A 57,671-nucleotide genomic window follows, 5' to 3' on the forward strand; every position below is an offset into this window, starting at 1 on the left:
GCCACCGGGGGAGCGGTAGGCGCTGATGGTCCCGGTGTCGGGGCGGAAGCCGTTGGCGGGGTCCTCGGTGGTGATGCGGCACTGCAGCGCCGCGCCGCGCACGTAGACGCCCTCCTGGGAGATGCCCAGGTCGGACAGGGTCTCGCCGGAGGCGATCCGCAGCTGGGACTGCACCAGGTCCACGTCGGTGATCTCCTCGGTCACCGTGTGCTCGACCTGGATGCGCGGGTTCATCTCGATGAAGACGTGGCTGCCGTCCGCGCCGACCAGGAACTCGACCGTGCCCGCGTTGCGGTAGCCGATCCGGCGGGCGAAGCGCACCGCGTCCGCGCAGATGCGGTCGCGCAGGTCCGGGTCGAGGTTGGGCGCGGGGGCCAGTTCGATGACCTTCTGGTGGCGCCGCTGGAGGGAGCAGTCGCGCTCGTAGAGGTGCACGACGCCGCCCTCGCCGTCGGCGAGGATCTGCACCTCGATGTGGCGGGGGTCGACCACGGCGCGCTCAAGGAACACGGTGGCGTCGCCGAACGCGGCGGAGGCCTCGCGCATGGCCGCCTCCACCGCCTCGCGCAGCCGTCCGGGCTCCTGGACGCGGCGCATGCCCCGCCCGCCCCCTCCGGCCACGGCCTTGACGAAGAGCGGGAAGCCGATCCGCTCCGCGGCGGCCACCAGGGCCTCCACGTCGTCGGAGGGCTCGCTGGACTCCAGGACGGGCACGCCCGCCTCCCGGGCGGCGGCCACGGCGCTGGCCTTGTTGCCGGTCAGTTCCAGCACGTCGGCGGGCGGGCCCACGAAGGTGATCCCGGCGCGCTCGCACGCGCGGGCCAGCTCGGGGTTCTCCGACAGGAAGCCGTAGCCGGGGTAGACGGCGTCGGCCCCGGCCCGGCGGGCGGCGCCCACGATCTCGTCCACGGACAGGTAGGCGCGCACCGGGTGGCCGGGTTCGCCGATCTGGTAGGCCTCGTCGGCCTTGAGCCGGTGCAGGGAGCCGCGGTCCTCGTGGGGGAAGACGGCGACGGTGCGGGCGCCCAACTCGTAACCGGCGCGCAGCGCGCGGATGGCGATCTCGCCCCGGTTGGCCACGAGCACTTTGCGGAACATGGCGCACTCCTCCTGGTCGGTCAGGCGTGGTGCCGGGGCGCAAGAACCGGCACCGTCGCCGGGGGCCCGCGGCCGGGTGGAACACCCGTACGTTAACCAGAAGAGGGTTCGGTGAAACCCACCGGGGCCGTCCTTCGCGCCGAGTACCGCTTCCGGCGGGCCTTTCGGGACGTCGGCGTGTCGCGCGGGGTGGGGGCGCGACGAACCCCGGCGGGCGTTTCGGGCTGCTCGCGTGTCGCGTGGGAACGGGGGGACGACGACCTACGGTGCCCACCCGGATGAACGGTGCTCGCCCGGATGGGTGGATGCGGCCCTCGCGCGCCCGCTCCCGACCGACCGCCGGCGCGGTCGGTCCGAGTGCGCCCGTGCCCGCCCGGATCGGTCCGCGTGCGCGTGTGCCGGTGGCCCTCGGCGCGGTGCACCCCGGCCGGGCCGGGCCTCCGTCACCCCCCGGACGGCCCGTCCGCCCGGGCGTCCCCGCCGTCGTTCGCGTCCGGGGACCGCGCCGGGTAGGTGACGGTGCGGTCGGCGTGCACGACGGCCCCCGGCGTGAGCCGGGCGGCGTCGGCGCGGTGGGCGGCCATGACGTGGAGGACCTCGTGGCCGCGGGCGAGCAGGTGGTCGGCGATGATGCGCCGGTGGCACCGCCACCAGACCGCCTCCGAGCACATCACGGCGGCGCGGTGGTCCGCACCCGCCTCACGCAACCGGGCGAGCCCCGATCCGAACCCGGCTGAAAGCGCGTAGTCGGCGTAGTTGTGGAAGCTGCGGTTGCGCCAGAATCCGTTGACCCCGGGGGAGACGTCCTTGGTGACCGGACGCCGTCCACCGAGTTCCGCGACGCGCAGGTAACGTACGCCGACTTTCCGCAAGGCCCCGGAAAGGGTGTCCTCGTCGAACTGCGGGTTGCGGCGCGAACCCGGGAGTCTGCGCACGTCGACCACCGCGTGCACGCCGTTCTCGTGCAGCAGTGCGGCGAACTCCTCGAACGTGCGGTCGGAGTGGCCGACGGTGAGGAACGGCGGCGCCATCGCGGTCAGCTGCCTCCGGAGATCCGGGTCAGGGCCCCGTCCTTGTGCGCGGCGACGTGGTCGGTCCTATCGCTCCTGATCTCGTACTGCGGCTCGTCCTCGGAGGCGCGGCGCGTACGGCCCATGAACTCGAAGTCGCTGGTGTGGATCCTCGTGATCTTGCCGGACACCCGTCCGGCCTCGGAGTTCCAGCTCACATGGTCACCGACGTCGAAACGGCGTGTCATCGCGTACACCCTCTCCTCCGGCCGTGGCGCAGCGGCGCCTGGTGGGACGGGTCCTCGCCTACCCCGGACGGCCCCGGGGTATGCGGGCGGGGCTCCCGGTGCCCGGCGGCCCGCACGTGCTCTGTGGCGTGGTCTTCCGGCCGGACCCCGGACCGGGCCCGGGGAAACCCCGGGCTAGTGTTCCCGTCAGACGGGGTCTGCGGCGCATCCGCACCGCTTCCGGCCGTCCGGGCGCCCGCCGCCGCGGCGGCCGGGCCCCGCGCTCCACAGAGAGAGGCGGACCGCCGTTGCGCGACACGGTACGAGTACCCCCGTGGCTGAGGACGACCCTGTGGGCGACGCGGTGGCTGATCGCGCTCGTGGTCCACTTCGCGGTTCTGGTGGCCCTGCTGATGGCGTGGGGGACGGTCTTCCCGAACCTGCACTACGGGACCATGGTGCTGACCATGAGCTCCGGGATCGTCTACGCGCCCTTCCACCTCCTGGCCCTGGTCGTACCGCTGTGCACGGCGGGCGAGTACATGGCCGACACGCGCGGCGGCAACCGGGTGGGGTGGTCGCTGCTGCTGGCGGTGGTGCCGCTGCTCCTCGGGACCGTGGTCCTGCACCTCCTCGTGCCCCTGGTGTGGGTGGTCTACATCATGTACTTCGCTTCCGGGATGCTGTTCAGCGTGACGGCCGTCTACTCGGCTCTGCCCAACCGCTCCGGCCGGGACGTGAAGGAGCGGGCGGAGGCAGCCGACGCCCGTGACGGCGTCGGGACGCCGTAGTCTGTCCGTTCCAGATGTCCGTATATCGGGCGCCTCGGGAGGGCCATGCCCCCCGGCGGCCGAAGGCACAGCGAGGGGTCGGGTTCGTTGACGACCGGGGAGGACGCGCGGGTCCGCGCGCTCGAACGCCACGTCCGGGAGTTCTGGCAGGGCCACGTCGTGGAGCCCGCCACCTGGGAGGAGGGGCCCATCCTCGACCGGGTCCCGGGCTTCGCCACCTACCGGGTGGCGCCCCGGAACGCGGGCGAGGGCTGGACCTACGTGACGGTCGGCTCGTCCGTCCACGAGGCGGAGGGCGGCACCGAGTTCTTCCTCATGTCGCCGACCGCGGAGCAGGAGCACGCCGAGACCCTGGCCATGGTCAGCCACCTGCACTCCTTCGAGGAGTACCGGCTCGGCGTCGGCTCGGTGATCGACGTGGGCCGCCCGTGGACGCGGGGCTCGCGCATGGACCACCTGCTGGTGAGCCTGCCCTACCCCCACGGGCCCGCGCTGGAGTGGGCGTCCGCCGAGGCCAGGGGAGCGAGGTTCCTGTGGCTGCTCCCCGTGCACCGGAGCGAGGCCGCTTTCGTCGCGGCCGAGTCGCTCGACGCCTTCGAGGAGGTCCTGGAGGCGGAGGGCGTCAACGTGCTGGACGCCGACCGGGCCCCGCTGGTGTGAGCCGACCCGGTCCGGTGTGAGCCGACCCCCGCCCGCCGGGGTCAGCCGCGTGGGTCGGCGATCCCGCCGACCGGGCCCTCCACGCGGTAGTCGTCCAGCGCGGTGACCACGTACGCGGAACCGGACTCCTCGCCGTCCTCCTCGTCCTTCGCGGCGTCCTCGGCGGTGTGGCCGGAGTCCTCCAGCGAGGTCCCGCCGGTCACGCCCACGAGGTTGTCGGACGAGAGCACCTCGCAGTACTCCTCCGGACCGCCCGAGTCCGCCCGCGCGGCCTCCTGCGCGTCCAGGCGGTAGACGGCGTAGAAGCGCGCGTCCTCCACCCGCTCCCACTCCACCGAGGTGTGCTCGTCCGCGACCTCGGCGGTCACGTCGTCCACCGGGCCCGCCAGGGACTCGCCCCCGCGGTCCCCTCCGGCCAGGGGCGGCAGGGCGGGGTCGCCGTAGTGCTCGTCGGCCAGGTGCGCGTAGGCCTCCTCGGCCACGCCTGTCAGGGACTTGAAGGAGAAGTAGACGTCGCCGTCGACCTCGGGGTGGTCGGAGGAGTAGTCCAGCTGGGTGCTCAGCGCGTCCTCGCCGGTCCAGTTGCGGTCACCGACCCGGTACGCGCCCTGGCCGATGTACAGGTCCACGTCCGTGCCCTCGACCTGCTCGGCCCACCACGGCAGCAGCTCCTCGTAGTCGGCGGCGTCGAAGCCCCGCTCCCAGTACAGCTGCGGGACGACGTAGTCGACCATCCCCTCCCGGATCCAGGCGCGGGTGTCGGCGTGCTGGGCCCCGTAGGACTCCAGGCCCGAGGTGTCGGACCCGGCGGGGTCGTTCTCGGCGTTGCGCCAGATGCCGAACGGGGAGATGCCGAAGCGCACCCAGGGCTTGGCCTCCTCAATGCGCTCGTGCACGCCGCTGACGAAGTCGTTGACGTTGTCGCGCCGCCAGTCCTCGCGGTCCTCGAAGTCGCCGCCGTGCTCCTCCCAGGAGGCGTCGTCGTCGAACTCCTCGCCGTCCTTGGGGTAGGGGTAGAAGAAGTCGTCGAAGTGCACGCCGTCGATGTCGTAGCGCTCCACCACGTCCATGATCACGCGGGTCACCCACTCCTGGACCTCGGGCATGCCCGGGTCGAGGAAGCCCTCGCCGCCGTAGCGCACCAGCCAGTCGGGGTGCTCCCTGACCGGGTGGTCCTCGGCCAGCTCCTCGATGTCGGAGTCCATGCCGACCCGGTAGGGGTTGAACCAGGCGTGCAGCTCCAGGCCGCGCTCGTGCGCCTCGGCCACCGCGTACTCCAGCGGGTCGTAGCCGGGGTCGCCGCCCTGCTCGCCGGTGAGGTACTTCGACCACGGCTCCAGGTCCGACTCGTAGACGGCGTCGGCGGTGGGCCGCACGTGCAGGAACACGGTGTTCAGGCCGAGGTCCACCGCCTCGTCCAGGCGCTGGTCCATCTCCGCCTTCTGGTCCTCGGCGGACAGGCCCGGCTCTGAGGGCCAGTCGATGTTGCCGACCGTGGTCAGCCACGCCCCGCGCATCTGCCGTTTGTCCTGGGCGGCCTCGCATCCGGCCGCGCCGGGGCCGGGGAAGGAACCGGAAGGGGAGTGGGCGGCGCCGACGAGGGCGTATCCGGAGATCATGAGCCCCGACGCGGCGGCCGCGGCCACCCACCGGGAGCGCCAGCGCGGCGAGAGGCCGGCTCGTCGTCCAGGGGTCAAGGAAACTCCTCTGAGCTGCGTTGACATCCGTTTGACGTCACGTCGGGCATCAGAGTAGGCGAAGAAGTAACTTTTTGGACAACATGGGCGGTTTTGGTGGTTTGAATCTCATCTGCCTGGGAAAAGCAACCTCCCGCCGCCGGAGGCGGCACGCGGCCCCGTCCGTCCGCCGGAACCGCCGGGAGAAAGGCCCTTCCGCCGCGGACCGGAACCGCCCGTCCCCGGACACGCCTCCGACGGGGACGAGCGCGCCCGCCAGGCGCGGTCGAGGGAGCCCAGGGACGGGCGGGGGTTCGCGTCGTCCGCGTTCAGGCCCCGGGCGGCGCCGTGGACTCGCGCACCACGAGCCCGGGAGGGGCGATCGCGGGCACGTCGGCCGGGGCCCCGTCCAGCGCGGCCACGAGCGTCAGCGCGGCGGCCCGCCCGAGCCCCACCAGGTCGTGGCCGACCGTGGTCAGGCGCGGCTGCACGAGCGCGCCCAGGGGCAGGCCGTCGTGGCCGACGACGGACAGGTCCCGGGGCACCTCAAGCCCCCGCCTGCGCGCGGCGCTGATCCCGGCGATCGCCATCATGTCGTTGGCGAACAGGATCGCGGTGGGACGCTCGGCCGCCGACAGCGCCTCGTCGGTGGCCGCCGCCGCCTCCTCGGTGGTGAAGTCGGGGACCGTCAGCACGACGGCGGACAGCCCGTGCCGCCGCACCTGCTCCTCCACGATCCGGCGGCGGAACCCGGTGTGCACGCGGTCCTCGGGGCCGCACACGTAGGCCACCCGCCGGTGCCCCAGCGAGGCCAGGTGCCGGACCGCCTCGACCAGCCCCCGCTCCTGGTCGGGGGCGAGCACCGAGGCGACCGGGTCGTCGCGCCAGGGCATGCCGATCAGCACCGAGGGGAGCCCGAGCCGCCGCAGCAGGTCGAACCGGGGGTCGCGGACCAGGCTCTCGGTGAGGATGACGCCGTCCACCCGGCGCTCCTCGGCCAGGCGCCGGTAGGCGCGCCGTTCGGCGTCCTCCTCCTCGCCCACGATGTGCAGCAGCAGGCCGTAGTCCAGGGGGGCGAGTTCGCGCTCGATGCCCGAGATCAGCACGCCGAAGTGCGGGTCGTAGGACAGCAGGTCGGGGGAGCGGCGCGAGACCATGCCGATGGCCCGGGTGCGCGCCCCGCGCAGCGCCACGGCCGCGGCCGAGGGCGACCACTGGAGCTTGTCCACCGCGTCCAGGACCCGCCGCCGGGTGGGTTCGGCGATGCGGCCCTTGTTGTTGACCACCTTCGACACGGCCGAGACCGACACCCCCGCCAGCGCGGCGACGTCGGAGATCGTGGGGCGGCCGGTGGATCCGCGGACGGCCGTCATGGCGCCCTCCGGCCGGACGGGGCGCCGGGGGTCTGCTCGCGCACCAGTGCCGCTCCCTTCGCTGTGGCGGACCCGCCGCGTTCGCTCCGCCGTTCCCGGGTGTGGTGGTGCGGGCGGGGCCGGGGCGCGGACAGGCTACCAGTGGGTGTGTGGAGGGCTCCCCGACGCGTACCGGAGAGCCCCTGGGAAAACGATGAACCCGAACGTTTCGGCGGACCCTACCGCAGTGAGAGCGGTTTATCCAGGTCTCGACACCCGCATGGGAAAACGATATACCTACCACGTCAGGCACAGCGCGGGGAGTCGGCGCAAGCGCGGCGCGACTCCGCCGGGCTCACCATGGCCCCGGGCCGCGGGGGCGCGCCACCGTCCGGCCGCCCCCGCGGCCCGGTTACGCCGGGTGTCGCGGTACACCCCCACCCACGAGGAAGCACCCATGAGGATCACCTCCGCCGACGTCATCGTGACGTGCCCGGGACGCAACTACGTCACCCTCAAGATCACCACCGAGGACGGGACCACCGGCCTCGGCGACGCCACCCTGAACGGCCGCGAACTCTCCGTCGCCTCCTACCTGCGCGACCACGTCTGCCCGCTGCTCGTGGGCCGCGACTCCGGCCGCATCAACGACATCTGGCAGTACCTGTACCGCGGCGCCTACTGGCGGCGAGGCCCCGTCACCATGACCGCGATCGCCGCCGTGGACTGCGCCCTGTGGGACATCCTCGGCAAGCAGGTCGGCAAGCCCGTCCACCAGCTGCTCGGCGGCGCCGCGCGCGACGGGGTCATGGTCTACGGACACGCCAGCGGTCAGTCCGTGGACGACCTCCTGGACTCGGTCGGCGGCTTCCTGGAGCAGGGGTACCGGGCGGTGCGCGTGCAGGCCGCCGTCCCGGGCCTGGAGAGCACCTACGGGCTGCACCACCCCGGCACCGGCCACACCTACGAACCCGCCGACGCGGCGGTGCCCACCGACAACGTCTGGCACACCCCCGCCTACCTGGACTTCGCGCCCGAGATGATGAAGGCGGTCCGGGACAGGTTCGGCTACGGCTTCCACCTGCTGCACGACGTGCACCACCGGCTCTCCCCGCTGGAGGCCGCCCAGCTGGGTAAGTCGCTGGAGCCCTACCGCATGTTCTGGATCGAGGACCCCACCCCGGCCGAGGACCAGGAGGCGTTCCGCACGATCCGCCAGCACACCACGACCCCGCTGGCGGTGGGGGAGGTCTTCAACACGATCTGGGACTGCCAGCACCTGATCACCGAGCGGCTCATCGACTACATCCGCATGTCGGTCTCGCACAGCGGGGGCATCACGCACCTGCGCCGTATCTTCGACCTGGCCGACCTGTACGGGGTGCGCACCGGCTCGCACGGCGCGGGCGACCTGTCGCCGGTGTCGTTCGCCGCGGCCCTGCACCTGGACCTGACCGTGCCCAACTTCGGCATCCAGGAGTACATGGGGCACCTGGAGCCCGCCGGCGAGGTGTTCCGGACCTCCTACACCTTCGCGGACGGTTACATGCACCCGGGCGACGCCCCGGGTCTGGGGGTGGAGATCGACGAGGAGGCCGCGGCCCGCTACCCCTACGAGACCCGGTACCTGCCGGTCAACCGCAGGCTCGACGGCTCGATGCACGACTGGTGAGGCGCCCGCTCCGGACCGGCGGGACCCGGTCCCGTTCCTGGGACCGGCCTCAGCTCGCGGGGGGTTCGGTTCGGGCGCGCGGGTGCCCGGCAGCCGTCTGCCGAGGGTTCGCGGCGGTGCGCCGGAGCGCGTTCCGGTACCGGAACGCACGTCGGGGCGGGCACGCGGGGGACGCGCGCCCGCCCCGACGGGGGTGTCTGGACTCTGTTTCCCGAACCGGCCTCAGCTTGTGGGGGTTCGGTTCGTGCGCCCGAACACAAGGAGGACCGCGCCGCAGGCGTCCGTTGAGGCTGGTGGCGGGCGACGGGTGGGACGCAGCGAAGCGCAGGTCCGGAAAGCTAGGACGCCACGCCGCTGAGCTCGTTGGGCTCGGCGTCCAGGGTCACCGAGGCGGTGACCTCACCGGACTCCAGGTCCAGGGCGTGGACCTGCTTCGTGGCGGGGTCGCTCACGTAGGCGGTGGCGCCGCGCACGAACAGGGCCGGGCGGGGCTGCTGCCACTCCAGCGGCTCCCGCCACTCGTCCATGACCTCGATGCTGTCCACGACCTCGCCCGCCTCGGGGTCGATCACGTGCAGGCCGCCGTCGGTGCCCAGGACCAGGGCCTCCCCCTCCGGGCCGCGGCCCAGGGAGCGGAAGGTGTAGCTGGCGGGCAGGTCGACCAGGGTCAGTTCTGCGGCGGCGGTGTCCACGAGCGCGACCCGCTCGGGGCGCTCCAGCTCGGCGTCGGGGTCGGTCTTGTAGTCGCCCAGCACGATCGGCGACTCCTCGCTCCCGGCCTGGTTGCCGATGCGCCCGTACTCGTCGGGGCTGTCCACCTTGGTGAACTCGCCGTCCTGGTAGACGAGGACGCCGTCCTCGCAGCCGATGACGACGGCCTCGCCCTCGGCCGTGGTCTCGCCGTGCACGCCCGGGCACTCCTCGCTTCGGGCGACCTCCTCGCCGGAGGCGTCCAGGACGACGGCGCCGACCCGCTCCTCCTCGTCGCCCAGGGTCAGCAGCATCTCGCCGCTGGCCAGCTCCACGGCCACGCCGTGGTGGGCCTCCTCCGCGCTGCTCACGTCGGTCTCGGGCAGGCCGTCGCCCAGGGAGTCGGTGTCGAAGGCGGTGATCTCGCCGCTGCCGTCGGCGAACAGGACGGTCCTGCCCGCGTGCCGGACGACGTGGCCCGGGGTGTCGGCGGGGAAGAGGGTGTCGGTCAGCTCCGCGCCGGCCGCGTCCAGGACCTGGAAGCCCTCGGAGGTGGAGACCAGCACGTGCCGGTCGTCGCCCGCCGGGTTGATCCGGTTGAACCCCTCCAGGGCGATGTCCTGGACGACCTCCAGGGTCTGGCCGTCCAGGACGTACAGGCCGCCGTCGTAGGTGGTGACGACCGGGTTCTCCACCACGGCCTGCGCGGCGGCCTGCTCCTCGCCGCCCTGCTCCCGGCCGGTGTCCTCTCCGGTGCCGCAGGCGGTCAGCAGCAGTCCCGCGGACAGCAGCACGGGCAGTGCCGCCCGCGCCGGGAACCGCGTCGTCGCGTCGTTCGTCGGGGTGTTCACGTTTCTCTCTTTCGGGGTGGAAGGGTCCGCTGCGGGCGGGGGGAGGGGCCGCCGCGGTCGTGCCGGGACTGTGGCCCGGTCACTCGCCACGCAGTCCGGTGGCGATGGCCTCGGTGTTGGAGCGCATCATCTCCAGGTAGGTGGCCGCGCCCCCGCCCTCCTCGCTCAGCGACTCGGAGAAGAGGGGTACGACCTCGATGTGCACGCCCGCCTCCTCCGCCATGGCCGTGGCCAGGCGGTCGGGCTGGGAGGAGTCGGCGAAGACGGCCTCGACGCCCGCCGCGCTCACGGCGTCGGCCAGGGACTTGAGGTCGGAGCTGCTGGGCGAGGCCAGGGTGGTGCCGCTGGGGATCACGGCGCCCACGACCTCGAACCCGTAGCGTTCGGCGAGGTAGCCGAACACGTGGTGGTTGGTCACGAGGTTGCGGTTCTGCTCCGGGATCGCCGCGAACTCCTCGGCCATCCACGCGTCCAGCTCCTCCAGTTGCGCGGTGTAGGCCTCGGCGTTGGCGCGCACGGCCTCGGCGTCCACGCCGTCCACCTCGGCGACCACGTGTTCGGCGATCAGCTCGACCGCCCGGACGACCCGCCGGGGATCGGTCCAGAAGTGGGGGTCGGGCTCGCCCTCGTCCTCGTTGTCCGCGGCGTCCCCGCCGGGGGAGAAGGCCAGGGGGTCGACCTGTGCGCCGACCTCCAGGGCGGGTATTCCGGCCTCCTCGGCGGCGGCGACGTTGCGCAGCACGCCCTCCTCCAGGCCGAGCCCGTTGTAGACCACGAGCGCCGCGTTCTCCACGAGCGCGGCCTCGCGCGCGGAGATGCCGAAGGAGTGCGGGTCGGCGTTGGGCTTCATCAGGACGGTGACCTCGGCCTCCCCGCCCACGACCTCCCGCGTGAGGTCGCCCAGGATGTTGGTGGTCACCACGATCCCCTCGCCCCCGTCCTCCGAAGGGGAGCAGGAGGCCGTGCCGAGGAGGGCGGCCCCGGCCAGGGCGGCGGCGGTCGCGGCGCGCAGGAGCGCCTTCGGGTCCGTCACGGCGGTCACCATCCCGTCTCGACCATGAGGTGCGGCGCGATGCCCGGGTCGAGGGTGCGCGCCACGCGCAGGTCGTCGTTGTAGTCGATCTCGTGCACCACGCCGCGCCCGGTGTCGTTGACGTAGGCGCGGCTGGTGTCCGCTCGGATGACGGGGGCGTGCGCGGTGCCGGTGCCGTCGAGCAGGTCGGCGGAGGCCAGTTCCCCACCCGAGGCCGGGTCCAGGGAGTGCAGGGTCCCGTCGCCGGTCAGGGCCAGGACGGGGGCGCCCTCGCCGACGGCCGTCGCGGTCACGGCGTCCTCCAGCTCCAGCGCGGTCCACCCGGGTTCGGCCAGGTCCAGGACCCACAGGTCGCCGCCGGTCGAGACCGAGGCCAGGGTCGCCGAACCGGGGCGGTGCCCGAACTCCTCGACCCGCTCCTCCGATCCCTCGGGGTAGTCCACCAAGTCGCCGGAGAGCTCCCCGTCCTCCTCGGTGACGTGCAGGGTGCCCTCGGCGCAGCCGATGACCGCTCCGCGCCGGGTGAGGGCCTGGCCGAGGGGGTCGGTGCAGGTCGCGTCGAGCGTGGCGACGGGGGAACCCTCCCGGTCGTACACCTCGACCGCGCCTTCGGAGCCGCCCCCGGCCACCAGGAGGTGCTCGGCGTAGGGCAGGACCACCGAGGCGCCGTCGGGCGGGGCCGCGGCCTCCTCGACCGACCCCTCCTCCAGAGCGGCCCGGTCGAGCACGGCGGCGCCGTCCGTCGAGGTCAGCGCGGTCAGGGCCGTGTCGGAGGCGACCCGGCCCGCGGCCAGGCCCTCCACCGTGCCCGCGAGCCCGACGCCGGTCCGGTAGTAGTGCTTGTGGTCCCCGTGGTCGACGGTCCACGCCCCGCTGTCCACCACGGTGGTCATCCGGTGGTCGGATGAGTACAGGTACGCGAAGCGCCCGTCCCCGGCGATGCCGTCGAGGCCCTCCACGGGGTCGAGTTCCGTCGTCTCCTCGGTGATCAGGTCGAGCACCCGGACGTCTCCGCTGTCGGGGTCGGCGACCACGAGGCGGGACTGGGGCTCGGCGGTCTCCTCGGCGCCCTCGACGTAACCGTGCGGGACCTCCTCCTCCGGCTGCTGCTCCGCGCCGTCCTGCGCGGCGCCGCAGCCGGTCAGCAGGACGAGGGCGGACAGTCCGGCCGCGCCCAGCGCGCCGGTGCGGTGTTCACGCCTCATGTGTCATCGGCCTCTCCATCTGTACGGGGTGGTCGGGGGTGGTGTCGGGGGTCGGGTCGGGGGAGCCGCGCCCGCGGGAGCGCACGGCCGCCGCGAGCGCGGAGGCGAAGAAGAACGCGGTGGCCGTGGCGGCGATCGTGGCCCCGGCCGCCGTCTCCCAGTGCCAGGAGGCGAGCAGGCCGAGGAAGGTCGCGGCGCTGCCCAGCACGGCCGCGCCGAGCATGATCGCGGGCACGCTGCGCGCCCACAGGGCCGCGGCCGCCGGGGGCGCGATGAGCAGCCCGAACACCAGCAGCGTGCCGACCACGTGGAACGAGGCGACCACGGCCAGGGTGACCAGGCCGAGCAGGACGCCGTGGGCGGCCCGGGGCGCCAGCCCCAGGGTGGCGGCCTTGCGCGGGTCGAAGGCCAGGGCGAGGAACGCCCGGTGCCCCGCGACGGCGACGACCAGGGCCGCGGCCAGAGCCAGGCCCAGGTGGACCAGGTCCTGTTCGCGCACCGCCAGGACGTCCCCGAACAGGAAGCCCGTGAGGTCGACCGCGAAGGAGGACGAGTGCGAGACCAGGATCACGCCGAGTGAGAGCATCCCGACGAAGAGCAGCCCGATGCTCGTGTCCTGGGACAGCCGGGACGAGCGGCCCAGCGCGGTGACGCCCGCGGCCATCGCCCCGGCGGCCAGGGCCGCGCCCAGCATGAGGTTCTGGCCCAGCAGGGACGCCAGGGCCACCCCGGGCAGCATTCCGTGCGACATCGCGTCGCCGAGGAAGGCCATGCCGCGCAGCACCACCCAGGTCCCGGCGACGGCGCAGATGAGGGAGACCAGGATGCCTCCCCACAGCGCACGCTGCACGAACACGACCCCGAACGGGTCGAACAGAGCTTCCATAGTGGGACACTGTATAACGATAACCATTGTCATTTGCACATCGGGGTGGGCGTGAGGAGCGGGATGAACCGTCTGGAACTGGACGGCGTGTACGCCGGATACGGGCGCGAGGACGTCCTGCGGGGCGTCGACGCGGCGGTCCCGGAGGGCGCGGTCACGGCGCTCGTGGGGCCCAACGGGTCGGGAAAGTCCACGCTGCTCGGCCTCATGGCGGGCACGGTCGCGGTCCGCCGGGGCGGGGTCCGGGCCTCGCGTCCGGGCCGCCCCGCCTTCGTGGTCCAGCGCAGCGCCGTCCCCGACGCCCTGCCGGTCACGGTGCGCGAGGCCGTCGCGATGGGGCGGTGGGCCCACCGGGGGTTCTGGCGGCCGCTGACCCGGCGCGACCGCGCCGTGGTCGCGGAGTGCCTGGACCGCCTGGACGTCGCCGACCTGGCCGACCGCCGCCTGGGGGAGCTGTCGGGCGGTCAGCGCCAGCGGGTGCTCATCGCCCAGGGCCTGGCGCAGGAGGCGGACCTGCTCCTGCTGGACGAGCCCTCGGCCGGGCTGGACCACCGTGCGCGCGAGTACGTGCGCCGCGTCCTGGAACGGGCCCGCGCCGACGGGGTCACCGTCGTGCACGCCACCCACGCCCCCGACGAGGCCTTCGGCGCCGACCACTGCCTGGTGCTGGCTGGCGGGCGGATCGCGGCCTCGGGACCGCCGGAGGAGGCCGCGCGGGCCTGGGAGGGGGCGCGGGGCGCCGGATTCCGTTAGGGGGACCGGCGGGACGCAGCCTGGCAGCGGCGGGAAGGCGTGATCCCGGGCCAAGGGGAGCGGCACCGGGCCCGATGGCGCGGCCGTGGCCGGGGAGTGCGCGGTGCGGAGCCGCGAGGACGCGACCGGGTGCGGGGGGGGAGGACGCCGCCGGGGCGGAGAGGCCGCCCTGCGGGGCGGTGGACTCCGCGGACGGCGCCTTCCCTAGGCTGGCCGGATGCTCGTACGGAACCGCTGGGCCGTCCTCTCGGTCAGCATGGTGGCGCAGGTGGCCAGTGTGTCGGCGATGTTCGGCGTGCCCGTCGTGCTGCCGCAGCTCCGGGAGGCCTTCGGCGTCACCACGGCGCAGGCCGGGATGCTGGCCGGACTTCCCTCGCTCGGCCTGCTGCTCACGCTCCTGGTGTGGGGCCTGGTGATCGACCGGTTCGGGGAGCGGCCGACGATGGCGCTGAGCCTGGTGCTCACGGCGTGCGCGCTCGGTTCGCTCTGGGCGGTCTCGGGGCTGTGGGGGGCCGTCGCGGTCCTGCTGCTGGTGGGCGCGGTCGGCGGCCCGGTCAACGCGGCGAGCGGGCGGCTGGTGCTGTCCTGGTTCTCCGAGCGCGAACGCGGCCTGGCCATGGGCGTCCGCCAGTCGGCGCTGCCCCTGGGCGTGGGCCTTTCCGCCCTGGCGCTGCCCTGGGCCGCCGGTGCATGGGGGTTCGTCGGCGCGATGACCCTCCCGGCGGTGCTCGCGCTCCTGGCGGTCCCGTTCGTGCTGGCGATGCCCGCCTCCGCCCCCGGGCGGCCCCCGGCGGGGGAGGCGGCCCACGCCTCCGCGTGCGCGGACACCGCCGACGACGCCGCGCGCCCCGCGGCCGGAGAGACCGGTGAGAACAGCGAGGTCAGCGAGGCCGCTGTGCGCCCCGCGGCCGGATCGCCCTACCGGCACGGGCACATCTGGCGGGTGCACGGGGTGAGCATGCTGCTCGGCGTCCCGCAGATCGCGCTGATGACCTACGCCGTCATCTACCTGGTGCAGGAACAGGGGTGGAGCCCGCCCGCCGCGGGTGCGGTCGTCGCGGTGGCGCAGGTGCCCGGGGCGGCCGGGCGGCTGCTGCTGGGCGTCTGGTCCGACCGGACCGGGGACCGGATGCGCCCGGTGCGGTGGCTGGCGGCGGTCTCGGGGGTCTGCCTGGTGCTGCTCGCGGCGCTGCCGGGGGTCTGGGGGTGGACGGCCGTGCCGCTGCTCCTGGCCTGCCTGGTCCTGACGATGTGGCACAACGGCCTGACCTTCACCGCCGTCGCCGAGACGGCGGGGACCTCCTGGGCGGGGCGGGCGCTGGCCGCGCAGAACTGGCTCCAGGCGGTCAGTACGACCCTGACGCCGGTGCTCATGGCGGCGGTGATCACCCTCGCGGGCCTGCCCTTCGTCTTCGCGGTGAGCGCGCTCTTCTCCGCCGCGGCCCTCGCAGTGGTCCCGGTGACGCGGAGGAGCCGAGAGAAATGGGGTATTTGACCGGTTTGTGGGTACTGAGGTCTTGATCACGAAGCCCTCATCACATAAGTTCGCTTCCGGCACAGACGTTCGACATTCGCACGATCACTCTTCGTGAGGATGCTGCTCCCGAAAGGGTGGAACACCCCGCCCAGCCCGGTTCCCGGCGAACCCGGAATGATCCCGGACCGGCAGGAGCGGCCCCGGCGTCCGCGCCCCCACCGCGACAAGCAGAACACGAAGCGGGATCCATGACGCGCACCAGTCCCCTGACCTCGTTCCTCGACTACGAGAGGAGCATCGCGCCACCCGGCTACAGCCGGTGGCTCATCCCGCCCGCCGCCCTGGCGGTACACCTGTCCATCGGCCAGGTGTACGCGTTCAGCGTCTTCCGCAACCCGTTGGTCGAGCGGTTCGACACGTCGCTGACCGCGATCGGGGTCATCTTCAGCATCGCCATCGTCATGCTCGGCCTGTCGGCCGCGTTCGGCGGCAAATGGGTGGAGCGCAACGGCCCGCGCAAGGCGATGTTCGTCTCCGGCCTGTTCTGGTCCGGCGGGTTCGCGGTCGCCGCGCTCGGCGTGGCGACCGGCCAGCTCTGGCTGGTCTACCTCGGCTACGGCGTCCTCGGCGGGCTCGGCCTGGGCATCGGCTACATCTCGCCGGTCTCCACCCTCATCAAGTGGTTCCCCGACCGGCCCGGCCTGGCCACGGGCATCGCGATCATGGGCTTCGGCGGCGGCGCGCTCATCGCCTCGCCGCTGTCCTCCGAACTCCTGCGGCGCTACGCCGACACCCCCGCGGACGCCATCGCCCCCGCGTTCCTCACGCTGGGCGCGGTCTACTTCGTGATCATGATGCTGGGCGCCTTCACCGTGCGCGTCCCCCCGGCCGGCTGGCGGCCCGGGGGTGCCGCGGCCGAGGAGCCGAAGGGCGCCTCCGCCAGCACGCCACCGGCCCTGGAGGGGGTGTCGGTGGAGACCGCCGTGCGCACCCCGCAGTTCTGGCTCCTGTGGACCGTGCTCTTCTGCAACGTCACCGCGGGCATCGGAATCCTGGAGCAGGCCTCGCCCATGGTGCAGGAGTTCTTCACCGGGGTCGGCCCGGCCGAGGCGGCGGGCTACGTCGGCTTCCTCTCCCTGTGCAACATGCTCGGGCGGCTCGTGTGGTCCTCGGCCTCCGACGCGATCGGCCGCAAGCGCGTCTACATCGGCTACCTCGGCCTGGGCGGGCTCCTCTACCTGCTGATCGCCATCGCCGGAACCAGCTCGATCGTGCTGTTCGTGGCGCTGACCGGCGTCATCCTGTCCTTCTACGGCGGCGGCTTCTCCACGGTGCCCGCCTACCTGAAGGACCTGTTCGGCACCTTCAACGTGGGCGCCATCCACGGCAGGCTCCTCACCGCCTGGTCGCTGGCCGGGGTCGCCGGGCCGATGATCGTCAACGTCATCGCCGACGCCCAGCTGGCCGCCGGACGCGACGGGGCCGAGCTCTACGGGCTCTCCCTCTACGTCATGGTCGGCGTCATGGCCGTGGGCTTCCTCGCGAACATGCTGGTCCGGCCCCTGCCCGAGCGGGTCCACCAGCGCGACCGGGAACGCGTCGCCGGGCGCAGCTGAGCCCGAAACCGGGGGCGGGACCGCCACGGGTGCCGCCTCCGGAACCCAACACACGCCTCACCGGTCACCGAGGAAGGGCCACACATGTCAGGCAACCGGACCACCAACGCCTCCACCGTCACCGCGATCCTGCTGTGGGTGATCGTGCTCGCCGCCCTGGCCTACGGGGTGGCGCAGACCGCCGTGGACGCCGCGGCGCTCTTCGCCTCCTGAGGGTCGGCTCCGCCCTAGCCCGCCAGGCGGTACGCCGCCGCGCCGGCCGCCCACCGCTCCACCCCCGCGGGGAGCGGTGGGCGGTGGGCGGCCGGCGTTTCGCACGCTCATCCCCGGAGATCCCGGCGCATCGGCCGCCGCCGGGGCACCGGGACCCGCCGGTCCTCGTACGCCTGCGCCGTTACCTCGACGGCCCCGGGAACGCCTCCCGTGGCGGCCCGCGTCAGGCTCCGCCCGTGTTCTCCCCCTTGGCCCAGGCGGTGACCAGCCTCTGGGCGTCGGGGCGGCGCGGCATGGCCACGATGAGCAGGTCGTTCTCACGGACCCGGGTGTGCGCCGAGGGCACCAGCACCCGCTTGCCCCGCACGATCGTAGTGACCAGGCCGTGCGGCGGTTCCAGCTCCCCGAGCAGCCTGCCCACGATGTACAGCCCCGGCGCCGCGCGCACCTCGATCAGCTCGGTGCCCAGGTCGCTGATGGGCACGTCCGCCACCACGGGTTCGAGCGAGTGCCCGCCCCGGGTCAGCCCCAGCAGGCCCGCGGCGGCGCGGATGCTGGTGCCCTGCACCGCCGCGGAGACCAGCACGACGAAGAAGACGATGTTGAAGATCAGGGCGCCGTCGGGGTACCCGGCCACGAACGGGAACGTGGCCAGCACGATCGGCACGGCACCGCGCAGCCCCACCCAGCTGACGAAGGCGATCTCCCGCCACGTGTAGTCGAACCACACCAGGCACAGCGCCACCGTCGCCGGTCGGGCCACCAGCACCAGGACCGCGCTGACGGCCAGCCCCGAGAGCGCCACCCCCGGCAGGTCGGAGGGGAAGACCAGCATCCCCAGCAGCAGGAACAGCCCCACCTCGGCGGTGTTGGACAGCCCCTCGTGGAAGGTCCGGATGCCCCGCCGGTGCAGGGGCGCGCGGGCGCCCACGACCAGCCCCGTGACGTAGACCGCCAGGAAGCCGGAGGCGCCCGCCAGCGCCGCTGCGCCGTAGGAGACCCCGGCCACGCCCAGCGCCAGCACCGGGTAGACCCCCGCCGGTCCCAGGTTGATGCGGGTCAGCAGCCAGCTTCCGGCCAGTCCCGCCGCAGCGCCCACGACCAGGCCCCCGACCAGCTGCATGAGGGCGAACAGCGCCCACTCGGCCGGGGACGGCGTGTCCTGCCAGGTGGCGATGAGGCCGATGGTGAGCAGGATGGCGATCGGGTCGTTGGCGCCGGACTCCACCTCCAGCAGGGACGCGACCTTGCGGGGCAGCGGGGCCCTCCGTAGCATGGCGAACACCGCGGCGGCGTCGGTGGAGGCCACGACCGCGCCGATGAGCAGGGCGGTCAGGGGGCGCACGTCCAGCAGCAGGTACGTGCCCGCCGCCAGGACCAGCGCCGTGCCCGCCACGGCCGCGGTGGCCAGCGCGAACCCGGGGGCGGCGGCGCGCCTCAGGTCCCCGGGCTTGGTCGTCAGGCCGCCCTCGAAGAGGATGAGGATCAGCCCGACGGCTCCGCCGATCTGGGCGACCTCGGGGTTGTCCAGCCGGATCAGCCCGAGCCCGTCGTCGGCGATGAGCATGCCCAGCGCCAGGAACAACAGCAGGCCGGGCAGCCGGATGCGGTTGGCGAAGCCCGAGGCCAGGATGGCCGCCACCAGCAGGAGTCCGGCCGCCAGGATCCACCCGTCGGCGGGCAGGTGTACTGTCATGGTCCCCCGTCGTCGGCTCTAGGACGCGGTGGAGGGGGGAGTGCCGATGGCCGCCGGTGGTGAGGACGGCACCGCACGGGCCCCCGCCCGCGCCATCACCCGGTTCCTGGTGCCCCTGGACGGCACCGCCGGTGCGGCGGCCGCCCTGGGCCCGGCGCTGCGCGCCGCCCGCGTCCTGCGGGTCCCCCTGGAACTGCTGACCGTGCGCGACCGCGTGAACCGCGCCTGGGTCGAGGACGTCGACGCCGTCGCGGCGGGCCTGGACTACGACCGCGTCGAGGTCTCCATGGTCGGCTCCGGCTGGCCGGGGGACGTGATCGTCGACGCGGTCGCCGAGCAGACCGGAACGGTCGTGTGCATGGCCACCCACGACCGGGACCGGTTCTCACGCCTGGTGGCGGGCAGCGTCACCGGACACGTGCTGCGCCAGGCGGCCGCCCCGGTGCTCATGATAGGTCCCGGGTACCTGTGTGACGGGGGAGGCGGGGCCGGTGGCCGTGCCCTCGTGTGCCTGGACGGCGGTTCCCGCGACGCCGACACGCTCGCCCTGGGGCGGGGGTGGGCCCGCCAGCTCGGACTGGAGGTGGAACTGGTGCACGTGGCCTCGCCCGGCGGGGCGGCCGTGGCCGGGGCGCGGCTGTCGGGGGCCGCGCGGAGGCTGGAGGCGGACGGCCTGGCGGTGCGCACGACCGTGCTGACCGGCGCCGACCCCGCGGGCGACATCACCGGGCTGCTCCACCGCCGCCCCGGCGCCCTGGCGGTGCTCGCCAGCCGCGCCCGGGTGGGGATTCCCAAGCTCGTCCTGGGCAGCGTCAGCTCGCGGATCCTCGCGGCCAGCCCCCGCCCCGTCCTCCTCACGCGCTCGTCCTGAGGTCGCCCTCCCCGACGCGGTGACCGGAAACGCCGCCCGCGCGGCGCGGGGCACCCGGCCCCGGAGCGCGCGGGGGCCGGCGTCCCCGCGCGGCCGGTGCGTCAGTCGGCGGCCAGGGTCTGGCGGTAGTGCGCGATGAGCGCCTCGTCGGGACCGGCCTGCGCCGGTTCGGCGCGTCCGTCCAGCACGGCGGCGAGCGTGCGCAGGCACACGTCCCACCCGGCCGCGGTGTTGGCCGTCCAGGCCGGGTCGGCGACGGTGTTGGACAGGCGCAGCACGCACCCGTCGCCGTCCTCCTCCAGGGTCCAGCGCAGGTCCTCGCCGTCCCAGTGGAAGGCCAGGACGTGCGGCGGCGCGAACTCGGTGATCGGCGCGGTCTCCGGTTCCTCTCCGGGGAAGGTGAGCGTGAGCGCGCCGCCCTCGCGCGCGTCGATCGCCACCCGGCAGGGGAACCACCGGCTGAGCGCCTCGTCGGTGGTCAGCGCGGCCCAGACCGTCGGCAGCGGGTGCGGGTAGCGGCGGGTGAAGCGCAGTACGGGAGCGCCGGACGTGCTCGCCTCGACGCGGACCTCGGTGCTCATGGCTGCTGCCCCTCCTGCGGGTGCGTGGAGTCCAGGTACTCGCCCAGTTCGTCCAACCGGTCCGTCCAGAACGCCCGGTAGGGGCGCAGCCAGTCGTCCAGGTCGCGCAGCGCCTCGGCCCGCAGGCGGTAGCGCCGCCCCTGCCGCTCGGCGGTCTCGGAGACCAGTCCGGCGGTGCGGAGCACGCGCAGGTGCTTGGAGACGTTGGGCTGGCTCATGTCCAGCCCGGCGACCAGGTCCTTGACGAGCAGGCCCTCGCTGCGGCGCAGCGCGTCCAGGATGCGGCGCCTGCTGGGTTCGGCCAGGACGGCGAACAGATCGGGCATGTGTTGAGTATGTCTAGTTGGTTATATAACTGTCAAGGCATGGAAGGGGGTGTGTGTTTCCCGCTCCCCGGAGGGGCGATCTCCGGGGAGCGGGCTGGTCCGCCCGTGCGGGGCGCCCGGCGGGGATCAGGCGTCCGCGGGGTGCGTGATCCGGTCTCCCTTCGCCGGACCCGGTGCGGGCGGGACGTACAGGTCGGTGGCCTCGTGGCCCACCCTGCGCGCGGTCAGGGCCGCGGGCACCATGGCCAGCAGCGCGAGCAGGGCCAGGCCGACGCCGACCCACAGCGGTGCGCGCAGGCCGAAGGCGCCGATGCCCATGCCGCCGATCCAGGAGCCGACGACCACGCCCATGGTGATGAACGAGGAGTGGACAGTGTTGACCAGGGCGCGCGCGTTCCCGGCGCGCTGGACGCGGGTGATCATCGCGGGGTTCAACGTGATGCCCACCAGGCCGATGCCCGCCATCGCCAGCAGGGCGGGGACCGGCAGGTCCGCGAAGAGCGCGAAGACGCCCAGGAAGACCGTGTTGAGCGCCAGACCGGCCACGATGACGGTCACGGTGTGGGACATGGCCAGGCGGCCGACCACGATGTTGCCGATGACCGTGGCCCCGCCGTAGCCCAGGAGCAGCAGCGGCACGATGTCGCGGGAGAACCCGGTGACCTCGGTGAGGATCGGTGTGAAGTAGGAGAACGCCGCGAAGGTGGCGCCGATGATGAGCGTGGAGGTGGCCATGACGGTCCACAGGCGCGGGCGGCGGAACACCTCCAGTTCGGAGCGCAGGGCCCCGGCCTCCTCGGCCCTCTCCAGGCGTGGCAGGGCGAGCGCGGTGGCCGCGGCCACGACCACGGTCAGCGCGCCGACGGCGGCGAAGGCGGCGCGCCAGCCGAACTGGCCGCCGATGAGCGTGGACAGCGGCAGTCCGAGCAGGGTGCCCACCATGAGGCCCTGGAGGGCCGCACCGGTGGCGCGCCCGCGCAGGTGCGGCGCGGTGACCTGCGCGACCGCCGACAGGGCGACGCCGAAGAAGGCTCCGGCGGCCGCTCCGGTGACCACGCGGGCCACGAGCATGGGCCAGTAGGAGGTGGACAGGGCGGCCAGCGCGTTGCCGACGAAAAAGACGGCGAAGAGCACCATCAGGGCGTGGTTCGTGCGCAGACGGAGGACCGACAGGGTCGCCAGCGGACCGCCGAGTGCCATCGCCAGTGCGAACGCGGTGATGAGGTAGCCGATCTGCGGGATGGTGGCCCCCAGGTCCTCCGACATCTGCGGCATGAGTCCACCGACGAGCAGTTCGCTGGTGACCATGGCGAAGATGCCGAGCGCCATGAGGTAGACGGATGCGGGCATGGGTTTCCCTTCCAATTTTTGGATCGATCAGACCAAAATAAGAGCGCGCGGAGCGGCGTGTGAAGAGGTGTACGGCGAACGCGCGGCAGCACCGGTGCCGGGGCGCGGGGGTCGCGCGGGCACACGGGGCCGGGGGCCGTCAGGTCGGAGGTGGATCGGGAGACGGGGGCGGGGGCGCGGGTGGAGGGAAGGGCGGGAAGGGTGGGGGAGCGCGGGTCAGGGGCGGAGCGCCTCGATCCCGGTGGAGGCGATGCCCTCCAGCACCGCCCTCCCGGCGCCCGACTGGGCCGCGACCCTCATTCCGGAGATGAGCGAGGCCACGTACCAGGCCAGGTCACCGGGGTCGCGGTCGGCGGCGACCGAGCCGTCGAGCTGGCCGTCCATGACGGTCAGACGCAGTGAGGACAGGCGTTTGTGCAGGTCGGCTTCCACCACCTGGGCGACTTCCGGGTTGCGCGAGGCGATCGTGGTGATGGTGTTGACGGTGAAGCAGCCCGCTCCGCGGCCGCTCTCCCGGTTGGCCGCCTCGTCGGCCACGATCACGGCGAGCAGCGCCCCGATCCGGTCCAGCCCGCTGCCCTGCGCGGAGTCCAGCACGGTTCCCTGACGCGCGGTCATGGTGGTGACGTAGTGGGAGAGCGCCCGGCGGAACAGGTGCTCCTTGGAGTGGAAGGTGTTGTAGAGGCTGCTGCGGGTCAGTCCGGTCGCCTGGCACAGGTCGGCCGTGGAGGTCCCGTCGAAGCCCTTGGACCGGAACTCCTCGTAGGCGGCCCGGATCACGTGCTCCTCGTCGAACTGGCGTGGTCTTCCCATGCTCCAGACGGTACCACTTTATGGACTGATCGTCACAAAAAATCGAAGGCGGAACCGGGGTGCCGACCGGCGCCGCGGGGTCTCCCGGAGTCGCGGGTCCGCGTCGTAGGGTGGCCGTGCGGTCCGCGGCCGCGGACCGCACGGCCTACCGAGGGGACCGCCACGTGCGCCTGGTCTGGGTACTCGACACCAACGACCTCCACGCCGCCGCCGACTTCTGGTGCGCGGTGCTGGGCTTCGAGCGCGAGGAGGGCCAGCACCCGGTCTACCTCGCCCTGAAGGACCCGGGCGGACGCTGGCCCGACCTGGTCCTCCAGAAGGTGCCCGAGCCCCGCTCCGGCAAGAACCGGATGCACCCGGACCTGGTCGTCCACGACCTGGACGCGGAGGTCGAGCGGGTGCGCGCGCTGGGCGCGCAGGTGCTGCGCCCGGCCTACGAGGAGGACGGACACCTGCTGGCGATCCTGGCCGACCCCGAGGGCAACGAGTTCTGCGTGGTCCAGCGCCTCGACGGCACCCTGGGCGGGTAGCGCCGAACCGGTCCCGGAGTGCCCGGCCCGGTCCATGTGTGCGCCGGGGGCCCCGGGGTAGCGCTCACCACACGGCCCGCGCGCGCCGCCGATCCGCGCGGACGCGGGCCGTCGCGCCACGGGATCCAGACGACGCGACCGGGTGAGGTGGCACACGTGTTTCGGGACCGGCGAGAGGCGGGCGAGCGGCTCGCCCGCGCGGTGGCGGAGCGGGCGGGGCCGCGCCCGCGCGTGCTGGCCCTGCCCCGGGGCGGCGTCCCCGTGGCCGAGCCCGTCGCCGAGGCCCTCGGCGTACCGCTGGACATCGTGGTCGCGCGCAAGATCCCCGCCCCCGGGAGCCCGGAGACGGCGATCGGCGCGACCACGGCCGAGGGCCCCGCGCTGTTCGACCAGAGGGCACTGGACCTGCTGGGCATCCCCGATGGGCGCCTGGCCGACATGGTCGGGGCACAGCGGGCCGAGGCGCGGCGCAGGCTGCTGGCCTACCGCGGGGAGGACCCCGAACCCGAGACCGCCGGATACGACGTCGTGGTGGTCGACGACGGCCTGGCCACCGGACTGAGCGCCCGGGCGGCGCTGACCTCGGTGCTCGCCCGGCGCCCCGCGTCCCTGACGCTGGCCGTCCCCGTGGGCGCGCCCGAAGCCGTCCGCGCGCTCTCCGACGTCTGCGACCGGATCGTCTGCCTGGAGACGCCGCCGGACTTCGGCGCGGTCAGCCTCTGGTACGAGAGGTTCGCGCAGGTCACCGATGACGAGGTGCGCGGCCTGCTGGCGAGCTCTCCCAGGGGGCCCGGCGACTCCGGCGGTTCCCGCCGCCCCGGCACCGGCGACTCCGCGGGCCCCGGCGGTCCCGGCGGCGGCCCTCCCGGCCGCCCCTGACAGCCACCGGCCGCCGTGCACGCGGCGGACGACACCGGGTCGGCGCACCGCACGGGAGCCCGGCCCCCACGAAGGGAGAGGACCATGACCGCTGTCGACGTGACGGTACGCACGCCGGACGCGCTGCTCGACGGGCGGCTGGCCGTGTTCCCCGGGGCGACCGCGGTCGTGGCCTTCGCGCACGGCAGCGGAAGCTCACGCCACAGCCCGCGCAACCGGGCCGTAGCCGAGGAGCTCAACCGGGTCGGGGTCGCCACCCTCCTACTGGACCTGCTCACCCCGGAGGAGGAGCGCGCCGACAGCGCGACCGGGCGGCAGCGCTTCGACATCGACCTGCTCACCCGGCGGCTCACCGGAACCGTGGACTGGCTGGCCGCACACGAGGACACCGCGGGCACACCCATCGGACTGTTCGGCGCCAGCACCGGCGCCGCCGCCGCGCTGAGGACCGCCGCCGAACGCCCGGACCTGGTCGCCGCGGTCGTCTCGCGCGGCGGCCGCCCCGACCTCGCGGGCACCGAGGCGCTCCAGGTCGTGCGCGCCCCCACGCTGCTCATCGTCGGCGGCGCGGACACCGAGGTCCTGCGGCTCAACGAGGACGCGGCCGACCGGCTCAGCGCCCCGTGCCAAATCCACGTCGTCCCCCGCGCCACCCACCTGTTCGAGGAACCGGGGGCGCTGGAGGAGGTGGCCGACGCCGCCTCCGGCTGGTTCGCGGGCATCCTGGGCGAGGCGGAGCGATGAGCGGCGGAACCCTCCCGGACGCCCTCCCGCGGCTGACCGGACCGAGGTCGCTGGACCCGCTCATGGAGCGGATCGGCGACGCGCGCTACGTGCTGCTGGGCGAGGCCTCGCACGGCACCGCCGAGTTCTACCGCTGGCGGGCGGAACTGACCCGGCGGCTGATCGGGGAGGCGGGCTTCTCCTTCGTCGCGGTGGAGGGCGACTGGCCCGACTTCCAGCAGCTGCACTGCGGCGTGGTGGGCGCGGAGGGGGCGCCCGGGGACCCGAAGGAGATCCTGGAGGGCTTCCGCAGGTGGCCGCAGTGGATGTGGGCCAACACCGAGGTGCTGGAGTTCGCCCGGTGGCTGCGCGGACACAACCTGGGGCTCGCGCCGGAGCGGCGCGCCGGGTTCTTCGGCCTGGACGTCTACAGCCTGTGGGAGTCGCTGTACGCGGTGCTGGGGTGGCTGCGCGAGAACATGCCCGAGCAGGTGGAACCGGCCCTGAACGCCTACCGCTGCTTCCAGCCCTACGGCGAGGACCCCCAGGCCTACGCCCGCGCGACGCGGCTGGTGCCCGAGAACTGCGAGGTCGAGGTCGTGCGACTGCTGGCCGAACTGCGCGAGCGCGCGGGGCAGGCCTCCTCCGCCGAGGACCTGGCCGAGTTCGCCGCGCGCCAGAACGCCGAGGTGCTCGCGGACGCCGAGCAGTACTACCGGGCGCTGGTGCGCGGCGGCCCCGAGTCGTGGAACGTCCGCGACCACCACATGGCCGACACGCTCGACCGGCTCATGGACTACCACGGGCCCGGTACCAGAGCCGTCGTGTGGGAGCACAACACCCATGTCGGCGACGCGCGCGCCACCGACATGGCCGCCGCGGGCATGGTCAACGTGGGGCAGCTGGTGCGCGAGCGCCACGGTGACGAGGGCGTGGTCCTCGTCGGCTTCGGCACCTACGAGGGCCGGGTCATGGCCGCCCGGGCGTGGGGGGAGACCCCCGAGCCGATGCCGGTACCCGCGGCGCGCCACGGGAGCGTGGAGGCGCTGCTGCACCAGTCGTTCGAGGGGGAGACGGGCCTGCTGCTCCTGACCGGCGACGGTGCGGACGACCCGTTCGCGGGCGAGGTCCTGCCGCACCGCGCCGTCGGCGTCATCTACCACCCCGGACGCGACGGGCTGCGCAACTACGTCCCGACCGTGCTGGGGGAGCGCTACGACGCCTTCGTGTTCGTCGACCGCACCCGCGCGCTCACGCCCCTGCACGAGGTCGAGGAGGACTCGGGCGAGGAGGAGACCTGGCCCAGCGGCCAGTGACGCGGACCGGCTGCCCCCGACACGTGCCTGGAGTCCGGTCGCGTGCACGGATTCCGTCTTTGTGCGCGGATTCCAAATGTGTGCATGGTTTCCGTCTGCGTGCACGGATTCTGGACGGATGTCTGCAACCGGGCGGGTACGCGTGCGGGACCGGACGCCCCTGCCGTCCGGATTCCGTCCGCTGCTAGGTTGTCCGCGGACATGACCGACGGTGCGGCCGCGCGGACACGGCGCCGCCGGCTCCGGCGCGCGGCCCCGGAGCCGGGGAGAGCAGTGGACGGGGCAGGGGCGCCGGAGCGGCGCCGACGCGTGGGGAACGCCCTGGCGTGGGCCGGGTCGGGGATGCTCATGGGCGCCCTGCTCCTGGCGGCCGCCACGGTGGTCCGGAACTGGGGAAGGTACGAGGACGGCCTGCTGGAGGAGACCGGCGGCTGGTGGGTTCCCGGAGTGGCCGTCGCGGGAATGGCCCTGTTCTACGGGATCCGCTGGAACCTGACGCGTTCCCGCCGCCTCGACGACGAGCCCGAGGGTCGGGCGTACGTGGTCTGGCTCGCCCTGGCCGCCCTCGGCGGCGTGTACCCGGCCGTCGCGGGCTTCCCGCGCGACTCCTTCGAGGCGACCGCGGAGACGGCCTGGCACTACGATCCCTCGCCCGCGGCGGCCGCCATGTGGCTCGTCGTCTGCGCGGTCGTACTGGGGTGCCTGTCCATGCTGGCGTCCGTGCAGCCGCAGAGGCTGGCGCCCCTGCGGCGCTCGCTGCCCTCCGCCGCGGCGGGCGTCCTCGCCGTCGTGCTGGTCAGCGCGCTGGTGGGTGTGACGGCCTTCCCCCGGGAACCGCACACCACCGCGGTGGAGGGCGGCGACCCGCCGCCGGTGCCGGAGACGGTCAGCCGGGTGGGGTGGAGCTGGGCGCCCCCGATGGGGACGCGGATCGAGGAGGTCCGCGCGGGCACCCACGGGCCCCTGGTCCTGCTCGGCGACGGCGCGGTCTCCCTGGACGGGGAGACCGGCGAGGAGCGGTGGTCCTTCCGGCGCCCGCGCGACCGGAGCCGGAGCGTGTGGGCCGACGACGCGCACGTGTACGTGCGCTACGTCCGCGGCACCTTGCCGGAAGGGGCCGAACCCGAGGCGGACGGCGAACCGGTGGAGTGGACCACTGCGGTGCTCGACATTGCGACCGGTGAGGTCACCGGTGAGCACACCGCGCTCCAGTCGGACGGGTGGGGAAACCTCGTCGCGATGACCCCCGAGGCCCGGATCGGACTCGTCCGGACCGGACCCGGCGGTTCGCTCACACTGACCGCGAGATCGCTGGACGGCGACGGGGAACTGTGGTCGCGCACGCTGGTGGAGGCCGACGACGGCCTGGCCTGCCGCCACGAGGACCCCCTGCGGTACGGCGACCTGCTGGTGACCCTGCACGGGTGCGCCCCCGAGAGGCAGAGCAGGTTCGGGGACCACTCGGACTACTCGACCTTCTTCGACCTCTTCTCGGGCGGGAACCGGGTGGAGGTCGCGGTCACGGCGGTGGACCTCACCACCGGGGAGGAGGCCTGGCGCCACGAGTGGATCACCGCTCCGGAAGAGACGGCACCCGAACCGGTCGGAGGCCCCGTGCCCGCCGGAGACGGCACCCCGGTGATCGCGCTGGAGCAGTACGACGCCGATCCGGCCCTGCGCGTGCTCGACGTCGCCACCGGGGAGCGGCTCGACCTCCTCCCCGAACTCGTGGCGGACGAGGACTGGGGCAGGGACGGGGGCTACGAGCAGGAGAGCGTGGTACAGGTCGACACCGCAGGCGGTGTGCTCCGTGAGAGTCTGCACGACGGTTCGTTGTTCCACCGCGTCGACGCCTCGGGCGGGATCACCGCGACGGCGGACACGGAGAGCCTCCTGGGCGGGTACGCGAGCATGGCGAACGTGGTCGCGCTGGAGGACGTGGTGCTCGTCCCGCGCACGCGTACCCCCCTCGCGGCGGACGACCGACGGACCGAGGTGGCGGTGGCGCCCTTCGGCGAGTCGGTGTCCTGGGACACGGCGCGGTGGATCGCCCCCGAGGGACAGATGCTGGTCGACATGCTCGCGGTCCCGGGAGCGGTCGTCGTGCACACGGGTGAGGACGAGGAGGCCCTCGTCGAGGGGCTGGTGCCCTGAGAGAGCCCCCCGCGCCTGGTGCCCGCGGCCGGATATCCGGTTCGAGAGCCCTGCCGGATGCGATACAGTTTCACCTGTTGGCGGCGCTGGGAACGGCGTTCGCGCAACGGACGGGACGTAGCGCAGTTTGGCAGCGCACTTGACTGGGGGTCAAGGGGTCGTGGGTTCAAATCCCGCCGTCCCGACAGAGGAATAGCAGGTCAGCGAGGGGTCCACCATTCGGTGGGCCCCTCGCTGCTTCCCAGGTGGGTTGAACCGGGGGCGGGTGGGCACACGAGGTCGGACGTCCCCCCGAGTAGTGGACGTCTCCGACGCTGAAAAGCGCGGGTCAGCCAGCTCAGCCCGCTCGTCCACGAGCAAAGAGGTCACGGACCGCTTCGAGGTCTTCGAGGCGGCGGAGGCGTTGTCCGAGTGTGGTGGCGGTTATGACCAGGCCTCGCCTGCTGTTGCCTCGACGGCGTGGGTGGGCACAGCGGTGGCGTTCAACGCGGCGTTGAGTGCTTGGGCGGGATCGGACGGGGCGGTGATGGTGCGCCAGGCGATGTAGCCGTCGGGGCGGACCAGGGCGGCCCCGTGGGATTCAAGGCCGTAGGCGGTGCGGAAGGCGTCGGGCTCCACCGGTTCCGCGTCGGTGCCGATGTGCACGAACGTGACTGGGATGTCCAGCTGCTCGGCGGCGCGGGCCGCAGCGGCGGCCCAGCGGTCGTCTTCGGACAGCAGCACCCAGTCGCGCCGGAACAGATCCAGCGTCGAGCTCTCCCCGCCGTCGACGGCGACCCACAGGTGCGGAGCCCGGGTGCCCGGCTGACCGGCCCATTGGTCGGGTCGCCGCGCGGGCGGCAGGTCGGCGTCCGCTCCCAGGACCGCGGCCGAGCGGTAGAGATGGCCGAGTTCGATGGACGCGTCGTCGAGCACCGGCACGTCTGTCCTGGGGGCCGCCAGGTGGGCCTTGTAGTCGGCGCGGGCGAAGAGCTGGTCGTGGCGCAGGTCCGCGACAGGCCGGCGTTCGGCGTCGTAGGTGTCCAGCAGTCGGGGCGCGGATCTCCCGGTCAGCACGGCGGCCAGTTTCCAGGCCAGGTTGTGCACGTCGTCGATACCGGTGTTGGCGCCGAAACCGCCGCGGTTGGGCGGCAGTTGGTGGGCGGCGTCCCCGGCGAGGAACACCCGGCCGTCGGAGAAGCGGTCAGCGATGAGCCCCGCCAGGTCCCAGCGGCCGGTGGTCACCAACTCGATGGGGATGTCGGTGCGGCCGATCGCCTGCCGCACCACCTGGATCTGCTCGTCGGCGGCACGCTCGGTGTCGTCGCTGAGCATCAGCACCCAGCGCCCGTCGGAATAGGTGGTCAGGAACGCCTTCAGGTCGGGCTGCTCGATATCGAACTGGACCACACCGTGCCGCAGGTACTCGTCCAAGGGGGCGCGGAACAGGATGCTGCGCTGCACCGACAGCGGACCCGCCCCGTGGCGGCCGATGCCCAGCGCCTCACGCACGGCACTGGTCGCGCCGTCCGCGGCCACCACGTACTGGGCGCGCAGGCGGTATTCGTGGCTGTCGTCGCGGCGGCGCAGGGTGGCTGTCACGCCGTCGGCGTCCTGGACGAAGCCGAGCAGTTCGGTGCCCAGTCGCAGGTCAGCGCCCAGTTCGACCGCTCGGTCACGCAGGAGGGGTTCGAGCCGGTCCTGGGTGACCGCGATCGCGTGCACCGGGGAGTCCTCCGCGCCGTAGGCGCCCCTGCCACCGGGCGTCCACGGGTACTCCTCGAACCAGGTCCCGGTCAGGCTCTCCACCCGGGCCCGCCGCGGCGGCTTCATGCCCTGGAGCGACGGCGGCACCTCGACCCCGACCTGCCGGAAGTGTTCCACCGTACGGGTGGTGAAACCGATCGCCCGCGGATGCGGGGAGCTGCCGCGGTGCCTGTCGACCACCACGACCGGAACGCCCTGCCAGGCCAGGAACACCGTGGCGGACAGCCCGACCAGGCTGCCGCCGACGATCAGTACCGGTGCCGTTTCGTTGCCGCTCATCTCGATCATCCCCTCGCTGCGGTGAGTCCAGCTCTGACCCGCCCAGGAAAACACAACCTGATTAAAAAAACAACTGAGTTAATATATTTAGTGAGTTAAGTCATGTGCTAGGGTGGTGGCATGTCTGTTGAGCCGCCCGGACGTCGGGAACGCAAGAAGGCCCAGGTTCGCCGGGCGCTGGCCGAGGCCGCGCAGCGGCTGTTCCTGGAGAAGGGCTACGACCAGGTCAGCGTCAAACAGATCGCCGACGCGGTGGACATCTCGGGTCCGACGGTGTTCAAACACGTCCCCGACGGCAAGGAGGCGCTGATGTTCGACGATGGCGTCGAACGTCGGGAAAGCCTGCTGTCCGCGGTGCGTGAACGCCCCGCCGGAGTGTCGGTGATGGCGGCGCTGCGGGACTTCATGGCCGGGCGCGGGCCGTTCGTGGCCGACCCCACCCCGGAGGCCCGCAGGCTCACCGAACTGATCGTCAACACCCCGGCCCTGCGCGACTACTCACGCAAACTGTGGATTCGCTGCGAGGAACCCCTGGCCGAGGCCATCGCCGCCGGGCTCGGCCGCGACCCCGGCGATCTCACCGCCCGCGCCGTCGCCCGCTACGTCCTTGAGATCCCGCAGTTCCTCAGCGACGAACCCGACCCCCGCGCCGCCCTCGACGCCGTGTTCGACCTGCTCGAACACGGCGTCGAGGGCGCATCCTGACAGCGTCAGCCGGGGCGCGACACGGATTCCGTGTGCGACGGCCCCTGCCAAGGGTGTTTCGTGGCTGTGCCCCTTGGTCGGGGGCCAAGGGGTGGTGGGTTCACACCCCGCCGTCCCGGGCCGCTGCGCCGGTATAAGCCCTGCTTATGAGCCCCATGGGGACGGGCCCCTACCAGGCGGCCCCGACTTCGTGTTGCATGGTCAGGTCTGTGGCGCGGACCACAGGGCGACGCGTCCACCCGCCGCCGCGCGGCGCAGTGCCGTTCGCGGCCCTCCGCGGGACGACGCGCCCGCGATACGGCCCCGGCGCACGTCGGGGTGGACCCGGTCACATCTTTCCAGCACGGATGTGCGAGCGTTTCCGCCAAGGCGGCCGCGCTTTCGCGCGGCCTCAGGCGGTGGAGAGACCGGACCGGTCGCGGTCCGCCTCAGTGGCCCAGAGCCTGACACCGCCCCCCATCAGGTATGAACGGAAAAGAGCCAGATGACTGACACCTTGGTCGTGGCGCACACGGCGATAGCGATTATCGGCGTGGTGCTGCTGATCCTGGCCGCCCGCGTCGAGCCGGTGATCGCACTCGTGATCGGGTCGATCTACCTGGGACTCGCGGCCGGGCTGGGGTTCGAGAAGACCATCTCGACCATCGCCCAGGGCTTCGGCGACATCATGACCGAAGTCGGGCTGCTCATCGGATTCGGCGTCCTCCTGGGGTCGCTGCTGTTCCGCATGGGCGCCCTGCAGAAACTGGTGGAGCTGCTGCTGAGACTGCTCGGTCCCAGGCGGCTCCCCTACGCGCTCGCCTCCGTGCTGAGCACGATCTTCCCGTCCATCTACGTGGACGTGCAGCTCGTGCTCGCCGCCCCGCTGGCCCGCTCCGCCGCGCCCAGCCTGGGCCGCAACGGCGTCGGCATGATGGGCGGCGCCCTCAGCACCGGCATCCTCGTCGGCTACGTGTTCGTGATCCCCGGTCTGGGAACCGTGTCGATCGCCGGTCTGCTGGGCGTCCCGCTCGGCACGATGCTGCTCTACGGCTTCGGGGTCGGACTGGCCACGGCGGTGCTCACCGTGTTCCTCTACGGGCTCCTGCTGAAGGTCGGGTTCTGGAACCCCGACAAGGACGAGACCGCCCCGGCGGCGGTCGGCGAGCGCGAGCCCGCCGGTGCCGTGCAGCCCGCGGGCGCCGCGCCCGGCGGCAGCGGCGGCGCTGGTGGAGCCGGTGACGGCGGTGGCGGCGACGGCACGGCGAAGGTCCCCGAGACGGCGCCGCGGACCCCGCCGCTCTACGTCTCCCTGCTGCCCATCCTCATCCCGCTGGTCATGATCGCCGCCGGGGCGATCGCCGAGGCCGCGGGCGTGACGTCTCCCGTGATCGCCTTCTTCGGCGACCCGGTGCTGGCGCTCTTCGTGGGCCTGCTCGGCGCCTACGTGCTGTCGCGGGGAGTGCTGGGCAACGCGCGCACCAACGACGCGCTGGGCGAGGGACTCAACACCACCGGGCAGATCCTGCTGGTCACCGGTGTCGGCGGTTCGCTGGGCGCGGTGATCGGCGAGACGGCCCTCGAAGGGGTCCTGGGCGGCCTGTTCTCGGCCGACGCGGGCACGCCGACTCTCGTGGCGGTGCTGCTGGCCTGGCTGGTGGCGGCCGTGCTGCACGTGGCCATCGGCTCGATCTCCGTCGCCGCCATCGCGGCCGCGGGCATCCTCGCCCCGATCATGGGCAGCCTGGACCTGCCGCCCGCGGTCCTGGGGCTGTCCATCGGCGCGGGCGCCCTGTTCGCGCTCCACGTGAACAGCAACTTCTTCTGGATGTTCCAGTCGCTGCTCGGCGTAACCACCCGGGGCACGCTCAAGGCGCTGACCTTCGTGACCTCGCTGGCCTCGGTGGTCTCGCTGGTCATCGTCGTGGGCATCAGCTTCGTCGTCTAGGGAGTGTTCCGCGGAGGCTTTCGGATCAGCGAGCGGCCGTCCGGGCAATCTCTCGCAAGACGGTTCGCGTAGGTCAGCCTGGTTGGCTTTTCAAGCGAAACCGGCGCAGCGAGAGGCAGCCCGGTGGTCGCGAGCCCGAAATGCTCCAAGGAGCACGACCTAGCCGGGACGACCGCCGCGAGCCGCGGCCACCGTCCCCGTGGGCCGCCGCGCACGCGGCGGCCCACGGGGACGCGGCTCCCGGCACCCCCCGCACGCGTGGCGCGCCCGACCTTCACACACACGCAGGAGAGAAGAAACCATGCAGCCGCTTCGCGGTGTCACCGTCGTTTCCCTGGAGCAGGCCATCGCCGCTCCCTACGCCAGCCGCCACCTGGCCGACATGGGAGCCCGCGTCATCAAGGTCGAGCGCCCCGGCACGGGCGACTTCGCCCGCGGCTACGACTCCCGCGTCAACGGCATGAGCTCGCACTTCGTGTGGGTCAACCGCAACAAGGAGTCCCTGACGCTGGACATCAAGGACCCGCGCGGCAACGAGGTGCTGCGCCGGCTGCTGGCACGCGCCGACGTCTTCATCCAGAACCTGGCGCCGGGGGCCGCGGCCCGCGCCGGGCTGGGCGCAGCCGAGCTGCACGCGCGCCACCCCGGGCTCATCGTCTGCGACATCTCCGGCTACGGTTCCCCCGGCCCCTACGAGACGATGAAGGCCTACGACCTGCTGGTGCAGAGCGAGTCGGGGCTGCTGTCGGTGACGGGCAGCGGAGAGGAGATGGCCAAGGTCGGCATCTCGGTCTCCGACATCGCCGCGGGCATGTACGCCTACAGCTCGATCCTGGGCGCGCTGCTCGAACGCGCACGCACCGGGAAGGGCACCCACCTGGACGTGTCGATGCTGGAGGCCACCGCCGAGTGGATGGGCTTCCCGCTCTACTACACCTACGACGGCCAGGAGCCGCCGGCGCGCGCCGGCGCGGCGCACGCCACGATCTACCCCTACGGCCCCTTCGTCGCGCGCGATGAGCAGGTGGTCCTGATGGCGATCCAGAACGAGCGCGAATGGCGCGCGTTCTGCGAGCGCTTCCTGGAGCGCCCCGCGCTCGCCGAGGACGCCGACTACGCGACCAACGCCGCCCGCAGCGCCAACCGCGACACGCTCAGGGCCGTCATCGCCCGGCGCTTCGCCGAACTGGACGGCGACGAGGCCACCTCCCTGCTCGCCGCCGTCCCGGTCGCCTACGCCCGGGTGAACAGCCTCGCCGACGTGTGGAACCACCCGCAGCTCGCCGCGCGCGGGCGCTGGCACGAGGTGGACACGCCTACGGGGCGGGTCCCGGCGCTGGCGCCGCCCGGCCCGCGCGACCCGGCCCCCCGCATGGACCCGGTCCCCGGCCTGGGCGAGCACACCGACGCCATCCTCGGAGAGCTGGGGATGACGGCCGAGGAGACCGGCGAGCTGCGGTCGGGCGGGGTGGTCTGATGGCGTCGCGGACCAACGCCGCCGCGCGCGCGGACGCGCTCGCCTCGGCCGTCACCTGGCTGTTCGTGCCCGCGTCCCGCCCCGACCGGTTCGCCAAGGCGGTGCTCAGCGGCGCCGACGCCGTCATCATCGACCTGGAGGACGCCGTCCCGGCCGACGGCAAGGAGGCCGCGCGCGAAGCGCTGCGGGCCGGGTGGCCGGGCGTCGCCGAAGCCCGTCCCCCCTCCGGCGGAGCCCCCGCCGTGGCCGTGCGCGTCAACGCGCGCACCACCGCGGAGTTCGCCGCCGACACGCGGCTGTGCCGTGAGCTGGGGCCGGACGCCGTCGTCCTGCCCAAGGCCGAGTCCGGCGACGACGTGCGCGCCGCGGCCGAGGCGGGCGGGGCGCCGGTGCTGCCGCTGATCGAGTCCGCCCGCGGGCTGGTGGAGCTCTCCGGCATCGCGGGCCGCCCCGAGACGGTCCGGCTGCTGTTCGGCGGGATCGACCTGGCCCTGGACCTGGGCACCGCCGACGACGCCGCGCTCGACCCGTCGCGGAGCGACCTGGTGCGCTGGTCGGCGGCGTGCTCGCTGCCGCCGCCGGTCGAGGGCGTCACCACGGACGTGCGCGACGGCGCGGCCGCGGCACGCGACGCCGTCCGCGCCCGCCGCTGGGGGTTCGGCGGCAAGCTGTGCGTGCACCCCGCCCAGGTCGCGCCGGTGGACACCGCCTTCGCCCCCGACGCCGCCGAGCTGGAATGGGCGCGCGGGGTACTCGCTGCGGGGGACGGGGGCGCTGTTCAGCGCGGTGGTGAGATGATCGACCGGCCGGTCGTGGAACGCGCCCGCCGACTGCTGCGGCGCGCCGAGGGGAGGGACCGGACCGTGTAGGCCGAGGGGACAGCCAGTGGACATCGCCCAGTTGCGGGACTTCATCGCGGTCATCGACAGCGGGAGCTTCACCCGCGCGGCCTCGGCGCTGTTCGTCTCTCAGCCCGCGGTCAGCCAGCGGATGAGGCAGCTGGAGAGCGAACTGGGCGTGCGGCTCGTGCAGCGCGGCCCCCGCGGTGTGGTTCCCACACCGGCGGGGCGGACCCTGTACCGGGACGCCCAGCAGCTCATCCGCCGGTTCGACCAGATCGCCGAGGACGTGGCCAAGGAGCCCCGGGCCATCCGCGGTCCGGTGGCGGTCGGGCTGCCCACCGCGGCCGCCGTCCACCTCGCTCCGGCGCTGTTCTCCTGGACGAAACGGAACTACCCCGGCGTCCACCTGCGGCTGTTCGAGTCGGTGAGCGGGTACATCCAGGAGCTGCTCACGGTCGGGCGGATGGACCTGGCCGTCCTGTACCGCGACGACGCGGCGCCCCGGCCGGCCGAGACGCCGCTGTACTCCGAGGAGCTGTACCTGGTCGGGCGCTCGGACGACGAGGAGCCGCCCGGAGACGACCGGGCCGCCGGGCCCGCCCAGGCGGGCCCGGCCGCCGCCGACACCGCGGCGTACGGGGAGATCAGCCTGGCCGACATGCTCCGGGTGCCGCTGGTCGCCCCCGGGGCGCGCAGCAACCTGCGCGTGCTCATCGACCGCGTCTTCACCGAGCACGGCGCGGTGCCCACGATCGCCGCCGACGTGGAGTCCCTGGGCACGATGGTGCGCATCGCCGAGAGCGGCGAGGCCTGCGCCCTGCTCCCGCTGTCCAGCGTCGAGGCGCTGCGCAGCGCCCCCGACCTCATGGTGCGGCGGGTCGTGGACCCCGTGATCGAACGCCACATCGCCGTGTGCGCCGGTTCGGACTACTACGAGCCGCGGGACGCGGTGTCCGTCGTCCGGCACGGCATCGTGCAGGTGACGACCCGGCTCGCCGAGCGGGGGGCCTGGCCGGGGATCCGCCTGGCGGCCCGGACCGGGACGCGCGCCGACCGGCCCTGACCGGCCCCGCATCCCCGCGCGGCTCCGGGTCCTGTACGGGCTCAGTCGGCGGTGGCGGTGGAGCCCAGCAGCTCGCGGACGCGTCCGGCGATCCTGTGGAACTCGGGGTTCTCCAACGTGGGCTCGTACTCACGGCGGCCCGGGATGTCGATGGTGAACTCCTCGATGACGCGTCCGGGGCGCGGCCCCATCACGACGGCACGGGTGGCGAGGTAGACGGCCTCGGCCACGGAGTGCGTCACCAGCACGACGGTCATGCCGGTGGCCTCCCAGATGCGGCGCAGTTCGACGTTCATGTTCTCCCTGGTCAGCGCGTCCAGCGCACCGAACGGTTCGTCCATGAGGAGGACGTCCGGTTCGTGGAGCAGGGCGCGGCACAGGGAGACGCGCTGCTGCATGCCGCCCGAGAGTTCGAAGGGCATGGCCTTCTCGAAGCCGGTCAGGCCGGTCATCTCGATGAGTTCGTCGGCCCGCCGACGGGACCACGTCCTGGGCAGTCCGCGCATCTCGGCCTGGAACAGGATGTTGTCGCGGGCGTTGCGCCACTCCAGGAGCGCGGCGCGCTGGAAGACGAAGCCGACGTCGCGTCGGGGCCCCTCGACCGGGGTGCCGCGCAACGTCACTGCGCCCGCGCTCGTCGCGGTGAGTCCGGCGATCACCCGCAGCAGGGTCGACTTCCCGCAGCCGGAGGGCCCCGCGATGGTGAGGAACTCGCCGCGTTCGACGGTCAGGTCGATGCCGCTGAGGGCGTGCACCGTGCGCGCCCTGGTCCGGAAGGTGACGTCGACCCCGTGGACGTCGACCATCGGGCCCGCGGGTTCGGGGGAGTCCGCGCCCGCCTCTCCCGACGTGCTGTCCGCTGCCCTGGCGAACATGCTCACCGCCCCTCCGCCGTGAACGAGGCGTCGAAGTAGGCGCTCGTCTCCTTGGCCTCCTCGACCAGCCCGGCCTCGGCCAGCACCTCGATGGTCTGGCGCCAGTCCTCCTCGGCGGTGACGCCCGGAGCCCGGCCCCGGGTGTTCTCCGTGTGCAGCAGCGGGATGGTCTCCTCCCACTGGTGGAGGAGCACCTCCGCGCTCGGCAGCTGCGGATCCCGGCCCTCCATGGCGGCGACCGCCTCCTCGGGCGCCTCCTGGGCGGCGCTGTAGGCCTGCGAGGTGGCGGCGACCATCCGCTCGACCAGATCCGGATCGTCCTCGATGGTGGAGGTGTGGGCGAGGAGGCCGTTGCTGAAGAAGTTCAGTCCGGCGTCGGTGTAGCGCAGGTAGCTGACCTCCTTGCCGCTCTCCTCGGCGAGCTTGGGCCCCTGGTCGTGTGCGAAGCCGATGAGGCCGTCGACCTGGCCCGACATCATCGCCGCGTTCTTGCCGGCGGCGTCGAGGTTCTGCTGTTCGACGTCGTCCTCGGCGAGTCCGACGGCCTCCAGGTACAGGGGGAAGGTGGTCGTGACCGCGTCGCCCGCGGAGACCGCGATCGTCCTGCCCCTGAGGTCCTCCGGTTCCGTGATGCCCGTTTCGGAGAACACCTGGACCGCCGAGGGCGTGGACTGGAGGAAGACGCCCACGGACCTGACGTCGACCCCCTGGTCGATGTTGGCCAGCAGCGCGGGGGCGTCGGCCCAGCCGAAGTCGTAGCTCTGCTGGCCGACGGCCTGCACGGTCCTGCTGGAGCCCTGCCCGGCCTCGATCGTGAGCGAGATCCCGTGCTCCTCGAAGATCCCCTGCTCCACGCCGTAGTAGAAGGGGGCGTGCTCGCCGTAGGGGTACCAGTTGAGCTGCAACGTGACCTCGTCGCCGCCGCCGTCCGAGCCCCCTCCGCCCGAGCAGGCGACGAGGGAGAGGACGCCGGACGCGGCGGCGAGTGCGGCCAGTGCCGAACGCTTGGGAACGGGGAACATGCGAGTGGCCATGGGAGTCCTTCGTGGCGAGGGGTGGTCAGCCTCGGTTGCGGCGTGACGCGTGCCAAGGGATGAGGAACATCTCGGCGATCTGGATGACGGCGAAGAGCAGGACACCGAGGGCCGACATGATGAAGAGCGCGGCGAAGAGCATGGCGGTGTCGATGTTGCCGTTGGCCTGGAGGATCACGTAGCCGAGGCCGGAGTTGGCGCCAACGAACTCGCCCACGACCGCGCCGGTGACCGCCAGTGTCGCCGCGACCTTGAGCCCGGACAGCAGCTCGGGCAGCGCCGCGGGGAAGCGGACCTTCCAGAAGGTCCTGATCCGGGACGCGCCCATGGTGGAGGTGAGTTCGAGGAGTTCGGGGTCGACCGAGCGCAGGCCGCTGATGCCGGAGATGACCACGGGGAAGAAGGCCATGAGCACGGCCACGAAGATCTTCGGGCTGGCGCCGAAGCCCAGCCACACGACGAACAGCGGCGCGATCGCGATCTTCGGAATGACCTGCGCGAACAGGACGAGCGGGTAGAAGGTCTTCTCCACCGTGGGGGAGTAGACCATGAGCACGGCGACGGCCACGCCGACCAGGGAGGCGATCACGAAGCCGACGACGGTCTCCACGGTGGTGACGACCGTGTGCGTCCACAGGTAGGCGGTGTTGTCAGCGAACGCCTTCCACGTGTCCACGGGGGACGGGAGGATGTAGGGCTCGACGAGTCCCCCGGCGGTGACGAGGAACCACGACAGCGCGAGCAGTGCGAGGAAAACGAGGGGGTACACCAGCGCGAACGAGCTGAGTGGGCGGCGGATGCGGGACCTGCGGAACGTGTCTGGCGCTCGTGCCTGCGGGGCGCGGGGAGCTTGTTCTGCCTGTTGAGTCATGTCCGACCTGATATCCCTCGTCGGGAGCGGGCGGTGGCCTGGTACAGAAAGCGCTTTCCGTCTCAGGGATGTTAAATACACCACAGTGGAGATGTCAACGCCCCTCTCGGAGGGGCGGCGGGGGTGCGGCGCACGCGGTCCGGAACGAGTGCGGCGGATCCCGGTGCGACGCGGAAGGCTGTCGGTCGACGGTTCCGAGGGGCCCGCGGGGGAAGGCCGACGCGTGAACTCTCGGTGATGTGATGTTGACAACATGTGGACGCGCACGTACTTTTGCCGCACAGAAAGCGCTTTCTTTCGAGCGATCGAGGGTCTGCCCATGAGTGCACCGCCGTCCTGTCCCCACCGGCCGAAACTCTCGGGCGGCGCGGTTCTCGCCGCCGCCTCGGCGGCCTCCCGCCCCGCGTTCCCCCGTCCGGCGGCACCGGATCCGCCCGCCGCCGCGCATGGAGGGCGCCGGTCCGGTCTGCGCAGAGCCGGCGGACCGCTGAAGGGAGTCACCGTTGAACGCCGGGCCTGAGGCTTGCGCCTCCGAGGCGCCGTCGCTGCCGGGCGGGATCGGCCTGTCCCGGCTGCGCGTCTACGACTGGCCAGCCGCCCAGGGCTCCGACGGCCTCTGCGGCGGCACCCCGCACATCCACCTGGCCTGTGCCGAGGCCTACGCGGTGGTCGGCGGTTCGGGCGCCGTGCAGACCCTGACCACGGACGGCTTCGCCTCGACCCCGCTCGCCGACGGCGACCTCGTGTGGTTCACACCCGGTACGGTGCACCGCCTCGTCAACGACGGAGGCCTGCGCATCATCGTCCTCATGCAGAACGCGGGCCTTCCCGAGGCGGGTGACGCCGTCCTCACCTTCCCACCCGACGTGCTCTCCGACGCGCGGGCCTACGCGGAGGCCGTCTCCCTCGACCCCGCCGACCCCGAGCGCGCCGCCAGGGCCCGACGAGACCTCGCCCTCTCCGGTTTCGCCGACCTGCGACAGCGTCTGGAAGCGGGTGACCGGTCCGCGATGACCGACTTCCACGCATCCGCCCTGCGTCTGGTCTCCGCGCGTCTGCCCGACTGGCGCGCCCGGTTCGCACGGGGTCCGGCGGCGGAGGTCTCCCGCACGGCCGCCCACCTCGACGCGCTCGCCGGGGGCGACACCGCGCACCTGTCCTCCGCGGCGGTCCACCGGGGCGAACCGGCCCCGGCCTGGGGCATGTGCGGACGGCTCGACAAGTTCGAGGAGGGCGGGGTGTCCCGCCTCCTCTGAGAAACCCCGAATCCTCCGGACAACCCCCGCCACGGCCCCCCGACAGAGAAATCACCGCACCCCGAAGGGCTCCTTCCGGAAACCCGTACCCTCCTCGGACCCCCTGTCCTCCCGGAACGCCCCCACGCCCTTTCCTTCGTCCTGTCGGCAGTCGCTCTCCTTTTGAGTGAGAGCCCCGCCCCCCGCCCCGGCCGATCCTCCCGCCGCTCCCGTCCCCGCCCTCGGCCCCGCCCACATCCGCCAGGCGCGGCGGTTCACCGTGCCCCGACCCCCCCGACCAGTACCGCGTCCACGCGTGCGCCCGACACGGGCGGGCGCCGCGCGCGCCGACGAAGACGACGACATCCAGTCACGCGAGGTGAAAGTCCATGCCTGCTCGACCACGCGGTTACCTGGCCGCGGCCCTGGGGTCCACCCTGGTCGCCGGGTTGCTCCTCCCGGCGGGAACCGCCGCCGCCGACCCCACCGACCTGCCGCCGCAGGAGCCCGGAGTCACGCTCCAGGTCTTCGACGTCGGTTTCGAACCGCAGGAGATCTGCACGCTGACCGAAGGGCAGACGCCCAACGTCGACGTCCTGCGCCCGGACATCGACTGGGAGACCACCGAGGAGTTCGGCGGCATCGCCAACAACTTCATGGCGCGCGTGACCGGGAACATCCACGTGACCGAGGATGGCCTCTACGACTTCCGGATCACCAGTGACGACGGGTCCCGCCTGAACGTCAACGGCGAGGAGATCATCGAGAACGACCGGAGGCAGCCCCCGACGGCGGCCGACGGCTCGGTCGAGCTGACCGCGGGCGCGCACGCCCTGCGCGTCGACTACTTCCAGGGTGCCTTCGACAAGGCGCTGCGCCTGGAGTGGAGACCGCCCGGAGCGGACGGGTTCGTCCTCGTTCCCGAGTCGGCGCTGACCACCGACGCCGGAGTCACCCGCGTGACCGCGCCCGGCGTCAAGACGTGCACCGACGCCGACGACAGTCCCGGCGACGGGGCTCCGCTGGCCGGAGTGCACCCGAACTACACCCTGACCGACCTGCGGCCGGAGGGCTACGAGCCCATGGTCACCGGCATGGACTGGTTCGACGACGGCCGCATGGTCATCACCACCTGGGCGGGGCGCGAGAGCTTCGACGGCGCCGTGGAGATCGTCGACGGCACCGTGGGGGAGGACGCCGGCTCCGGCACCACCACCGCGGAGGTCGTCGCGACCGGCATGAACGAGCCGCAGGGGGTGCTCGTCGACGACGGCGAGGTCATCGTCTCGGAGAAGCACCAGCTCAGCCGACTGGTCGACGAGGACGGCGACGGCTTCTACGAGGCCACCGAGGCCATCGCCACCTGGCCCTCCGGCGGGACCTACCACGAGTTCGCGTTCGGACTCCTGGCGGACGAGGACCACTACTACCTCAACCTGTCGGTGGCCATCACGCCCGGCGGCCGGACCACGGTGCCCCAGCACGTCGAGAACCGCGGCACCTCGGTGAAGATCGACAAGGAGACCGGCGAGCTGGAGTACGTCGCCGGCGGCCTGCGCACCCCGAACGGCATCGGCTGGGGCCCCGAGGGCGAGATCTTCGTGGCGGACAACCAGGGGGACTGGCTGCCGGCCTCCAAGCTGGTCGAGATCGAACCGGACGCCTTCTACAACCACTACACCACCCCGGCGGGGCCCTTCGACGACCAGCCGGTCACCGAGCCTGTGCTGTGGCTGCCGCACAACGAGATCTCGAACTCGCCCACCAACCCGGTGCTGGTCGAGGAGGGCCCGTTCGCGGGGCAGATGGTGTTCGGTGACGTCACCTACGGCGGGATCCAGCGCGCCTTCCTGGAGGAGGTCGACGGAAGGAAGCAGGGCGCGGTGTTCCGGATGACCCAGGGCCTGGAGTCCGGCGTCAGCCGACTCGCCCTCGGCCCGGACGGCTCGTTCTACGTCGGCGGAATCGGCGGAGGCGGCAACTGGGAGCAGCCGGGCAAGCTCCCCTACGGCCTGCAGAAGCTGACGCCCACGTCCGAGGAGGCCATGGACATCGTGTCGATGGAGGTCACCGAGACCGGGTTCGACATCACCTACACCCGGCCGGTGGCCGACGACGTGGTCGAGAACGTCGGCGAGCGGTACGAGGTCGAGCAGTGGTCCTACACCCCGACCTCGCAGTACGGCGGGCCCAAGCGCAACGAGGAGACCCTGGCCGTCACCGGCGCCTCGGTCTCCGAGGACGGGCACACGGTGAGCCTGGACATCGCCGGTCTGCGCGAGGACCGCGTCGTGCACGTGCGTTCTCCGAGACCGTTCGCCTCCGCGGACGGCACCGAGCTGTGGAGCACCGAGGCCTGGTACACCGTCCACTCCATCCCCGGCTACGTCGAGCCGCCCAACGAGACGGGCGTGTACGAGGCCGAGGACGAGACGCTGCGGGGCGGCGCGGACATCGACGACGAGCACCCCCACTTCACCGGCGGGGGCTACGTCGACGGCTTCGGCGGCGTCGGCGCCTCCCTGACCTGGGAGGTCGGGGTCGACGAGGCCGGGACCTACCCGGTGACCCTGCGCTACTCCAACGGCCCCGACCCGTTCGCCGGCACCAAGACCATCTCGCTCGGCGTCAACGGTGAGGACCGGGGCCAGATCGCACTGGAGACGACCGGGACCTGGCAGACGTGGGCCGACCACGTCGAGCGGCTCGACCTCCGGGAGGGGACCAACACCATCACGCTCTCCGCCGACGAGGACGACGACCGCCACCTGAACTGGGACCACCTGCGGATCCAGCAGGAGTCCTGCGTCCCGGCCGAGCCCGACGAGGGCTACCGCATGCTCTTCGACGGCACCGAGGAGAGCTTCGCCGACTGGGAGATGGTCGGGCCCGGCGGCTTCGTCACGCAGGCCGACTGCACCATGCGCTCCATCGGCGGGCTCGGCCTGATCACCCACCCGGAGGAGCTCACCGACTACAGCCTGACCCTGGACTGGAAGATGGGCGGCGACGACAACTCCGGCGTGCACATCGGCCTCCCCGACCCCGAGGGCGGCCCCGGGGTGCGCAACCGCGCCTTCGAGGTGCAGATCGACGCCACGGACGAGCCCGAGCTCACCACGGGAGCGATCTACGACTTCCAGGGGGCCGACATCGCGGCCAGGGACGCGGCGCTCAACCCGCCGGGGGAGTGGAACACCTACGAGATCGTGGTCGAGGACCTGAACGTCACGGTCCACCTCAACGGCGTGCTGATCAACGAGTTCGACACTGAGGGCGCCCACCCCGACCGGGACCTGTCCTCGGGCCGCATCGGGTTGCAGAACCACCACACCGGTTCCGACGTCTGGTTCCGCAACGTGCAGGTGAGGGACCTGGACTGAGGCAGCCGCCGGTTCCGCACGTCCTGAACCGATGAACCGCTCCCCGGGAGCCGGACCGGAAGAACCGGTGCCGGCTGCCGGGGAGCGGTCCTGTGCGGACGGGCCGAGCCGGGGCGCGGCGCCTCGTACAGTGGGAACTCCGTTCCGGGCGGAGGCGATCCTCGACGGCCCGCGACCGAACACGAACACCGACCCCCGCCCCGGCGGGGACGCCCCGGAGGGGAACCCCTTGTACCTGTCCCGCATCAACCTCGACCCCAAGCGCAGCGCCCGGATGGACCAGTGGGCGGTCATGGGGCAGGCCGTGCGCAGAGCGGTCGATCCCGACCCCGATTCCGACGCCCGCGTGCTGTGGGCGCGCACCTCGCCGAGCACGCTGGTGGTCAGCTCCGACACCGCCCCCGCCTGGGGCAAGGTCCCCGGCGCGACCTCCGCCGCGATCCACCCGATGCCGCGCTACTCCGAGGGCGAGACCGTCCGCTGGGAGCTCATCACGGCGCCCACCGCGCCGCGCGGAGCCGGGGCCGCCGGTGAGGGGGCGCGCCCGCGCGGCAAGCGGGTCCCCCTTCCGGAGGAGGAGTTCGAGGGCTGGCTGGACGGCAAGCTCGCGGGAGCGCTGGACCTCACCTCGGCGCGGTGGAAGCACCTGGGCGGCAGGCCCGCGCGGTACCACTTCACCGGCGAGGCCGTGGTGCGCGACAGCGAGGCGCTCCAGGAACTGTGCCTGGACGGCGTCGGCGCGGGCACGGCCACGGGTGCCGGGCTGCTCCTCGCCAGCCCGCTCGCCCCGAGGTAGGCCCGGGCTCCCCGGAAGCCCCGCGGACCCCCGGACTCCGCCGGGCCCGCACGCCCGCCCGGGTGTCCCCGTGTCCCCGAAGCGCCGGTCCGGGGCCCCTCCCGGCGGGGCCCGGGGCTCCCGCCCGCCGCCGACCCCGGTGCCGGAGGCGGGCGGGCCGGGCGTCCCGCGCACGTGTCGGACCACGTCCGGAGCCCGGAACCGTGCGACTGTGTATCCGACCGACGCGGGTGCCTTCGACCGGGCGAGCGGGTCGCGGCGCCTCGGGAGCGCTGGCGGCGGGGCCACGGGACGAACGGATATTCGTGTCGGATTTGAGATAATTTGACGTTTTTTGCAAGTTAATTGTCGTATTGCAACAAAAACTTGGATTCGTGGCTTTTGAAGCCGTTCCTCAGGGAACCTAGTCTGTGCATCGCGGCTGTCCCGCCAGCCACAGGGCCACCGGCCCCGCGGGTCGCGCGCTGGATCGCGCCGCCGGTGTCCTGCCCAGGCAGGTACATGAGCACACAGGACAGAGCACCGGGGGGTTTCCTCTTGTCCACGTCTCTCAACGAAACACACACGTCAACGACCGTCACCGGCCGACTGCCCGTGATCCCCAGACCGCGCAGGCCGGTCGAGGACACCGTCCCCGATGACACGGGGAACGAGGACGTCCGGGAGGCCGAAGAAGCCGGGGAAGCCGGGGGGGCCGGGGAGTCCGGGAGGGTCCGCCCCGAGGAGCTGATCTCCCAACTGCGCGACCTCGCCGAGGACGACCCCAGGGCCGACGAGCTGCGCGAACGGGTGGTCGTGCTCTACCAGCCGCTGATCAACAAGATCGCGCGCCGCTACGGGGGGCGCGGCGAGCCGTTGGAGGACCTGAAGCAGACCGCGATGGTGGGGTTGGTCAAGGCCGTGCGCGGCTACGACCCGGACCGCGGCAAGCCCTTCATCTCCTACCTGCTGCCCACGGTGACGGGGGAGATCAAGCGGCACTTCCGCGACCACACCTGGGCGGTGCGGGTGCCGCGCCGCCACCAGGAGAACCGGGTGAAGCTGCGCCGGGTGACGGGGGAGTTCCAGCAGGAGCACGCGCGCACGCCCACGATCGCGGAGCTGGCCCACGAGATGGGGCTGCCCGAGGCCGAGGTCAGCGAGCTGGCGCAGGTCTCGGAGTCCTACCGGTCGCTGTCGCTGGACGCGCCCGACTCCTCCGACGCCGAGGGGCAGGAGGGCACGCGTCTGGAGGACCACCTGGGCTGTGAGGACGCGGCGCTGGACCGGGTGGTGGAGCGCGAGTCGCTCAAGCCCGCGCTGGCGCGGCTGCCCGCGCGGGAGCGGGAGATCCTGCGGTTGCGGTTCTTCGGGGACCACACCCAGTCCGAGATCGCGGACCGGTTGGGCTACTCGCAGATGCACGTGTCGCGGTTGCTGTCGGGGGTGCTGGAACAGCTGCGCGAGGAGGTCGGCGGGCACGCGCCCGGCCACGGCTGAGTCCGCGGCCGGGCCGCCTCCCGGAGGACGGCCCCGTGGCGCCCTCCGGGAGGCGGCCCCGCCCCCGCCCCGCACCGCGGGGTCAGCGGGCCGGGATGTCCTCGGGCAGCAGGGTGGTGAAGTCCTCCATCGTGGCGTTCTGGACGCCGTTGACCAGGCGGCCCGCCTGGCGGGTGATCATCCGCTCCAGCACCTGGCGCGCGTAGCGGGCGTTGCCGAAGTTGACGTCGCGGACCACCCCCGAGAAGTGCTCGTGCAGGGCCGCCGTCGTCTGCTCACCGCAGGTGTAGCCCGACCCCTTCGCCATCCGCTCGACGATGGTGACCAGCTCGTCGTCGCTGTAGTCGGGGAACTCCACCTGGTGGTTGAACCGCGAGGCCAGACCGGGGTTGGAGTCCAGGAAGCGCTGCATCTCGTTGGTGTACCCGGCGACGATGACCACCGCCTCGTCGCGGTGGTCCTCCATGAGCTTGACCAGGGTGTCGATGGCCTCCTGGCCGAAGTCGTTGCCCGATCCCCGCGGTGCCAGCGAGTAGGCCTCGTCCACGAACAGCACGCCGCCCTTGGCCCGCTCGAACACCTCGGCGGTCAGCTGGGCGGTGTGCCCTACGTAGCGCCCGACCAGGTCCGACCGGGCCGCCTCCACCACGTGGTCGCCGCGCAGCACCCCCAGGGCGTGCAGGAGCTTGCCGTACAGACGGGCCACGGTCGTCTTACCGGTACCGGGGGGACCGGCGAACACCAGGTGGTGGCTCATCGCCGCCACCTGGAGCCCCATGGCGCGCCGCTGCTGGGACATCAGCAGCAGGTTGGCCAGGTCGTTCACGGTCTCCTTGACGCTGGCCAGGCCCACCATGGCGTCGAGCTCCTCGCGCAGGGCCGCGATCCCGTCCGCCGTGCCGCCGATCTGCTCCTCCTCGGCCGCCTCCCCGAGGTCCTCGGGCAGCAGGAGGGTGAGCGAGTCCGGGCTGTCGGGGATGGTCCCGCCCAGCCGGAACGCCTGGCGGTCGATCATCTCCTCGAACAGCTTTCGGGCCTCGCGGCCGTTACCGAACGCCGGTCCCTTGGGCACCCGCTCGAAGTGGGCGAGCAGGGCCGCCTCGGTCTCCTCCGCCATCCGGTAGCTGTGGGAGACGCACATGTTGCGCACGATCTCCGTCAGTTCCTCCGGCGCGTAGTTGGCGAACTCGATGGTCCGACTGAAGCGGGAGGCCAGGCCGGGGTTGGTGTCGAGGAAGCTCTGCATCTCCTCGGTGTAGCCCGCGACGATCACCACGACCTCGTCGCGGTGGTCCTCCATGAGCTTGACCAGGGTGTCGATGGCCTCCCGGCCGAAGTCGGGACCGCTGCCGCCGCCCTCGCCGCCGCTGGCCAGCGCGTAGGCCTCGTCGACGAACAGCAGACCGCCCTTGGCCCGCTCGAACACCTCGGTGGTCTTGATCGCCGTGCCGCCCACGTACTGCGAGACCAGGTCGGCGCGGGCCACCTCCACCACGTGCCCGTAGCGCAGCACGTCCAGTTCGGCGAGGATCTGCCCGTACAGCCGCGCCACGGTGGTCTTGCCCGTACCGGGCGCGCCGCCGAAGACCAGGTGGCGGCTCATGGGCGGCGTGGGCAGGCCCATCTCCGCCCTGCGCTGGGCCATCTGGTTGCGGGTGACGAGCGTCTTGACCTCGTGCTTGACCCCGGCCAGGCCCACCAGCCCCTCCAGTTCCATCATGGGGCCGACCTCCTCGTCCTCCCCGTCCCCCTCATCGGTGGCGGGGGCGTCCGGCATCGGGACGGGCGCGCCCGCCAGGTCGCCGAACGCGTCCGGGGCCCCGTTGCCGCGGCTGAGCAGCTCCTCCGTGCGCATGCTCTGGCTGGCCACGGTCTGGCGCAGCCCGGAGCGGCCGTTGTCGCGCACCGAGCAGTCCTCCACCGCCACGTCCTCGGCGGAGTGCACGAGGATGCCGTCGGCGCCGTTGCCGAACACCTCGCACCGTCGCAGCGTGGCGCTCGCCTTGGCCGCCACCAGCACGCCGTTGCGGCGCCCGTTGTAGACCCGGGTGCGCAGCACCGTCGCCCTGCCCCCGGCCCGCACGGCGATGCCGTCGCCCGTGCACTCGGACACGTCGCAGTCGCGCACGTCGGCGGACGCGCCCGAGCCCACCGAGATCCCGGCGTCGCGGCTCCCGGAGATCTGCACGCCGGTCAGCAGGGGCGCTCCGCCCTCGTCCACGGACACAGCGCTCTTGCCGGTGCGCTCCAGCGTCACGTCCTCCAGGCGTCCGCGCCCGCCCCTGCCGAACACCACACCCTGGCCCCGGGTTCCGGTGATCGCGGTCGCGCGTAGGAAAGGGGCGCACTCCTCGACCACCACGCCGGGACCGGCGGTCTCGCTGACCAGCCCGCGGTCGAACTCCACGACACTGTCGCCGCCCAGGCTCAGCCCCAGGCCGCGGCGCACGACCAGGCCGAGGAAGGCGGTGGAGGCGCGCTCCTCGGCGCGCACGGCGTCGCCGCCCGACTCCTCCACCTCGCACTCGGTGAAGGTCCCGCGCGCCCGGCCCGACAGGTGGATGGACACACCCTTGGCGCGCACCACGCGCGCCCGCGCCACCTGGGGGTCCGAACCGTTGCGTACGGCGATGCCGTACCCGCCCACGTCCTCGAACACGCAGTCCTCGACCACCGGCCGCGACCTGCTGGAGACCACCAGCCCGTCGCCCTCGACATCGTGTACGCGCGTGCCCAGCAGCGAGGTGGCGGCCCCCTCCTCCAGCGCCACGGCGGGCTTCTTGGTCCCCGAGATCTCGCAGTCCCGGATCGTGCCCGCGGCCTGTCCGCTGACGAACACGCCGTTGCCCCCGGCGTCGCGCAGCACGCAGGAGCGGATCGTGGGGCGGGCCTGCTCGCCGATGACCACGGCGCTGGTGTCGACCTCCTCGACCACGCAGTCCTCGATGACGCTCGGCCCCGAGGAGGTGATCACCACGCCCGCCCCCGCCGAGCAGGTGACGCGGCTGTCGCGCATGGCGAGCGCGCCGCCGCCGCGCACCGACACCGCGGTCCACGAGGCCCCCTCCACCTCGCAGTCGGCCATCTCCAGTTGTCCGAGGGGGATGTCCACGGCGGGGTAGTCGGCGTGGCGGCCGCGCAGGACCAGCCCCGACAGTTTGACCGCCTCGGCGCCCGAGACCACGGCGCAGCCGCTGGCGGTGGTGATCTCCACGCTGCCCAGGCCGTCGCGGGCCATCAGGGTGACCACGTCGCGCAGGACGAGGCTCTCCTCGTAGCGCCCGGGGGCGATGGTGATGAGGGCACCGCTGTCAGCGGCCTCGACCGCCTCGGTGATCGTCGCGTGCCCGTCCTGAGCGTCGGCGTCGACGGTGAGGAGCTGCCTGGTCATCGGTGTCTTCCTAAGTCGGGGGAGGGGCGGTGGCGGGGCGGCCGGGGCCGCCCCGCCGGGGGTCAGGAGCAGGACGCGCGCACCGCCGAGGCGGCCACGTGCGAGCTGGCGTGCTCCCGGTCCGCGAGGGCGTCGGCCCCCGCGTTGGTGAGCTTGACGGTGAACTCCTCCGTGGGGGAGGTGAACCCGGTCACCTGGACCCAGCCGCCCCGGATCCCCGCCTGGTCGATCCCGAAGACCGCCACGGGCGGCCCCTCGGCCGAGGGGCCGGAGAAGAGTTGGTACTTCGCCTCCCCGGGGGAGATCCACAGCGGGCTCTCGTCGTCGGGCACGTGGACGTAGAGCTCGCATGCGACCCCCGCCTCCCCGGGGGTGAACGTCCAGGTGGCGTACTGGCCGTTGCCCCGTTCCGGGTCGCCCGAGACGGGAAGGGCCTCGTAACCGCCGTCACAGCCCTCCTGAGCGTACCCGCCGGGCCGGGTGGCCCAACTGGCGGTGCCCTCCGCGCTGGCCCAGCGCCCCTCGTTCGCGTAGGAGGCTCCTGGTGAGGCCTGGCAGCCGGGCCCCGCGACGGCGAGGAAGGACTCGGGTTCCGAGGCCCCCGTCACCGCGCCCGAGTCCGCCAGGACGGAGCCCCCGCCCTCCGAGGGGGGCGGGTCGGCTACCGGGGCGTCGGCGGGCGGCGCCCCGCCGTTGGCGGCGTCGCCGTTCCCCGTGGCCCCGCCCTCCCGCGCGGCGTCGCCGTTTCCGGCGGCACCGTTCTCCCTCGCGGTGTCGCCGTTTCCGGTGGTGTCGGCGAGGGGGGCGTTCATCCCCTCTGCGCCAGTGCCGTTCCCGGTGCCGGTGTCACCGTTTCCGGCGCCCTCTCCGGAGCCCTCCCCGGGCGCTCCTTCGGCCTCACCCTCCCCGGAGGTCCCGGCGCCCTCGTTGTCTCCGGTCGCCGCGTCCTCTCCGGTCGTCCCGTCCGCTCCCTCCTCACCGGCTGGGGGACCGGCGGCCGTGTCGCCGCCCTCGGCCGGTGCGCCACCGGTCGCGCCGTCTCCGGTTCCCTCGGTCCCGGCGGCCGTGGCGTCCTCGGTCCCCGGCTCCCCGGCGGCCGTGGCGTCCTCGGTCCCCGGCTCCCCGGCGGCGGCCGTCTCTGCAGCGCCGCCTTCGGTCCCCGGGGCGTCCGTCTCGGCGGCCGGGGGCGGGTTCTCCTGTGCGGCGGGGGCGGTCTCCACCGGATTCTCCCCGCCGGTGGCGGCGGTGCCCGGGTCGGGCATCGTCGGGGTCGCGCCCCCGTCGCCGCTCACCTCGGGGACGTAGCCGGTCTCCTGGGGCGCCGCGGCCTGCTGGGGCGCGGGTGCGGCGCCCGTGTCCGCGGGCGCGGCGGCGGTTCCGGACTCGCCGCCCGCCGAGGCGCCCGCCTCGGCGGTGTCCGAGGTCTGGCCGCCGGTGCCGTCCACGCCGCCCGCGCCCGACGCGAGCGGCGTCGCGTCCAGGGTCACCCCGGGCACCCCCGCCGTCATGGCGAAGGGGGCGGCGACCAGCAGCAGGCCCGCGATGGCCGCACCCGCCAGGACGGGTTTGCCCGGGCGGTCCAGGGCCACCTCCGGGGCCTGGGGTGCGGCGGGCTCGTGCAGGGCACCGGTGATCCGGGGACCGGGAACGGCCTCGGCCGCCCCCTCGGTGGATCCGACCGCGGGAGCGGGCGCGATGTGCGCGGCCCCACCGGAGACCGTGCCGTCGGCTCCTCCGGAGAGCGCCGACCGGAAATCGGACGCCGCTGTGGGAGGGCTCTCGGCCGCGCCGCGCGCCTGCGCGTTCTCAGACATCGAAGCTCCTTCTCAGGGGACCCGTGCGGCCGCTCCCGCGGCCGCGCGGGGAGGTGGGGGTGGTGGGATCGGGGATCACCGGCGGCCTCCTCCGGTTCCGTCCGGGGTGTTGAGGTCCGGAACGTGGTTCGTGTTGTTCTCCTCCTCGCGGATGACGGACCCCGTGGTCTTGAGGAGGATGTCGCTCGAATCCTCCGCCGCGGTGGCGATGAGGACCGTCAACTCGCTGAGGGAGGTCTTGAGCTCCCCCAGGGACTTGTCCATCTGCTTGGCGAAATCGTCGCCCTCGCCCCAGATGGGTTGCAGCGGTGCCAGCGCGTCGTCCAGCCACTGCTCGGTCTCGCGGGCGTACTCGGCCGCCTCGCGGACTTTCTGGCTGTTGGTGGTCATGCCGTCGGGATCGGCGCGAAAGCCGTTGTCGCCGGCCGCCATGTCCGCCTCCTTTCCTGGTCCTGGTCCTCAGCCTCCGCCGCAGACGGCGGCGGGGTCCGTCTACTGCTGTGGGCCCTCGGAGGGGATGCCCAGCCGGTCGAGCAGCTTGAGCGGGTCGAGGTCGCCGTTCATGACCTCCTCGACCCCCGTCATCTCCGGCATGAAGGGGCCGTAGGCCTCCGAGACGCGCTCGGCCATCTGGTTCCGCGCCTTGTTGACCACCTCCGTGATGGCGGCGGCCAGTTCGGTGGGGGCCATGTCCCGGTAGGCCTGGGTGTGGAACTTCAGCTCGACCAGTTCACCCGTCGCGTTCACCTTCGCGCCCACGAGCCTGTTCTTGGCCACGACCTCTTCGGTTGCCTCCTCCAGACTTGCGCTTGCGTCCGCCAGTCGGTCCATCGTCTTGTGAAGCTGTGCCAGTTCCTCTTCCATCTGGCGCTGCATCTGCGAGCTCATGCCGGGGAGTTCCCTTCTTGTTCTGACCGAGGACGGGTCGTCCCAGTGCGGATTTCTGCCCGTCGGCCGTGGTGCCCCAGACCTTCTCATCCTCGGAGAGCCAGGTGGAGCGCTGCCGGTCGCGGTTGTTGTCACCGCCACCGCCGCCCATGCCGCCGCCCATGCCGCCCATCATGGGGGGCATCATCGGCATGCCGCCCATGCCGCCCATGCCGCCCGCTCCAGCACCCCCGGCGCCGGGCTGACCGTTCAGCCCTCCCGCGCCGCCGACGCCGCCGAGGGCACCCGGGTTGCCCTGTCCGCCGGAGGCCCCGTTGGGGCCGCCCGCCTGGTACTGGGTGCCGTCGGGGTTGGCGAACAGCGAGGAGCGGTCGGAGCTGTCCGGTGTGCCCGGGCTGTCGTAGGGGCCGGGGCCGGGGCTGAGGCCGCCGTAGTTGAGGCCCAGGTCGTTGGGCGACTCCAGCGGCGGAAGCTCGCTGGGGCGCGGCTGCGAGGGGCCGAGACCATCGAAGCCGTTCGTGATCGGCGCTCCGGTCTCGGGGTCGATCGGGTAGGGCTGGCCGGTGATCGGGTCGATGACGTAGGGCTCGCCGGTGACCGGGTTGATCGGCACGTCCTCCCCGGTGCCGGGGCCGTTGAGCCCGAGGTCGGGCGGGGGCGTGGGCACGACGTTCCCGTAGTCGTAGCCGTCCTGCCCGGTGCCGGGGCCGTTGAGCCCGAGGTCGGGCGGGGGCGTGGGCACGTTGTACCCGTAGTCGTTCGGCAGCCCGGTCTCGGGGTCGATGCCGACCGGCTGCCCGGTGACGGGGTCGATGGGCAGGACCTGTCCGGTCTCGGGGTCGTAGTTGATGGGCAGGTCGTTCTCGGGGTTGTAGGGCAGCCCGGTCTCGGGGTCGACCGGGAACGGCTGGCCGGTCTCCGGGTCGAGCGGGAGCCCCGTGGCCGGGTCGAACTCCAAGGAGCTGCCGGTCCCCCCGTCGGGGACCGGTTGTCCGGTGACGGGGTCGATGGGCAGGACCTGTCCGGTCTCGGGGTCGTAGTTGATGGGCAGGTCGTTCTCGGGGTTGTAGGGCAGCCCGGTCTCGGGGTCGACCGGGAACGGCTGGCCGGTCTCCGGGTTGAGCGGGAGCCCTGTCGCCGGGTCGCGCTCCAGCGAACCGTTGTAGCCCTCCGGGCCGCCACGTCCGGAACCGGGGCCGTTGAGGCCGAGGGGCGGCGGGGGTACGGGCATCGGCGGGGGTATCAGGGGACCGTTGTCGCCCAGGCCGTCGCCGGGGCCGTTGAGGCCGAGGGGCGGCGGAACCGGCGGTGGTGTCACGAGGCCGTTGTTGCCCAGGCCGTCGCCGGGGCCGTTGAGGCCGAGGGGCGGCGGGACCGACGGGGGAGATGGGACGTAGGGGGAGGGACCGCCGTTGTCGCCCAGGCCGTCGCCGGGGCCGTTGAGAGCGTGGTTCACCGGAGGCGGCGGGTTCAGGCCGTCGCCGGGGCCGCCGCCGCTCGTACCGTCGGGGCCGTTGAGCTCCTGTTCGTTCGACGGCGGGTCGATGCCCAGCTCGTCGAAGACCTCGTTGAGGTCGACGTGCTCGGGGCCCTCCTCGCCGTCGCCGGTGCCGTCACCGCCGCTGCCCGGTCCCTCTTCCTCGTCGCCCGGGCCGTCCTCTCCGTCTCCGAAGAGGTCGTCGAGGTTGATGTCGTCGGGGCCGCCGTCGCCGTCGTCCTCTCCGTCTCCGAAGAGCTCCTTGAGGTAGTCGTCGAGGCCGTCGTCGTCAGGGCCGCCGTCGCCCTCTCCGTCGCCCTCTCCGTCTCCGAAGAGCTCCTTGAGGTAGTCGTCGAGGCCGTCGTCGCCGCCGGGGCCGTCCTCTGGTGGATCGGGTGTCTGCGTCGGTAGCGGCGTGGGAGCAGCGACGGGCTTCAAGTCCGACTTGACGCTGTCGTAGGTGGTCTCCATCTTGTCGTACAGGCCGTTGGCGTACTCGTGGACGGTCTTGTAGTGGTCACGGAACCTCTGATAGAGGGCGTTGTTGACATTGGTGTCGGTATCCGGGTCACCGACGATGCCGCGGACCTCTCCCCGCTCCGTCCCGTCCTCGTTCTCTCCGGCCGGGACGATCAGGATGTCGAACTGGTTCCGGTGATCGACCCACTTCTCCGACCCCGCGGAGAGCTGGAAGTACCAGTCGTCGACCGCGTCGCCGACCTGCCCCCCGCGCGTTGTGAGGGCTTCCTGGACTTTGTCGGCGAGGTCGGCGGTGGGAGACTTCAGGTCGTCACTGATCCTCTTCAGTCCGGCTCTGAGATTGGGGATCGCCTCGTAGAAATGGTTCATGCGGTACGCCATGTCCTGGAGGCGGTACTTGTACGCCGCCGCGGCCGAGCCCCTCATAGGGCCGTCCGGGGTGTCGATCGCCTGCCAGAGCTTGTTCAGTACACCACCGCCCTCCCCGTCGATGTAGGGCTTCACGGCATCCCGAAAGTCGTCCAGATGGTCGATGGTGGCCTGTAACCGTTCGAGATCCCAGTTCTTGGACGTCAGTTTGTTGGTCGCGTAATCAGCGAGCGCCGACAGGTCGTTCAGTGACTGACGGAACGCGACCTGATCGCCACCCTCGTTTTCATTGTTTCCTTTGCCGTCGGCTCCCCATACCTCCTTCTGCATGTTGTAGCCGGCGTAGTCATAGCCGGTGTAGTCGTAGCTGTACGAGGTGTAGCCGGCGGTGAAGTACGACGTGTGGGTCTCTCCGTGCTTCCACCAGCGATCCACTTTCTTGTCGCCACTGCCGGTCCAGTCCTTGAAGCCGGTGGTCTCGTGGAAGTGGTAGCGACCGTGGTCGAGCCAGAGGGAGTCGAAGAGCTTCTCCATGGATTCCATTTTTCCATAATCGCCTTCTTCGTTGGCGAAGATGTTCAGGATTTCGTGAATCGGCTTGTCCGGCATCTCTTGCTCCCTCCCCTCGCGGTTTGCGCTCCGGGCCTAGGCCTCGGTGCTTTCCTCGTCCTGTCCGCCGTCACCGTCACCGTTGCCGCCACCGCCACCGCCACCGCCACCGCCACCGCCAGAGCCGCTCTGGTTCGAATAGATCAGGTTTTGGACGTCCTGGGCGGTGAGGTCGTTCTCGTCCTCGATTTCCAGGAACTTTCGAGTTGATTTCGAGAGTTGGTTGTCGATCTGGATCAGTTCTTTTTGTAGTCCGGTGACGAACTTGGAGAACTCGATCATTGAAGCGTCGATCTCTTGGGTGAGCAGTGCGGCCGGTTCGAATAGCTCGGGGTTTCCAAGCCTCTGGTAGCCGCCTTCGACGTTGTAGCGAGCGAACTTCGTCTCCAGGCTATCGACCTCTTCCATGAGTGGGAACACGACAGTGTCGCGGAATTTCTCGATCTCTGTCATGTCGATCTTGGTGCCTTTGTCGCCCTTGCCGTCGCCCCCCTTTCCGTCTCCCTCGCCGTTGCCTTCGCCGTCGCCGCCTTCGTCCTCGCCGGTGCCCTCCTCTTCTTCGTCCTCTTCTTCGTCGGTGTCCTCGTCCTCCCCGCCTTCGCCTTCCTCGTCCTCGTCGCCCTCGCTGTCGGTGTCATCCTCTTCACCGTCGTCTTCGGCCGTGGGCACCGGTTGGGTGATGCTTGCCGGGTCGAAGGGGACTGGCTCGGGGGATTCGCCGCCGTCCCCGCCGTCACCCCCGGTGGTGCTTTCCGGTTTGATCGAGGTGACCGGGTCGATGGGGTGGGTTTCGTCGGGGCTCTGGCTGCCACCGCCGTCTTCGGCCGTGGGCACCGGTTGGGTGATGCTTGCCGGTTCCAGGGGGACTGGTTCGGAGGAGTCGTCCTCGCCGTCGCCCTCGCCACCTCCGCCATCGGCCGTCTCGTCTTGTTCGCGTACGCCCGACTCGGGTTCCCCGTCGTCGCCCTGCCCCTGGCCTTGACCGTCGCCCTCGGTCGTGGCCACTGGCTTGATCGAGGTGACCGGGTCGAGGGGGAGCGGTTCGGAGGAGTCGCCACCGTCTTCGGGGCGTTCGGAGGTGACGTGCTCGGGTGTGTCCTCGGCGGGCGGTGAGATGACCTTCCCCGGAGTGTCGGACTCGTCGCCCGATGGGTCCGGCTCGCGGGGGGAGTCCCCCGTGACCGGAGGCGTGGTGGTGCCCACAGGGGTGCCGGGCACCCCGCCGCCGCCCGGGTCGGTCGCGCCGGGGCGGTCGGGGTGGTGGTTCCCCACGTGCTCGGGGGAGTCCTCCTCACCGGGTTTGTCGGGCCTGCCCTCGCCGTCACCACCGGGACGGTCGTCTCCGTGGGCTTCCTCCTCGCCGGGGCGGTCGCCTCCCGGGCGGTCGTCTCCGTGGGCCTCCTCCTCGCCGGGCCGGTCGCCGCCCGGCCTGTCCTCTCCCTCTTCGCCCTCGCCGTCCTCGTTCTTCTCCGAGACGGTGATCAGGCCGGTCTCGGGGTCGACCTCCACCCGCCCGTCGCCGGGGTCGAAGGAGACCTCGCCGGTCTCGGGGTCCAGGGTGAGCTTCAGGTCGCCGATCTCGATCGTGGTCGGAAGGGGCTCCTCGCCCTCGCCGGGCCCGGTCGTCTCGATCTCGACGGTGCCCTCGGCCGGGTCGATGGTCAGGCCCAGGTGTCCGGCCTCGATCGTGACCGGCGCGGCCTCGGGGTCGAGGGGCACGTTCCTGTCGCCGGGCTCGATCTCGATCGTGCCGGTGTCGGAGTCCAGGACGAACCTCAGATCGCCCGCCTCGACGGTGGTGACACCCGTCTCGGGGTCCAGGGTCACGACCGGAGCCCCGGCGATCTCGTCGCCGGACGCGTCACCGGCGGGCTCGCCGTACTCGGGGTCGTCGGCGTCGGCGGAGATGGGTGTGGCGGAGACGGGCTCCACGCCGGTGTCCGGTTCTCCGGCCGGGTCCCGGTCCGACTCCAGCAGCGCGTCCTGGAGTCCCTCCCGTTCCTCCTCGGACCGGGGTTCGGTGATCAGGGGCGCCATCGGCTCCGCGATGGAGGCGGACTCCAGCGGTACGGTCTCGGGGGCCGTCGTCTCGCCTTCGAGGTCGGCGGTCTCCTCCGCGGACATGTTCGCGGAGACGGTCCGCGGTTCGGCGGGTTCGAGGTCGGCCTTCTCCTTCTCCTCCTCCTCCGAGGACATGCTCGAGGAGATGATCCGCGATTCGGCGGGCACGCCCGGCTCCGCGGGAACACTCGGTTCCAGGGGCGTGCCTGGCTCCGCGGCGCGCAGGGGCTCGAAAGTCTGGGGCTCCTGGACGGAGAGGGCCTCGGCCTCGGGGGCGGACACGGCGACGACGTGCTCGGTGTCCTGACCGGCGAACAGCGGGGAGGCGGTGTCCCCGGCCCGTTGCGCGCCGAACAGCATCACGCCGTCGTCGCCGACGGTCACCTCGGACTCGCCCGGGTCGAGCACCGCCTCCTGGGTG

46 protein-coding genes and 1 tRNA gene (2 of these 47 only partly in view) are annotated in these 57,671 nt (G+C 72.6%); 23 read left to right on the forward strand and 24 right to left on the reverse strand.

Features of this window, described 5'->3' with window-relative positions:
• From AC0VX6_RS09725 to AC0VX6_RS09735, 3 genes are all read right to left on the reverse strand, one after another.
• Positions 1–1,098, reverse strand: the beginning of a protein-coding gene (locus AC0VX6_RS09725; RefSeq protein ID WP_475468241.1) for a pyruvate carboxylase. It extends 2,283 nt beyond the left edge of the window; the window shows 1,098 of its 3,381 coding nt (coding positions 1–1,098); it begins with the start codon at positions 1,096–1,098; the stop codon falls past the left edge of the window.
• A 443-nt stretch (positions 1,099–1,541) separates the two neighbouring features.
• Positions 1,542–2,129 (reverse strand): DUF488 domain-containing protein, encoded by a 588-nt coding sequence (locus AC0VX6_RS09730; protein ID WP_475468243.1) that lies wholly within the window; start codon positions 2,127–2,129, stop codon positions 1,542–1,544.
• A gap of 5 nt (positions 2,130–2,134) precedes the next feature.
• Positions 2,135–2,356 (reverse strand): hypervirulence associated TUDOR domain-containing protein, encoded by a 222-nt coding sequence (locus AC0VX6_RS09735; RefSeq protein WP_174547296.1) that lies wholly within the window; start codon positions 2,354–2,356, stop codon positions 2,135–2,137.
• 287 nt (positions 2,357–2,643) lie between these two features.
• Here AC0VX6_RS09735 and AC0VX6_RS09740 point away from each other — a divergent pair, with 287 nt between their 5' ends.
• The gene (locus AC0VX6_RS09740) at positions 2,644–3,126 is read left to right on the forward strand and encodes a hypothetical protein (RefSeq protein WP_174547295.1); all 483 of its coding nucleotides are present in this window, start codon (positions 2,644–2,646) and stop codon (positions 3,124–3,126) included.
• An 87-nt stretch (positions 3,127–3,213) separates the two neighbouring features.
• Positions 3,214–3,786: a suppressor of fused domain protein gene (locus AC0VX6_RS09745; RefSeq protein ID WP_475468245.1), complete on the forward strand. Its 573-nt coding sequence runs from the start codon at positions 3,214–3,216 to the stop codon at positions 3,784–3,786.
• A gap of 41 nt (positions 3,787–3,827) precedes the next feature.
• On the opposite strand, the gene AC0VX6_RS09750 is transcribed toward AC0VX6_RS09745, so the two are convergent.
• Both AC0VX6_RS09750 and AC0VX6_RS09755 read right to left on the reverse strand, forming a co-directional pair.
• Positions 3,828–5,483, reverse strand: a complete 1,656-nt coding sequence (locus tag AC0VX6_RS09750; protein WP_475468247.1) for a glycoside hydrolase family 10-like protein — start codon at positions 5,481–5,483, stop codon at positions 3,828–3,830.
• A gap of 308 nt (positions 5,484–5,791) precedes the next feature.
• A complete protein-coding gene (locus AC0VX6_RS09755; RefSeq protein ID WP_475468249.1) occupies positions 5,792–6,835 on the reverse strand; it encodes a LacI family DNA-binding transcriptional regulator in 1,044 nt (347 codons plus the stop codon).
• 436 nt (positions 6,836–7,271) lie between these two features.
• On the opposite strand from AC0VX6_RS09755, the gene manD reads away from it, so the two are divergent.
• Positions 7,272–8,486, forward strand: a complete 1,215-nt coding sequence (gene manD / locus AC0VX6_RS09760) for a D-mannonate dehydratase ManD (RefSeq protein ID WP_475468251.1) — start codon at positions 7,272–7,274, stop codon at positions 8,484–8,486.
• A 338-nt stretch (positions 8,487–8,824) separates the two neighbouring features.
• Here manD and aztD read toward each other — a convergent pair whose 3' ends face one another.
• The 4 genes from aztD to aztB form a co-directional block, all read right to left on the reverse strand.
• Positions 8,825–10,027 (reverse strand): zinc metallochaperone AztD, encoded by a 1,203-nt coding sequence (gene aztD / locus AC0VX6_RS09765; protein WP_274977210.1) that lies wholly within the window; start codon positions 10,025–10,027, stop codon positions 8,825–8,827.
• A 79-nt stretch (positions 10,028–10,106) separates the two neighbouring features.
• On the reverse strand, positions 10,107–11,072 hold the full coding sequence (aztC, locus tag AC0VX6_RS09770; RefSeq protein ID WP_475468254.1) for a zinc ABC transporter substrate-binding protein AztC: 966 nt from the start codon (positions 11,070–11,072) through the stop codon (positions 10,107–10,109).
• The gene (locus AC0VX6_RS09775) at positions 11,066–12,265 is read right to left on the reverse strand and encodes an ABC transporter (protein WP_274977212.1); all 1,200 of its coding nucleotides are present in this window, start codon (positions 12,263–12,265) and stop codon (positions 11,066–11,068) included. The genes aztC and AC0VX6_RS09775 overlap by 7 nt, the downstream gene beginning before the upstream one ends.
• Positions 12,255–13,151 carry a zinc ABC transporter permease AztB gene (gene aztB / locus AC0VX6_RS09780; RefSeq protein WP_274977213.1) on the reverse strand — a complete coding sequence of 299 codons (897 nt, stop codon included), beginning with the start codon at positions 13,149–13,151 and terminating at the stop codon, positions 12,255–12,257. The genes AC0VX6_RS09775 and aztB overlap by 11 nt, the downstream gene beginning before the upstream one ends.
• Positions 13,152–13,214: 63 nt before the next feature.
• Between aztB and aztA the strand changes: the two genes are divergently transcribed.
• The 4 genes from aztA to AC0VX6_RS09800 all read left to right on the forward strand — a co-directional run bounded on the left by aztA (position 13,215) and on the right by AC0VX6_RS09800 (position 17,210).
• Positions 13,215–13,904, forward strand: a complete 690-nt coding sequence (gene aztA / locus AC0VX6_RS09785) for a zinc ABC transporter ATP-binding protein AztA (protein WP_274977214.1) — start codon at positions 13,215–13,217, stop codon at positions 13,902–13,904.
• A gap of 217 nt (positions 13,905–14,121) precedes the next feature.
• Entirely contained in the window at positions 14,122–15,399 is a 1,278-nt protein-coding gene (locus AC0VX6_RS09790) for an MFS transporter (protein ID WP_475468256.1), read from the forward strand.
• 230 nt (positions 15,400–15,629) lie between these two features.
• Complete coding sequence (locus tag AC0VX6_RS09795; RefSeq protein WP_475468257.1) at positions 15,630–16,997, forward strand: L-lactate MFS transporter; 1,368 nt, start codon at positions 15,630–15,632, stop codon at positions 16,995–16,997.
• 84 nt (positions 16,998–17,081) lie between these two features.
• Positions 17,082–17,210 carry an MFS transporter small subunit gene (locus tag AC0VX6_RS09800; protein ID WP_019610327.1) on the forward strand — a complete coding sequence of 43 codons (129 nt, stop codon included), beginning with the start codon at positions 17,082–17,084 and terminating at the stop codon, positions 17,208–17,210.
• Between the two features lie 223 nt (positions 17,211–17,433).
• Here the strand turns inward: AC0VX6_RS09800 and AC0VX6_RS09805 are convergent, their stop codons facing one another.
• Complete coding sequence (locus AC0VX6_RS09805; protein WP_475468258.1) at positions 17,434–18,906, reverse strand: potassium/proton antiporter; 1,473 nt, start codon at positions 18,904–18,906, stop codon at positions 17,434–17,436.
• A 46-nt stretch (positions 18,907–18,952) separates the two neighbouring features.
• Between AC0VX6_RS09805 and AC0VX6_RS09810 the strand changes: the two genes are divergently transcribed.
• Entirely contained in the window at positions 18,953–19,777 is an 825-nt protein-coding gene (locus AC0VX6_RS09810) for a universal stress protein (protein WP_274977219.1), read from the forward strand.
• Between the two features lie 101 nt (positions 19,778–19,878).
• Here the strand turns inward: AC0VX6_RS09810 and AC0VX6_RS09815 are convergent, their stop codons facing one another.
• From AC0VX6_RS09815 to AC0VX6_RS09830, 4 genes are all read right to left on the reverse strand, one after another.
• Positions 19,879–20,358: an SRPBCC family protein gene (locus AC0VX6_RS09815; RefSeq protein ID WP_274977220.1), complete on the reverse strand. Its 480-nt coding sequence runs from the start codon at positions 20,356–20,358 to the stop codon at positions 19,879–19,881.
• Positions 20,355–20,684, reverse strand: a complete 330-nt coding sequence (locus AC0VX6_RS09820; RefSeq protein WP_212640584.1) for an ArsR/SmtB family transcription factor — start codon at positions 20,682–20,684, stop codon at positions 20,355–20,357. The genes AC0VX6_RS09815 and AC0VX6_RS09820 overlap by 4 nt, the downstream gene beginning before the upstream one ends.
• Before the next feature lie 126 nt (positions 20,685–20,810).
• Positions 20,811–22,034 (reverse strand): MFS transporter, encoded by a 1,224-nt coding sequence (locus tag AC0VX6_RS09825; RefSeq protein ID WP_274977221.1) that lies wholly within the window; start codon positions 22,032–22,034, stop codon positions 20,811–20,813.
• A gap of 216 nt (positions 22,035–22,250) precedes the next feature.
• Positions 22,251–22,847: a TetR/AcrR family transcriptional regulator gene (locus AC0VX6_RS09830; protein ID WP_274977222.1), complete on the reverse strand. Its 597-nt coding sequence runs from the start codon at positions 22,845–22,847 to the stop codon at positions 22,251–22,253.
• 164 nt (positions 22,848–23,011) lie between these two features.
• Here AC0VX6_RS09830 and AC0VX6_RS09835 point away from each other — a divergent pair, with 164 nt between their 5' ends.
• The 6 genes from AC0VX6_RS09835 (at position 23,012) to AC0VX6_RS09860 (ending at position 28,634) form a co-directional block, all read left to right on the forward strand.
• A complete protein-coding gene (locus AC0VX6_RS09835) occupies positions 23,012–23,377 on the forward strand; it encodes a VOC family protein (RefSeq protein WP_475469299.1) in 366 nt (121 codons plus the stop codon).
• Between the two features lie 147 nt (positions 23,378–23,524).
• Entirely contained in the window at positions 23,525–24,256 is a 732-nt protein-coding gene (locus AC0VX6_RS09840) for a phosphoribosyltransferase (protein WP_475468260.1), read from the forward strand.
• 84 nt (positions 24,257–24,340) lie between these two features.
• The gene (locus AC0VX6_RS09845) at positions 24,341–25,000 is read left to right on the forward strand and encodes a dienelactone hydrolase family protein (RefSeq protein WP_475468261.1); all 660 of its coding nucleotides are present in this window, start codon (positions 24,341–24,343) and stop codon (positions 24,998–25,000) included.
• Positions 24,997–26,295 (forward strand): erythromycin esterase family protein, encoded by a 1,299-nt coding sequence (locus AC0VX6_RS09850; protein ID WP_475468263.1) that lies wholly within the window; start codon positions 24,997–24,999, stop codon positions 26,293–26,295. Before AC0VX6_RS09845 ends, AC0VX6_RS09850 begins: the two co-directional genes overlap by 4 nt.
• A gap of 273 nt (positions 26,296–26,568) precedes the next feature.
• Complete coding sequence (locus tag AC0VX6_RS09855) at positions 26,569–28,449, forward strand: hypothetical protein (protein WP_274977227.1); 1,881 nt, start codon at positions 26,569–26,571, stop codon at positions 28,447–28,449.
• Positions 28,450–28,560: 111 nt separating this feature from the next.
• A tRNA-Pro gene (locus tag AC0VX6_RS09860) sits at positions 28,561–28,634 on the forward strand.
• Positions 28,635–28,872: 238 nt separating this feature from the next.
• Here AC0VX6_RS09860 and AC0VX6_RS09865 read toward each other — a convergent pair.
• Complete coding sequence (locus AC0VX6_RS09865) at positions 28,873–30,474, reverse strand: FAD-dependent monooxygenase (RefSeq protein ID WP_475468266.1); 1,602 nt, start codon at positions 30,472–30,474, stop codon at positions 28,873–28,875.
• A gap of 120 nt (positions 30,475–30,594) precedes the next feature.
• Between AC0VX6_RS09865 and AC0VX6_RS09870 the strand changes: the two genes are divergently transcribed.
• From AC0VX6_RS09870 to AC0VX6_RS09890, 5 genes are all read left to right on the forward strand, one after another.
• A complete protein-coding gene (locus tag AC0VX6_RS09870) occupies positions 30,595–31,179 on the forward strand; it encodes a TetR/AcrR family transcriptional regulator (protein WP_274977229.1) in 585 nt (194 codons plus the stop codon).
• A gap of 484 nt (positions 31,180–31,663) precedes the next feature.
• Complete coding sequence (locus tag AC0VX6_RS09875; protein WP_475468268.1) at positions 31,664–33,106, forward strand: GntP family permease; 1,443 nt, start codon at positions 31,664–31,666, stop codon at positions 33,104–33,106.
• A gap of 301 nt (positions 33,107–33,407) precedes the next feature.
• Positions 33,408–34,583, forward strand: a complete 1,176-nt coding sequence (locus tag AC0VX6_RS09880; protein WP_475468269.1) for a CaiB/BaiF CoA transferase family protein — start codon at positions 33,408–33,410, stop codon at positions 34,581–34,583.
• Positions 34,583–35,452, forward strand: coding sequence for an HpcH/HpaI aldolase/citrate lyase family protein (locus AC0VX6_RS09885; RefSeq protein WP_274977232.1), 870 nt, complete (start codon positions 34,583–34,585; stop codon positions 35,450–35,452). Before AC0VX6_RS09880 ends, AC0VX6_RS09885 begins: the two co-directional genes overlap by 1 nt.
• A 16-nt stretch (positions 35,453–35,468) precedes the next feature.
• A complete protein-coding gene (locus AC0VX6_RS09890) occupies positions 35,469–36,488 on the forward strand; it encodes a LysR substrate-binding domain-containing protein (RefSeq protein WP_475468271.1) in 1,020 nt (339 codons plus the stop codon).
• A 41-nt stretch (positions 36,489–36,529) separates the two neighbouring features.
• On the opposite strand, the gene AC0VX6_RS09895 is transcribed toward AC0VX6_RS09890, so the two are convergent.
• The 3 genes from AC0VX6_RS09895 to AC0VX6_RS09905 are packed head-to-tail and all read right to left on the reverse strand — an operon-like array spanning position 36,530 to position 39,166.
• Positions 36,530–37,363 carry an ABC transporter ATP-binding protein gene (locus AC0VX6_RS09895; protein ID WP_274977234.1) on the reverse strand — a complete coding sequence of 278 codons (834 nt, stop codon included), beginning with the start codon at positions 37,361–37,363 and terminating at the stop codon, positions 36,530–36,532.
• Between the two features lie 2 nt (positions 37,364–37,365).
• The gene (locus tag AC0VX6_RS09900) at positions 37,366–38,397 is read right to left on the reverse strand and encodes an ABC transporter substrate-binding protein (protein ID WP_274977235.1); all 1,032 of its coding nucleotides are present in this window, start codon (positions 38,395–38,397) and stop codon (positions 37,366–37,368) included.
• Positions 38,398–38,422: 25 nt separating this feature from the next.
• Entirely contained in the window at positions 38,423–39,166 is a 744-nt protein-coding gene (locus AC0VX6_RS09905; protein ID WP_274977236.1) for an ABC transporter permease, read from the reverse strand.
• A gap of 605 nt (positions 39,167–39,771) precedes the next feature.
• Between AC0VX6_RS09905 and AC0VX6_RS09910 the strand changes: the two genes are divergently transcribed.
• The 4 genes from AC0VX6_RS09910 (at position 39,772) to AC0VX6_RS09925 (ending at position 46,161) form a co-directional block, all read left to right on the forward strand.
• Positions 39,772–40,524, forward strand: coding sequence for a cupin domain-containing protein (locus AC0VX6_RS09910; protein WP_475468273.1), 753 nt, complete (start codon positions 39,772–39,774; stop codon positions 40,522–40,524).
• Positions 40,525–40,892: 368 nt separating this feature from the next.
• Positions 40,893–43,886 carry a 3-keto-alpha-glucoside-1,2-lyase-like domain-containing protein gene (locus AC0VX6_RS09915; protein ID WP_475468275.1) on the forward strand — a complete coding sequence of 998 codons (2,994 nt, stop codon included), beginning with the start codon at positions 40,893–40,895 and terminating at the stop codon, positions 43,884–43,886.
• Between the two features lie 229 nt (positions 43,887–44,115).
• Positions 44,116–44,682: a type I-E CRISPR-associated protein Cas6/Cse3/CasE gene (locus tag AC0VX6_RS09920; RefSeq protein WP_475468277.1), complete on the forward strand. Its 567-nt coding sequence runs from the start codon at positions 44,116–44,118 to the stop codon at positions 44,680–44,682.
• A 594-nt stretch (positions 44,683–45,276) separates the two neighbouring features.
• Complete coding sequence (locus AC0VX6_RS09925) at positions 45,277–46,161, forward strand: SigB/SigF/SigG family RNA polymerase sigma factor (RefSeq protein ID WP_475468279.1); 885 nt, start codon at positions 45,277–45,279, stop codon at positions 46,159–46,161.
• 82 nt (positions 46,162–46,243) lie between these two features.
• Here the strand turns inward: AC0VX6_RS09925 and AC0VX6_RS09930 are convergent, their stop codons facing one another.
• The 6 genes from AC0VX6_RS09930 to AC0VX6_RS09955 all read right to left on the reverse strand — a co-directional run.
• Positions 46,244–49,552 carry a right-handed parallel beta-helix repeat-containing protein gene (locus tag AC0VX6_RS09930; protein WP_475468281.1) on the reverse strand — a complete coding sequence of 1,103 codons (3,309 nt, stop codon included), beginning with the start codon at positions 49,550–49,552 and terminating at the stop codon, positions 46,244–46,246.
• A gap of 62 nt (positions 49,553–49,614) precedes the next feature.
• Entirely contained in the window at positions 49,615–51,366 is a 1,752-nt protein-coding gene (locus AC0VX6_RS09935; protein WP_274977242.1) for a hypothetical protein, read from the reverse strand.
• A gap of 75 nt (positions 51,367–51,441) precedes the next feature.
• The gene (locus AC0VX6_RS09940) at positions 51,442–51,798 is read right to left on the reverse strand and encodes a hypothetical protein (protein WP_274977243.1); all 357 of its coding nucleotides are present in this window, start codon (positions 51,796–51,798) and stop codon (positions 51,442–51,444) included.
• 60 nt (positions 51,799–51,858) lie between these two features.
• The gene (locus AC0VX6_RS09945) at positions 51,859–52,197 is read right to left on the reverse strand and encodes a YbaB/EbfC family nucleoid-associated protein (RefSeq protein ID WP_274977244.1); all 339 of its coding nucleotides are present in this window, start codon (positions 52,195–52,197) and stop codon (positions 51,859–51,861) included.
• A complete protein-coding gene (locus tag AC0VX6_RS09950) occupies positions 52,097–55,123 on the reverse strand; it encodes a hypothetical protein (protein ID WP_475468283.1) in 3,027 nt (1,008 codons plus the stop codon). Before AC0VX6_RS09950 ends, AC0VX6_RS09945 begins: the two co-directional genes overlap by 101 nt.
• A gap of 102 nt (positions 55,124–55,225) precedes the next feature.
• Positions 55,226–57,671 carry the 3' portion of an AAA family ATPase gene (locus tag AC0VX6_RS09955; protein ID WP_475468285.1) on the reverse strand. 197 nt of this gene lie beyond the right edge of the window, so the window shows 2,446 of its 2,643 coding nt (coding positions 198–2,643); the start codon falls outside the window, past its right edge; its stop codon occupies positions 55,226–55,228.

It is taken from the genome of Nocardiopsis sp. iso_25 (assembly GCF_056173305.1).

Bases quoted from the DNA above. Each gene is read 5' to 3' on its own strand.
- AC0VX6_RS09730 (WP_475468243.1), bottom strand. From the start codon at position 2,129: ATGGCGCCGCCGTTCCTCACCGTCGGCCACTCCGACCGCACGTTCGAG.
- AC0VX6_RS09735 (WP_174547296.1), bottom strand. From the start codon at position 2,356: ATGACACGCCGTTTCGACGTCGGTGACCATGTGAGCTGGAACTCCGAG.
- AC0VX6_RS09755 (WP_475468249.1), bottom strand. From the start codon at position 6,835: ATGACGGCCGTCCGCGGATCCACCGGCCGCCCCACGATCTCCGACGTC.
- manD (WP_475468251.1), top strand. From the start codon at position 7,272: ATGAGGATCACCTCCGCCGACGTCATCGTGACGTGCCCGGGACGCAAC.
- aztC (WP_475468254.1), bottom strand. From the start codon at position 11,072: ATGGTGACCGCCGTGACGGACCCGAAGGCGCTCCTGCGCGCCGCGACC.
- AC0VX6_RS09775 (WP_274977212.1), bottom strand. From the start codon at position 12,265: ATGAGGCGTGAACACCGCACCGGCGCGCTGGGCGCGGCCGGACTGTCC.
- aztB (WP_274977213.1), bottom strand. From the start codon at position 13,151: ATGGAAGCTCTGTTCGACCCGTTCGGGGTCGTGTTCGTGCAGCGTGCG.
- aztA (WP_274977214.1), top strand. From the start codon at position 13,215: ATGAACCGTCTGGAACTGGACGGCGTGTACGCCGGATACGGGCGCGAG.
- AC0VX6_RS09790 (WP_475468256.1), top strand. From the start codon at position 14,122: ATGCTCGTACGGAACCGCTGGGCCGTCCTCTCGGTCAGCATGGTGGCG.
- AC0VX6_RS09795 (WP_475468257.1), top strand. From the start codon at position 15,630: ATGACGCGCACCAGTCCCCTGACCTCGTTCCTCGACTACGAGAGGAGC.
- AC0VX6_RS09800 (WP_019610327.1), top strand. From the start codon at position 17,082: ATGTCAGGCAACCGGACCACCAACGCCTCCACCGTCACCGCGATCCTG.
- AC0VX6_RS09805 (WP_475468258.1), bottom strand. From the start codon at position 18,906: ATGACAGTACACCTGCCCGCCGACGGGTGGATCCTGGCGGCCGGACTC.
- AC0VX6_RS09810 (WP_274977219.1), top strand. From the start codon at position 18,953: ATGGCCGCCGGTGGTGAGGACGGCACCGCACGGGCCCCCGCCCGCGCC.
- AC0VX6_RS09815 (WP_274977220.1), bottom strand. From the start codon at position 20,358: ATGAGCACCGAGGTCCGCGTCGAGGCGAGCACGTCCGGCGCTCCCGTA.
- AC0VX6_RS09820 (WP_212640584.1), bottom strand. From the start codon at position 20,684: ATGCCCGATCTGTTCGCCGTCCTGGCCGAACCCAGCAGGCGCCGCATC.
- AC0VX6_RS09825 (WP_274977221.1), bottom strand. From the start codon at position 22,034: ATGCCCGCATCCGTCTACCTCATGGCGCTCGGCATCTTCGCCATGGTC.
- AC0VX6_RS09830 (WP_274977222.1), bottom strand. From the start codon at position 22,847: ATGGGAAGACCACGCCAGTTCGACGAGGAGCACGTGATCCGGGCCGCC.
- AC0VX6_RS09845 (WP_475468261.1), top strand. From the start codon at position 24,341: ATGACCGCTGTCGACGTGACGGTACGCACGCCGGACGCGCTGCTCGAC.
- AC0VX6_RS09850 (WP_475468263.1), top strand. From the start codon at position 24,997: ATGAGCGGCGGAACCCTCCCGGACGCCCTCCCGCGGCTGACCGGACCG.
- AC0VX6_RS09865 (WP_475468266.1), bottom strand. From the start codon at position 30,474: ATGAGCGGCAACGAAACGGCACCGGTACTGATCGTCGGCGGCAGCCTG.
- AC0VX6_RS09870 (WP_274977229.1), top strand. From the start codon at position 30,595: ATGTCTGTTGAGCCGCCCGGACGTCGGGAACGCAAGAAGGCCCAGGTT.
- AC0VX6_RS09875 (WP_475468268.1), top strand. From the start codon at position 31,664: ATGACTGACACCTTGGTCGTGGCGCACACGGCGATAGCGATTATCGGC.
- AC0VX6_RS09880 (WP_475468269.1), top strand. From the start codon at position 33,408: ATGCAGCCGCTTCGCGGTGTCACCGTCGTTTCCCTGGAGCAGGCCATC.
- AC0VX6_RS09885 (WP_274977232.1), top strand. From the start codon at position 34,583: ATGGCGTCGCGGACCAACGCCGCCGCGCGCGCGGACGCGCTCGCCTCG.
- AC0VX6_RS09895 (WP_274977234.1), bottom strand. From the start codon at position 37,363: ATGTTCGCCAGGGCAGCGGACAGCACGTCGGGAGAGGCGGGCGCGGAC.
- AC0VX6_RS09900 (WP_274977235.1), bottom strand. From the start codon at position 38,397: ATGGCCACTCGCATGTTCCCCGTTCCCAAGCGTTCGGCACTGGCCGCA.
- AC0VX6_RS09915 (WP_475468275.1), top strand. From the start codon at position 40,893: ATGCCTGCTCGACCACGCGGTTACCTGGCCGCGGCCCTGGGGTCCACC.
- AC0VX6_RS09930 (WP_475468281.1), bottom strand. From the start codon at position 49,552: ATGACCAGGCAGCTCCTCACCGTCGACGCCGACGCTCAGGACGGGCAC.
- AC0VX6_RS09935 (WP_274977242.1), bottom strand. From the start codon at position 51,366: ATGTCTGAGAACGCGCAGGCGCGCGGCGCGGCCGAGAGCCCTCCCACA.
- AC0VX6_RS09940 (WP_274977243.1), bottom strand. From the start codon at position 51,798: ATGGCGGCCGGCGACAACGGCTTTCGCGCCGATCCCGACGGCATGACC.
- AC0VX6_RS09945 (WP_274977244.1), bottom strand. From the start codon at position 52,197: ATGGACCGACTGGCGGACGCAAGCGCAAGTCTGGAGGAGGCAACCGAA.
- AC0VX6_RS09950 (WP_475468283.1), bottom strand. From the start codon at position 55,123: ATGGAATCCATGGAGAAGCTCTTCGACTCCCTCTGGCTCGACCACGGT.